We start from the raw sequence: 57671 nt of genomic DNA, 5'->3' as shown, positions 1-57671 counted from the left end.
CACGGCTTGCTAAAACGCAACTGACCAGTATCAAACTTATCACTAATAAGAGACAACTATCACTTATACGTCGCGAACGTACCTCAAATTGCTGAATGATTACTCTATTTAACTTACTGTTTCGATTGTTGATTACGAAAACAAAAAGCCCCGAGAGACAAAAATCGCTCGGGGACCAATGAATTGTAAAAATTGATGATTACCAATATGGTCTAATCGAGAAGACCAAACGTCATCTTATTTTGCGGCAACGACTTCACCACAAGTGATCATCAGTTGATCGCGCAGCCAAATGTGGCCTTTATCTTTTTCGCTTGATTCATGCCAGCTTAAGAAGCCGCTGATTTCTTTGTTCGCAAATGGGAAATCAAGAATTTGCAGTTGATCGCTGTTTACCGCATTTTCCGCCATCCAACGTGGTGCAATAGTCACAAGCTCAGATTGACCCACCACGTATAGTAGGTTGCTTAAACTAGAACCTTCATACGCCGCTTGGCAATCCAGTTCACGGTACGCTTGCTCTGAGAAACTACGTTGGCCATGCACTTTCGATAACTTCGCATGCTTTTCGTTAAGCAGTTGCTCAGCCGTCACACCACCTTGAATGCGTGGGTGGGTTTTTGATGCGATAACCACTAATTCATCTTTGAAGATTTCAGTGCTTGAGAAACCTTGCTCATCAAAACGAGCGTAGTCGATCACGAAATCAATTTCTTGGTAGCGCATACGCTCAGACAACAAACGGTCAAATTCTGCATCTAGGTGAAGCTGAACGTTTGGTGCTTGTTGATTCACTTTTGCCATGATCTTCGGAGCAAAACGCATGTCACAAGGGCTGCAAATCGCAAGCTTGAATAAGCGAGTCGAAGATTCTGGTTGGAATACAGAGCTAGGAAGTTCATTGCGAATCAGCTGTAGTGCTTGGCGAATAGGGCCAAACAGTTGACGTGCTCGTTGCGTAGGCTGAATACCACGGCCTTGGCGCATGAATAGCTCGTCGTTAAACATCACTTTTAAGCGTGCCACGGCGTTACTTACCGCCGGCTGAGACATGCCTAGGTTATGTGCTGCACGAGTAATATTTTGCTCTTGCATTACAGCATCAAATACAGTCAGTAGGTTTAAATCTACACCACGCAAAGTGCTTTCCATACGGTAGCTAGCAATTGCGCTCATCGCGTCTTTCTTCTCTAACATTGAGTGCGCCTCTTTTGTAATCGTCAACTTTGTTCATTAAATTCATAACGAATAGAATCCCATCTCGCACAAAAGACGGCGGCTGGATTCGAATCATTTTACGAACAGATAACCTAACTTTTTATTATATTTATCGTCCGGATACTTCCGGCTCGAACTGTACTATCAACTAATCGATTGCGGTTTCGCAACTAGATTGATATTTAATCAGTAAATTTTAGCCAATTAGGTATTTATTTATTAAATAACAAAGACTTGATAAAAACATAAAAAACTATAAAACACGTAAAAATGCATTCTTTGAGGACGTATTTAGCAAATTGATAGGACAGGCGGTCAACACAAGCATGCATTTAGCTCAGTTATTAGTTGGAATAAGAACAACAGATGACAGCTATATCTCTGATTGAATTTTGCACTTATCAGTCAAATTATCAGCAAATACACACTGAATAGAAATGAGAGAGGAAGAATAAAAATGCAGCCTTCTAAACAGAAAGGCTGCAACAAAATCGTGTCAAAAATGGAAGGAACAGTGTACTGAACAACGTACTTAAATGTTCGACACGTAACTTGGAAAATCAACCTGCTCCCACAGCTTTCTGGATAACTCTGCTTTTGAATCCCATGCACCTTGCAGTACCCAATGAACAATAGCCTGAGCAACATCTGGGTATTTCACACTTTCGGCTTGTTGCTCCTTTAGCCACTGGCGTACTGCGGAAATGTCTAAGCTCTCCATCGACATCGCAAGCCCTAAATATTCTAAGGTAGCAACATTGCTCTGCTGCTCGAATTGACCCGCGAGTGGCTTTAGTAACAATTTTTTCCCCAAAGACAAGGCTTCTGAAGGAAGCTCAAACCCACCATTAGCAATGACACCACTACAGCGATGCAAATGATGCTGGAAGTTGCTGTGGCATAAAGGGCGCAGTTCTATGTTTTCTACCTGCTCACATTCGATCACATCCGGGTGATAACAGATAAACGCTTGTTGATTAAAGTGGAACAATAAGTCCGAGATATCTTCAATCGATTCGAACGGTAGATACACCAACACGAAGTCGTCGTTTTCTGCTTGGCTATCGACGGTATGCACTATCGGTGGTAACAAAGGTTGATCAAAATGATGCCAATGCAAACCAAGGTGGTGTTGAGAAGGCGCAAAGTATTCAATGACGGATTTATCTAACCAACTTGCTCCCTTTAGTGGCACCGGATAACGGAAAGCATTTTGGTGGCTGATACCAATAGAAGGCTTATTTTGTTGTCTCGCTGCCCACGCAGTCACAGGTTCGAAATCATTAATGATAAGATCGTAGGACGACAGATCGAGTTGCTTAACTTCTTTGAAAAACTGCACCAAATTGTTATTCAATGCTGTTTTCGCGTAGTTTACAGAGCCTTTTTCGGTAATAAAGGTGAAGCCTCGGCGAGTCTGGTAATCGCCAAATGCTTCCATTGAAAAGTATTTTTCCGGCGCTCGCCCAGAAAACAAAAAGTCGACCTCAACATCGTGCTCTTTAAACGCATGACTCATCGCCCTTGCGCGTGCAATATGTCCGTTTCCTGTCCCTTGAACACCGTACAAGATTTTCATCAATTAGCCTCCCAACATCGCAATCGCTAATCCACCACAAAGACTGCCAAGCAGTGCACCAATGATGACATCGGTAAAAAAGTGCACACCCAATAAGATTCGCGCGGTTCCGATTAAACTTGCCCAAAAGAATGCAGCAACGCCTAGGCTCGGATAGAAATGGTCAATCAGCGTCGCCATGACAAACGCAGCGGCAGTGTGTCCTGAAGGAAGACTGTAGCGATCAGAGGGGGTAATAAAAGCAGGAAGGAGTGCATTAAGCTCTTCAGGGCGACGACGCTTAAAACTATTTTTCAGCGTCCAATAAATTGGTAGCTCGATAGCAAAAGCAAGTAAACCCGCCAGTAAAAACCAGACTCCTTGCTCCTTATCTAAATACCAAGCTAATAACCCCAACACCAAGTAAAGATGCCCGTCACCACTGTGGGAAACTCCTTTACTGATATTGGCGACTTGTTGATTAAAACGGTGCTTAAGACAAACACTAGAGAGCGCTAAATCAAACTTAGCAATGGTTGCAATTGGCTGTGTAATTGTCTCTATGGTTCGCATGTGACCTTTCCTTACTTTGACAACGCCTTTCTGTGAAAAGTAGGAGGTTTAGGTGACAACAGCATGACGGGAGTTTGGACAATTAATGACAAAGGCCAAATTAAGGTGCGCCCAACAATTTATCTATTGGGCATAACCATAAAAATAGAACATTAAGAAGGGTTTGATAGTTGCGGTTGAGGGGTGTCTATATACCAGACTTTTCTCTTCTTGCGGCAGGCGCGCAAAGAGCCCGTCGTCATGTCGCCATCTTTTGTAAGCTCATAGCTCAGTGAGCGGCAAGTATAGTTTCCCGACAGTTCATGCTCTATACTCGTTTGCTCCGTTTTACTCGAGTTAGGCTCTAGTAAAGGGTTAGGCTGTGTAGATAAAATGTCACGATTTATCACATTGCTGCGCGCATAATCCTTATGGACATAACCTTTTATCACTCCTTTCTGTTCAACGAGAAACCAAGGTTGATCAACTACTTTTGCTAGCACATTAAAGACTTCCCCTTTCGATAATACGCCAAGCTTTTCCCCTTCAAGACTCGGTTTGGAGCGTAGGTTTAATGTGGTCTTAGAGCGGTAAGAAACATCCATAAACTCTACTGGGCTTGAAGTATCGACACCTTCAGTGGTTGGTCGGAAAACTTCCGCTTGCTGTTTCTCACTAGGTTGAACGCGGATCTTCCACCAAGAATACGTTTCCGGATCTTTACCTTTAAACTTATTTCGGCTGTCAGACTCAAGGGCAACAAGCATCTGATTCAAGAACGATTCGCGTCCCTCATAACTCAAAAATCGATCCATTTGATCATTGATAACCATGACGCTCTGTGAGTGATCATTCATAACAACGGGGGAAGCCACTTCCACATAGGTCTGCGATTGAAACAGCTGACAACCCGACAAGCTGACCAGAGTAAATACTATGGCTGAACGTCCAAATTGTTTTGTTAACCTCATTCTTTCCCTAACCCTTATTTCTTTTACCTAGTGCAACTGCACTACTATAAATGGTCATTCAAAACTTTTGCCAAACAATTCGGACCTTTGTGTGACAAGTCGCAATCCCGATGCTTGTTTTGGTAATGAAACGTCGCAAACTTGATGAGAACTTACTTCTTCTAGCACGTTTCTATCGCATCATGTCGTTTCACTTAGTGCATCATTTTTTTCAAGCAAACGAAAAGACTCATCCGATATGAATAAAAAATCGACTTTAGGGTTGACGCGCTTCATGGAGTGCGGTACTAATTTGTTAACTTAATTATGTGGAAAGCTTAACAACTATGTCAGCTCATTTTTCTATCCTGCTTAGCCTCCTCCTGATCGTGACCAGTTCGCGCGGGTAGGCTGTGGAAGAAAAATAACCACACCAATTTCTAAGAACCCGCATGAGAATGCGGGTTTTTTTATATCTAAATACTGGAAGTAAACGATTCACTTGCGCGAAAGTGCAGAAATCAGGAAGGAAGCAAACATGAACGATCAGGTCATTATATTCGACACCACATTGCGTGATGGCGAGCAAGCGTTGTCAGCAAGCTTGACGGTTAAAGAAAAACTGCAGATTGCCTATGCGCTGGAAAGACTCGGCGTTGATGTTATCGAAGCTGGCTTCCCAATCTCTTCACCAGGTGATTTCGAGTCTGTACAAACCATCGCAAAAAACATAAAAAACAGTCGAGTTTGTGCCCTTTCGCGTGCCGTTGCGAAAGACATTGATGCTGCCGCTGAAGCATTAAAAGTGGCTGACCAATTCCGTATTCACACGTTTTTAGCCACTTCCACCATTCACGTAGAAGACAAACTACGCCGCAGCTACGACGATGTACTAGAAATGGCAGTCAACGCCGTTAAACATGCACGTAACTACACTGATGATGTCGAGTTTTCTTGTGAAGATGCAGGTCGTACTCCTATAGACAACCTATGTCGCATGGTAGAAGCCGCCATCAATGCAGGTGCGAGTACAATCAACATTCCAGATACCGTTGGCTACACCGTACCAAGTGAGTTTGGTGGAATTATTGAAACCCTATTTAACCGCGTTCCGAACATTGATAAAGCGATCATCTCCGTTCACTGTCACGACGATTTGGGGATGTCAGTTGCCAACTCTATTGCCGCCGTTCAAGCTGGCGCACGTCAGATAGAAGGCACGATCAATGGCATTGGAGAGCGAGCGGGTAACTGTTCACTTGAAGAGATCGCAATGATCATCAAGACTCGTCAAGAGTTTTTGGGCGTTCACACTGGCATTAAGCATGATGAAATTCACCGCACCAGTAAGTTGGTTAGCCAGCTATGCAATATGCCTATTCAAAGCAACAAAGCAATTGTGGGTGCAAATGCGTTTAGCCACTCTTCAGGCATCCACCAAGATGGCATGTTGAAGAATAAGAATACCTACGAAATCATGACCCCTGAGTCTATTGGCCTAAAAAACCAAGCTCTGAACCTAACCAGCCGCAGCGGTCGCGCTGCCGTGAAGAGCCATATGGATACCATGGGTTACAACGAAGACGAGTACAACCTAGACGCGCTGTATGCGGATTTCTTGAAACTTGCTGATCGCAAAGGCCAAGTGTTCGATTACGACCTAGAAGCCCTAATGCACTTCTCGAACTTGCGTGAAGAAGATGACTTCTACAAATTGAGCTACCTAAGCGTGCAGTCTGGCAGCGTAATGGCTACCACCAGCATCAAAATGCAATGCGGTGATGAAGAAATGTGTGAAGCAGCGGTCGGTAATGGCCCAGTTGATGCGCTATACCAATGTATCTACCGCGTGACAGGCTACGACATCGTTCTGGATAAATTCGACCTAACCGCGAAAGGTGAAGGTGAAGATGGTTTGGGTCAAGCAGACATCATTGCCAACTACAAAGGTCGCAAATACCACGGTACGGGTGTTTCCACCGACATCGTTGAGGCTTCCGGCCAAGCATTATTGCACGTTATTAACAGCATTCATCGTGCAGATAAAATCGAAGAAATGAAGCAGAAAAAGATTGCGACAGTGTAATAACAACCGGGCTACACGGCTCAGGAAAGAACACGCTCGTTGAAATAATTAAGCTCAAAATTAGAAAACTTAAAGGATTAACATGACAGACAAATCGTACAAAATTGCCGTCCTACCCGGTGACGGCATTGGCCCGGAAGTAATGGCGCAGGCACATAAAGTATTGGATGCAATCGAAAAGAAACATGGTATTGCGTTTGAGCGTGACGAGCATGATGTCGGTGGTATCGCGATCGACAATCACGGTTGCCCACTTCCAGAGAGCACAATAAAAGCATGTGAAGAGTCTGATGCAGTCCTATTCGGCTCGGTTGGCGGCCCTAAGTGGGAGCACTTACCACCAAACGACCAACCTGAACGCGGTGCCCTACTGCCGCTACGTAAACACTTCCAACTGTTCTGTAACTTACGTCCAGCGCAAATTCACTCAGGTCTTGAAGCTTTCTCACCGCTACGTGCAGACATCTCGGGTCGCGGCTTTGACATCGTGGTAGTCCGTGAACTGACGGGTGGTATCTACTTCGGCCAACCGAAAGGTCGTGAAGGTGAAGGCGCAACAGAAAAAGCATTTGATACTGAGGTGTACCACCGCTTTGAGATCGAACGTATTGCAAAAATCGCTTTTGAGTCTGCTCGTCTACGTCGCAAGAAAGTGTGCTCTATCGACAAAGCGAACGTTCTACAAAGCTCTATCTTATGGCGTGAAGTAGTCGAAGAAATCGCAAAAGACTACCCAGATGTCGAGTTGTCACACATGTACATTGATAACGCGACTATGCAGCTTATCAAAGACCCTGCTCAGTTCGACGTAATGCTATGTTCAAACATCTTCGGCGACATCATTTCTGATGAATGTGCGATGATCACAGGCTCTATGGGTATGTTGCCATCAGCAAGTCTAAACGAAAGCAAATTCGGTCTGTACGAGCCAGCAGGTGGCAGTGCACCAGATATCGCAGGTAAGAACATCGCTAACCCTGTGGCACAAATCCTGTCTGCGGCACTGATGCTACGTTATAGCCTAGGTGAGGAAACGGCGGCACAAGACATCGAAACGGCAGTTTCAAAAGCGCTATCAGCGGGGGAACTAACGGGTGACCTTGCTGGTGACAACCCAGCACTTTCGACGTCTGAGATGGGCGATAAGATCGCTGAGTACATCTTAAACTCTTAATACAGAACAGATTCATAATAAATACTAAATCCTCTATCCATCAATGACTTACCTTTAAGTCATTGGTGCTAAAACAAAGCAACAAGGATAACGAGGAAAGGAAGCAAACAATGGGCAAAACATTATACGAAAAAGTCTACGACGCACACGTTGCCGTCGCAGCAGAAGGGGAAAACCCAATCTTGTACATCGACCGTCACTTGGTACATGAAGTGACGTCTCCGCAAGCATTTGACGGCTTGCGTGAAAAAGGTCGCAAAGTGCGTCAGGTCAGCAAAACTTTTGCCACCATGGACCACAACGTCTCCACAACAACCAAAGACATCAACGCATCCGGTGAGATGGCACGTATCCAGATGGAAACGCTATCGAAAAACTGTGAAGAATTTGGCGTTACGCTTTACGACATCAACCATAAATACCAAGGTATTGTGCACGTTATGGGCCCAGAGCTTGGTATTACCCTACCGGGAATGACCATTGTTTGTGGTGACTCGCACACGGCTACACACGGTGCGTTCGGTTCTCTCGCTTTTGGTATTGGTACATCTGAAGTTGAGCACGTATTAGCAACTCAAACGCTAAAACAAGCGCGCGCTAAAACGATGAAGATCGAAGTAAAAGGCAAAGTGGCTCCGGGTATCACGGCTAAAGATATCGTGCTAGCCATCATCGGTGAAACCACAGCTGCTGGCGGTACAGGTTACGTAGTTGAATTCTGCGGTGAAGCGATCACAGACCTTTCAATGGAAGGCCGCATGACCGTATGTAACATGGCGATTGAGCTAGGAGCGAAAGCCGGTTTGATTGCACCAGATGAAACCACGTTCGAATACATCAAAGGCCGTAAATTCTCACCTCAAGGTGCGGATTTTGATGCAGCAGTAGAGTACTGGAAGACATTAAAAACGGACGATGATGCTCAGTTTGATGCAGTCGTGACACTAAACGCAGCGGATATCAAACCACAAGTCACTTGGGGAACTAACCCAGGCCAAGTTATCGCGGTAGATCAACCTATCCCAGCACCAGAAAGCTTTGCCGACCCAGTAGAAAAAGCATCGGCAGAAAAAGCATTGGCTTACATGGGCCTAGAGGCAGGCAAGTCATTGTCTGATTACAACGTCGATAAAGTCTTCGTTGGTTCTTGTACTAACTCACGTATCGAAGACATGCGCGCAGCCGCTGAAGTAGCGAAAGGTCGCAAAGTCGCGCCTCACGTTCAAGCGCTAATCGTTCCTGGCTCTGAGCAAGTAAAAGCGCAAGCAGAAGCGGAAGGCTTGGACGTTATCTTTAAAGAAGCGGGCTTTGAGTGGCGCCTACCAGGTTGCTCGATGTGTCTAGCAATGAACAATGACCGTTTGGGTCCACATGAACGTTGTGCGTCTACTTCAAACCGTAACTTTGAAGGCCGCCAAGGTCGTGATGGCCGTACCCACCTAGTGAGCCCTGCGATGGCAGCGGCAGCAGCAATTGCTGGTCACTTTGTAGATATTCGTGAACTAGACTAAGGAGCAAACCAATGTCAGGCTTTAAACAACACACAGGCTTAGTTGTTCCTCTAGATGCAGCGAACGTTGATACTGATGCCATCATTCCAAAGCAGTTCCTACAAAAGGTCTCTCGCCTAGGCTTCGGTAAGCACCTATTCCATGACTGGCGCTTCCTAGACGATGCTGGCGAACAGCCAAATCCAGAGTTCGTGATGAACGCACCTCGCTACCAAGGCGCATCTATCTTGCTGGCTCGTGAGAACTTCGGCTGTGGCTCATCTCGTGAGCACGCACCGTGGGCACTAGCGGATTACGGCATCAAAGCGATGATCGCTCCAAGCTTTGCCGATATTTTTTACGGCAACTCGATCAACAACCAAATGGTACCAGTTCGCTTGACTGAGCAAGAAGTGGATGAAATCTTCCAGTTTGTTGAGGCGAATGAAGGTGCAGAAGTCGAGGTCGACCTAGAAACGAATGTGGTTCGCGCCAACGGCAAAGAGTACAGCTTTGAAATCGATTCGTTCCGTCGTCATTGCTTGCTAAACGGTTTGGACAACATTGGCCTAACCCTTCAGCATGAAGATAAGATTGCCGAGTACGAGGCAAATATCCCGAGCTTCTTGCGTTAAGACGCGTTAGTAAATACACAAATCAAGGGCTGGCAATTGTCGGCCCTTTTAATTATTTAGACAACTGATTTTATATCGCTTTGCTTACGGAATGCCGAACGCCTCTGTTGAAATTCGTCATCCTGAACAGCGACGAAGGAGCGTGATTCAGGATCGACTACCACAGCGCACTTTGCAGATTCATACTTTCTGTACTCAAGAGTTTGTGGGTATTAGATTCCTGATATCGCTTATGCTCCTCAGAATGACGGCGAATAAAGGCCACTGATTACTGAAAGAAAACAAGCACTAAACTGGTCTACACTATCAACAATATCTCATTCAAAGGTATCTCTATGAAGCGTCTGTTATTGCTGTTGTGTGCTCTGGTTTCTTTCTCGACATTTTCCGCGCCTAAATCCGACTTATGGCCATATTGGAAACAATCGAATCAAGCCAACCAAACCCAAATTTCTCATCAAGAATGGCAACAACTGCTCGATACTTATTTAGTTGAACAAGGCGAGAATACCTTGTTTCGTTATAGCCAAGTCTCCTCTGTCGATAAAACTAAGCTGAAACAATACATCCAGCGTTTGGCAAAACTAAACCCTCTACAATACAACCAAGCAGAGCAATATGCCTATTGGGTAAACCTTTACAACGCCATCACGGTAGATCTTATTTTGGATAACTATCCAGTCGAATCAATCACCAAGCTAGGTGGTTTATTTAGCTTTGGTCCTTGGGGAGACGATGTGGTCGTGGTCAATGGGAAGGATCTAACTTTAAACGATATTGAACATCGAATTTTGCGTCCAATTTGGAATGACCCAAGAACGCATTACGCGGTTAACTGTGCCAGCCTAGGATGCCCTAATCTGCAATCTCAAGCATTCACTGCTGACAACACGCAAGCTCTACTGGATAGTGCCGCCAAAACATTTATCAACAGCAGCAAAGGCGTATCTATCCAAGGTAACACGGCACAGCTGTCTTCTATTTATGATTGGTTTGCAACGGACTTTGGTGGAGAAAAACAAATCTTCAAACACATCGCAAAGTACGCACCGCAATACAAAAATTTCTCTGGCAAAGTGAAATACGAATACGATTGGGACTTGAATCAAGCCAACTAAACTGGGGGGATGTGAGGTCAATTAGCATTAGGGACATAATAGGCCAAAAGCTAAAGACACCGGCAACTCAAAGACTAAGACATGAAAAAAAGGGCACTGAGTGCCCTTTTTTACATCCAAATGTTTGATAGAAAACGTCCGACTACTTAAAGCCTTTAACCTTCTTAATAAGATCGTAAGCGTTTTGAATCTCTTGAGATTTCTCTTTCGCGACGTTCATCATCTCTGGTGGTAAACCTTTAGCCATCAATTTGTCCGGGTGATGCTCGTTCATCAATTTACGATAAGCACGCTTGACGGTTTTACTGTCGGCATCTGAAGACACATCCAGAATTTTGTACGCGTCAGCCAGTTGATCTGCTTGTGAAGCTTGTTGCCAGCTACCACCAGAAGATTGGCCTTGATGCTGACCATGAAAACCGCCCTGGCTTTGGAAACGAAATGCGGCTTCTTGCATTTGCAAACGACGCTCTAATTGCTCAGAAGAGAAACCCAAACCACGTGCAATCTTGTGTAGTACATTTCGTTCACTCGGGTGGATCGAGCCATCTGCAAAGGCCGCCGAGATTTGCAGCTCTAAGAAAAATTGCAACAAGTCAAAGCGACCAGCTGTCGAAATTTTCACACGAACAAGAACATCTTCTAACGGAAAGTCGCTGTCTTTACCTTCACGAAACGCGTCTTGCGCTGCGCGACGCTGTTCGCCATGCAAATTCATGCGGTCCATCATGGCTGAAGCCAGTTGGATTTCCTCTTTGGTGACTTGGCCTTTCGCTTTTGCCACATGTCCCATTACCGCAAACGCCGCTTTAAAAAACTCTTCTTGGCGCTGAGCTTGACTTGGCCCTTTTCCAAAGCCGCCAGTAGAGAACCCGGCTTGATTCAAGCGACGTGCTTTATCGAATTGATGGCCAATAAATAAGCCAAAGAGTAAACCTAGCGGCCCGCCAAGTAACAAGCCAAAAAAGGCACCCAGAATTTTGCCAAAAATATGCATTATGTGTTCTCTATCAATGAATTTTTATCGACGACGGCGGTCTTATAGTGCCGGATGCAACGATTTCCTTTATGATAATGGAATTAGTTTTATTTCGGCTAGGCCATTTCGCCTGCTTATCTTTGCAGCTATTTTGTCGTCATTATGCCACAGTGAATCAATACGCTGGGATAAATGCGACTATAGTTGATTCATTTGGCTATTACGCTAGGGTACAACAAGCCCTATAGCCATCGAGTAGTAGTGACACAGGAAAGTTCAATTCAATGCAACATTTCTCCCGCACATTTTTAGCGGCCTCTATCAGCACCGCCTTGTTTGTACCCACCACTCAAGCTGAAGCGAATATCCATGATAGTGTGCAGGAAATGCCCGCCACAGATCAATGTTTGGTCGATACAAGTGGCGAGGAGGACGCTCTTAATACCCCAGTAGTGGTAGAAGCTGACACCCTGCAAGCCATCAATGGTGACAAAGCTCAGTACTCAGGTAATGTACAAGTCACCCAAGGCCAGAAGAAAATTACCGCAGATAGCGTAACGCTGCACCAACAAGACAACGTCGTGGTTGCCGAAGGCAACGTGACTTTCAATGACGGCCAAGTCAAAGCTCGATCTGATCGTGTTACTAACGACATTAATCAAGATACGTTTTCACTTGAGAACACCGATTATCAGTTCCTTTGCCAACAAGGCCGAGGCACTGCAGCCTATATCGCTCGCACAGGTCAGTCGGTTTATGAACTCGAAGACGGCTCTATCACATCGTGCCCTCAAGGCGATAATTCATGGCGATTGGTTGCGTCAGGCATCGATGTTGACCAAGATGAAGAGACAGCGACGCTGCACCATCCTCGATTTGAAGTGTTAGATGTGCCTGTTTTCTATGTGCCGTATCTAACCATGCCAATTGGAGATACGCGTAAAACGGGTTTCCTCTTCCCTTCTTTATCGTACGGTTCTAGTGATGGTATGGAAGTCGAGGTGCCATTCTATTGGAACATCGCGCCTCAATATGACATGACACTCACCACGCTCTATATGCAGCAACGTGGTACAAAACTCGATACTGACTTCCGCTACCTAACAGATGGTTGGGGAAATGGAGAAATCAAAGGCGAATACCTCAATAGTGATCGCAAATATCAGGACGAGTCTCGTTGGGGCTACCAAGTTAAACACGACGGTATCATCAATAAACAGTGGATAGTCAAAGTCGATTACTCAAAAGTGAGTGATATTGATTACTTCCTCGATCTCGACTCCGACATTGGTAACCGTGAAGATGGTCAACTGGTTCAAGAAGGACAAGTACAATATCGTTCTGACTTCTGGGATGCCTCGTTAACCGTTCGTGACTTCCAAATCTTATTGAAAGAAGAGAACCGCCCTTATCGCCTGCTTCCTCAGTTAGACTTGAACTACTACACGCCGTTGTGGGGAAATTACCTTAACTTTGACGTGAAGAGCCAAGTCAGCCGCTTCGATACGAGCGATGCTGCGCGACCAAATGCGACCCGTGTTCACATTGAACCAGGGCTTACATTACCACTCTCAAACTCATGGGCAACGTGGACAACAGAAGCGCGTGTGCTCTCTACGTATTACTCTCAAGACTTAACGGGTTTGACAGATGTAAACTTGCAAAACCAGTTGGATGATGAAGTTTCTCGTGTTATTCCTGAGTTCCGTACGCATGCGCAACTTTACTTAGAGCGAGATACAAGCTGGATCAAGGGCTACACACAAACACTGGAGCCTCAGCTGCAGTACTTGTACGTACCTGAAGAAGATCAAACCAACATCTACAACTACGATACCACCTTGCTACAAACCGACTACTACGGGCTATTCCGCAGTCGTAAGTACAGTGGCATTGATAAAATCGCCTCGGCGAACCAGTTAAGCTACGGTGCGAGTACTCGCTTCTTTGATGATGACTATAAGGAGCGTCTTAACGTTTCATTTGGTCAGATTTACTACTTCGATAAAAAGACCAAACTGAGCAACAGCCCAAATCTTCCGGATGAGACAACCAATTACTCATCATGGGCAATTGAAGCTGATTTCAACTACAACGATTACTTGTTCTATCACGGTGGAATTCAATACGATATTGATTTGAGCTCCATGCAGTTGGCAAACAGTACCTTGGAATACCAATTCAACGGCGGCTTTATTCAGGGTAACTATCGCTACGTTACGCGTGAATACATCGAAGATACGATCATTCTCGAAAACCTAGACACAATTACTCGTAAAGGTATTTCTCAAGCAGGTATTGTAGCGGCCTACGAGTTCAACCCGAACTGGTCTGCGAGTGGTCAATACTACTACGACCTCAATGAAAATGCGGACCTAGAATGGTTAGCGAGCCTACGTTACCAATCTGACTGTTGGTACATTGGCGTCACTTACTCAAACCAATTGCTTGGTTGGGAAGACCAAGCTATCGGCAGCACCGGGGCATCACCTGAATACGAAAATAACTTCAGCGTTAACTTCGGTATTCAAGGCTTTGCGACCAACCAGCGTGAAGACACTGCTGTCAAAGAACTGGATGGTTCTGACAACGCGATTAAGTACGGCCGCCCATTCTATCTGAACAATTAATCAAAATAGGCGTCTTAAATGAATAAGACGCCTATTCAAAAATACTGACGGAATTTTAAATGAAAATTTGGAAATCAATCTTATTCACGACCCTACTCTCTTGCGGAGCGGTTGCAGCACCAGTAGAGATCGATAAGGTTGCGGTCATCGTGAACGACGGTGTAGTTCTACAAAGCGACATCGAAACAGCGATGAAAACGCTGCAAGCCAACGCACGTCAAAGTGGAAAGAGCTTACCTTCTACCAGAGTATTAAAAGAACAAGTTGTTGAAAAACTTATTATTGACACGTTGCAAGGCCAAGAAGCAGACCGTATTGGTGTGCGTATTGACGACAACCGTTTAAACCAAGCGATTGCAGAGATCGCACGTAATAATGAGCAAACAGTAGAACAACTCGCCGCTTCTGTAGAAAGTGAAGGTTTAAGTTACCCAGAATTCCGCGAACAAATTCGTAAGGAAATCGCCGCATCAGAAGCTCGCAATGCACTGGTTCGTCGCCGTATTAATATCCTTCCAGCAGAGGTCGATAGCCTTGCTGAGCAACTATCACAAGAAACCAATGCGACTGTTCAATACAAAATTGGACACATTCAACTGCGCTTCTCTGACGATAAAGAAAAGTCAGCTGTAGAAGCAGAAGCTAAAGCGCTCGCGAAAAAGCTAAACGAAGGTGCAGACTTTACGGAGATGGCCTACACCTACTCAAAAGGTCCTAAAGCTTTACAAGGTGGTGACTGGGGCTGGATGCGTAAAGAAGAGATGCCAACCATCTTTGCTGATCAGATCAAGATGCAAAACAAAGGCAGCATTATTGGTCCATTCCGTAGTGGCGTTGGTTTCCACATCCTAAAAATAGAGGATGTAAAAGGCCTAGAAACGGTTGCGGTAACGGAAGTAAATGCGCGTCATATTTTGATTAAACCAACCGTGATTCTGAGCGACGAAGGGGCGAAGAAGCAACTGAATGAATTTGTACGCCGCATCAAAGCCGGTGAAGCAACGTTCGCTCAATTGGCAACACAATACAGTCAAGATCCTGGCTCGGCAGCACAAGACGGTGAACTAGGTTATCAAACACCAGATCTTTACGTGCCAGAATTCAAGCACCAAGTAGAAACTCTGCCAGTTGGCTCAATCAGCGAACCGTTCAAAACCGTTCACGGCTGGCATATCGTTGAAGTGTTGGATCGTCGCCAAGTGGACCGTACTGACTCAGCGATGAAGAACAAAGCTTACCGTATTCTATTTAACCGTAAATTTAATGAAGAAGCGGGCGCATGGATGCAAGAGCTACGCGCAAGTGCGTTTGTTGAAATCGTGGATGACAACAATGACAACTAATACAATTCGTAGAATTGTCGTAACCGCAGGGGAACCTGCGGGTATCGGCCCAGACTTAGTGCTTGCCCTATCGAAAGAAGATTGGGCGCACCAAATTGTCGTCTGTGCCGATAAGAATATGCTGACGGAGCGAGCCAAGCAGCTTGGCATCGAAGTCCAACTGTCTGATTACAATCCAGAAGAAGCACCTAAAGCACAAAAAGCGGGCACGCTTATCGTTGATCATATCCAAATATCGGAACCTGCGGTCGCAGGCGAGCTCAATGAAGCGAATGGCCACTATGTATTAAAAACGCTAGAAAGAGCGGCTTTAGGCTGTATGAATGATGAATTTGATGCTATTGTCACCGGCCCTGTTCATAAGGGGGTGATTAATCGCGCAGGTGTTGCATTCAGTGGCCATACTGAATTTTTCGCCGAGAAGTCACAAACGCCGCTAGTCGTAATGATGCTAGCAACGGAAGGACTACGCGTGGCGCTGGTTACAACACATATTCCTTTAGCTTATGTGTCCAAAGCTGTCACCGAAGAGCGATTAGAAAAAATCATCGATATTCTTCATACAGACCTTGTAGAAAAGTTTGCTATCGCACAACCAAACATCTACGTTTGCGGGCTTAACCCTCATGCTGGCGAAGATGGCTGCTTAGGTCGTGAAGAGATCGAGACCATAACTCCGACACTGGAAAAAATTCGACAAGAAAAAGGTATCAACCTGATCGGCCCTCTGCCGGCTGATACCATTTTCAATGAAAAATATTTAAATGATGCTGATGCTGTTTTAGGCATGTACCATGATCAAGTGTTGCCAGTATTAAAATACAAAGGCTTTGGTCGTTCAGTAAACATTACTCTTGGTCTACCTTTTATTAGAACATCGGTGGACCACGGTACTGCATTAGATCTGGCAGGGACAGGTCAAGCGGATACAGGGAGTTTCCGAACAGCGCTCACGCATGCGATAGATTTGGTAGAGAAGAAACAATGAGAAATGATGTCCATTTAGGACACAAAGCGCGTAAACGTTTTGGTCAAAACTTCCTGAACGATCCATACATTATTGATGGAATCGTATCAGCGATTAACCCAAAACCAGGTCAAAACCTGGTTGAAATCGGTCCTGGTCTTGGTGCAATCACTGAGCCAGTAGGTCGTGAAGTAGATAAGTTCACAGTTATCGAATTAGACCGCGATCTGGCGGAACGCCTACGTACTCACCCTGAACTGGCAGATAAGTTGACCATCCATGAGGGTGACGCTATGCGTTTTGACTTCACTCAACTAGTGAAGCCAAACAACAAGCTGCGCATTTTTGGTAACTTACCGTACAACATCTCTACACCATTGATGTTCCACCTTTTCGAGTTCCATAAAGACATTCAAGACATGCACTTTATGCTGCAAAAAGAAGTGGTAAACCGCTTAGCCGCCGGCCCTGGCAGCAAAGCTTACGGCCGTTTAACGGTAATGGCTCAGTACTACTGTAAAGTGGTACCGGTACTGGAAGTACCGCCAACGGCATTCGTTCCACCACCGAAAGTGGATTCTGCCGTTGTTCGTTTAGTGCCTTACGAAGAGCTGCCATGCCCGGCGAAAGATCTGCGTTTGCTCGATCGCGTTTGTCGTGAAGGCTTTAACCAACGTCGTAAAACAGTTCGTAACTGCTACAAATCGTTGTTAAGCACAGAAGTACTAGAAGAGCTAGGTGTTAATCCAAGCATGCGTCCAGAGAACCTGACGCTAGAACAATTCGTCGCAATGGCGAACTGGCTTGCGGATAACCCGCAGCACTAAGAACTCAAACAATGAGCCAAACCCTTGTAGGTTTGGCTTATTATTATTGGGATATTACGTTTCTGAGGAGTGCACATGGACGTCATTCAACCTTGCATCAAAATTCAAGTTCACACCAAATACATCGAAGAACAGTCCAACCCAGAGCTACAACGCTACGTTTTCGCTTATATCATCACCATCAAAAACCTTAGCCAACAAACCGTACAGTTAGTGAGCCGCCGCTGGCTAATCACAGACTCGAATGGCAAGCAAATGACGGTTGAAGGTGACGGAGTTGTAGGCCAGCAGCCCTTTATTCCAAGCAATGATGAATACACGTACAGTAGCGGAACCGCGTTAGAAACCCCTGTCGGCGTTATGCAAGGACACTACAAAATGCTGGATGAGAAAGGGCAAGAGTTCATCACCGAAATTGAACCATTTCGCTTGGCTGTTCCAAATGTTTTAAATTAGTAAATTGGAGATTCAGTGGCTACCTATATTGTTGGTGACATCCAAGGCTGTTTTGATGAATTGCAGCGACTACTAGAAAAAGTATCTTTCTCTGTGAAAAAAGACCAACTTTGGCTTGCTGGTGATTTGGTCGCCAGAGGGCCTAAATCATTAGAAACGTTACGCTTTGTGAAGTCACTTGGCGCAAGCGCAATCGTCGTGCTTGGTAATCACGACCTTCACCTTCTTGCAGTGGCTCACGGGATAAAAAAGGTCAAAGACAAAGATAGAACCGCACCTATTTTCACGGTCCCTGACAAAGAGGAACTACTGACATGGCTAGCTCAGCAACCTCTAATGGCCGAGCATGACGAGTTCGTGATGTGTCACGCTGGCATATCACCGCAGTGGAATCTAAAAACAGCGAGAAAGTGTGCCCGTGAAGTTGAGCGCATCATCCAAAGTGAAGAGCTGCCTTGGCTATTAAAAAACATGTACAGCAATCAACCTGATTCCTGGGATGACTATCTACAGGGTTTGGACCGATACCGTTATATTATCAATGCTTTTACGCGGATGCGCTTTTGTTTCCCTGATGGTCGTTTGGATATGGATTGTAAATTGCCACCGCAACAAGTTTCCGGTAACGAACTTATTCCATGGTTTGAGGTGCCTAAACGTATCCACTTAAACAAAGCGGTGCTCTTTGGGCACTGGGCTGCACTGCAAGGTTATATGAACAGCGAAGTCATCGGGCTAGATACTGGCTGTGTTTGGGGCGGAAGCCTAACCATGATCCGTTGGGAAGATAAGAAAATTTTTACTCAGGATGCGTTAAGTTAAACACTGAATAACAGTCGATAATCCATAGTAGGAGGAATACCTGTCACTTAACACCTCCTGTAGGGTCATTCCAACGAGCCTTAACGAGACTAGAAATCTAATATCCTCGCGCTGCGAATAGATAGAAATACCTTTGACAACAAAGTACTCGTATAGAGGCTCCTGAATCTCGCTCTTTCGTCGCTTTTCAGGATGACGGTAGGTTGGGATGGCCGCTCGCTGTTATACGAACGGCATTACCGTATTAACTACGCGGTGTTAATCTCGAATTACTTTTCTAACACAGTAAAGCGCATGTTGTAGGCGTTCTTCTCATCGGCTTGATACATTTCTGAGTAAGTTTCCTTAAACTCGTCTCCCCAATCTGGGAACTGAGTATCACCATCAATGGCCGCTTCAATGTGTGTTACATACAGTTTATTGGCCATAGGCAGACAAGTGGTGTAAATCGCACCACCACCAATGATCATCACTTCTTCCACATCACCTGCGACTTCCAGAGCCTGCTCAATCGATGTTACGGTAGTGACACCTTCGATCTTTAGTGTCTCATCACGGCTAATAACAATATTCAAGCGACCAGGTAAAGGGCGACCAATAGACTCATAGGTTTTGCGTCCCATCACAACCGGTTTTCCCATGGTACAACGCTTAAACCAAGCGAAATCGGCGGGAAGGTGCCAAGGCATTTGATTGTCTTTGCCAATGATGCGATTGTCGGCCATCGCGGCAATCATACTAATGATCATGTTAGGTCCTTATACAATAGGTCTGCGGCGATAGAATAACAGCCCTGGAACCGCAAGACCAACTGCTAAACCTGCAATAATAAACATGGCCTTAAGAAAGTTTTCCATACAGGTTGCGACAAGCTCGGGTGAGTAGCCAACATGATTGATTTCTACCATAGCGATCATTGCTTTGTACGCAAACACACCCGGCACCATCGGGATCAAAGCAGCCACAGTAAACACTTTTGGATGCGCGAGAAAACGGTGAGACCAGTACACACCAATCATCCCAACTAACGTCGCAGCAAAAAAGGTTGCCCACTCAATAGGAATGCCAAACTGCATCATCAAGTAGCGGCTACCATGACCAATCGCGCCACCAACAGCGCAATACACTAAGGCTCTTTGTGGCACGTTAAAAACCAATGCAAATCCTACGGCGGGAATCGCCGCAAAAAACATGTCATTCAAAAGGCCAAACATCAAATCAAATAAACTCATTAGATAGCCCACCCCCAAATTCCAGTTACACTCATCGCAGCAACGATCCCCAAACATGTCGCCAACGTTAGTAAACTAGCCATCACAAATCGAGCAATCCCCATATTAATGTGGCCTTTCAACATATCTGCGACAGAGTTAATGAGTGGGAAACCAGGTACAAGCATTAATACTGACGATGCCATTGCTACGGTAGGTAGATTACCGATTTGGTAAATTTCCGCCTGTGCTGAAATTAAGGTAGTCACAAAAGCGGTCGCAGCAAAGTTCAATAGAGGGTTGAAATGACGATGACCAATTTCTTGGCGAACGATCATGCCACCAGCTGAAGCTAAAAAGGTCATGATGAAGACTCCCCAATCACCACCAGCTAGATGACTGAATGCCGCACAAGACAAGCCAATCATAAACACCACCAACCAGCGGTTATAACGCTCTGGACTGATAGCGTTCAGCTTTTTCTGCGCCATGGTTGCATCGAGCAGACCACGCTCCATCATGATACAGATTCGTTGAATTTGCGTAATAACGCGCATATTGATGCCACGATCAGCGCAGCTTCGGGTGGTGGTGATGCAATGCCCATCCATTACCGTCGTCACAACCAATGCATTAGCTGATAGTGATACCGCAACTTCATTCACCCCACAAGCTAGGCCAATACGACGCATAATATCGCTCACAAGAGTACTTTCAGCACCATGAGCAAGTAGCATTTGTCCGGCTTGGGCGACAAGACGAGAAATCGATCGTTGAGTAGATACCGCCAACTCTCTAGGCGGTATGGTTTCTAGAGTCATAAATAAGTCTAATTCCTTTTAGGGTGTTACTCATTCATACGCGCGAGGGCCAAACTAACCCTCAAAAAACACGACGTATCGGTTATTGTGCCGTAAATCACATCACCTAAATATGATTTAGATACAAAAAAAGCCGCAATAAATAATTGCGGCTTAATGAATTATAGGCAAACAGGCATTGTTTGACCGTTCTGATTAGTCACGAACGTAGACAACGTGACCGTCATCTTCTTCATCGTCCCAGTCATCCCAATCGTCGTCATCTTCAGTGATAACGTCTTTACCCGCCATCGCATCTTTATGGTAATCATCCCACATGAAGTTAACTTTATCTTCTTCAGCCACTTCTTCCTCTTCGCGAGGTAGGTTATCCATAAAGTCAGCCAGTTTGTAACAAAGCTCTTTAGTACCGTTACGATTGATCGCCGAGATCTTAAAGTACTCGTCTTCCCAACCTAGTGCGTCTAAGATTTCTTGGATCTTCTCATTCGCTTCTTCTTCAGGCATTAGATCAACTTTGTTGAACACTAACCAGCGCGGCTTACTTGCCAGTTTTTCGCTGTATTGTTCTAATTCATCAATGATCGTCAATGCATTTTGCACCGGATCGGACTGATCAATTGGCATAATATCGATCATGTGCAGCAACACTCGACAACGCTCTAAGTGCTTCAAGAATCGAATACCAAGGCCAGCGCCATCTGCTGCACCCTCGATCAAACCAGGGATGTCTGCAACAACAAAACTTTTCTCTGGTACGACACTTACGACACCCAAGCTTGGGATCAACGTCGTGAATGGGTAATCAGCGACTTTCGGTTTTGCTGCTGATACTGCGCGGATAAAGGTTGATTTACCAGCATTAGGTAGACCAAGCATACCCACATCAGCAAGAAGCAATAGCTCAAGGCGAATTTCGCGTACTTCACCCTTTGTACCCAATGTTCTCTGACGAGGCGCGCGGTTTACTGAAGATTTGAAACGCGTGTTACCTAGACCGTGCCAACCGCCTTTTGCGATCATCACTTTCTTACCGTGTTCAGCAACTTCCGCCACGATTTCATTTGTGTGGATATCCACAGCGCGCGTACCCACAGGTACACGAAGAACGATGTCTTTACCACGCTTACCTGTACAGTTACCACCGCGACCGTTTTCACCACGCTCAGCTTCGTAGAAGCGCTGGAAACGGTAATCAATCAGGGTATTTAGGTTTTCATCGGCTTGGATATAAACATCACCACCGTCACCGCCATCACCGCCATCAGGGCCACCTTTAGTGATGAATTTTTCACGCCAGAAACTGACAACGCCACTACCGCCATCACCAGCCTGAACTTTTACTACCGCTTCATCTACGAACTTCATCTTTTACTCCGACTACTTCGTGCGTGGATTAAATCTTACTATGTCATCCGACAATTTTAGCAGATGACAGATCTAAGCTCCCAGATTCAAATCGCTTAGGATCTTAGCGAGAAACTTCGATATGTCGACTGCCACAAATAAAAAACCCCGCCGATTCGGCAGGGCTTTTGAATTCAGCTTAAAGCTATTAAGTAATTTGGTTAAAAACCTAATTACTCAGCTTCGATGCTTACAAACTTACGGTTCTTAGGACCTTTCACTTCGAACTTCACTTTACCTTCAGTAAGAGCGAATAGAGTGTGGTCTTTACCGATACCTACGTTGTTACCAGCGTGGAACTTAGTACCACGTTGACGAACGATGATGTTACCTGCAAGTACAGATTCACCACCGAAACGCTTAACACCTAGACGTTTGCTTTCTGAATCGCGGCCGTTACGAGTAGAACCACCAGCTTTTTTGTGTGCCATTGTTAAACTCTCCTAATAGATTAAGCGTTGATACCAGTGATCTTCACTTCAGTGAACCACTGACGGTGACCCTGTTGCTTACGAGAGTGCTTACGACGACGGAACTTAACGATTTTAACTTTATCGCCACGACCGTGTTGTACAACTTCAGCAACAATTTTGCCGCCCTCTACAAGAGGAGCACCAACTTTGATGTCTTCGCCGTTAGCAACAAGAAGAACTTTATCAAATTCTACAGTTGCACCAGTTTCAACGTCTAATTTCTCTAAACGAAGAGTTTGACCTTCGCTTACACGGTGTTGTTTACCACCAGATTGGAAAACAGCGTACATATTTTACTCCGCTTTTTCCGCACAGCCTTTCTTGAGGGTGTGCGCTAAACTAATCATCAATAGGGCGCAGATTCTACAGAATAGATGCTCCTATGACAAGCCATATTTTGAAAAAATTGGCGAAAAGCTAATCGCCAAAGAAAAGTGCGGCAATCATGCCCTTTAGTAATGTATTAATCAACGTTTTTTAGTGTATTATTCGACAATTATATAAATCGAATAAGCCTTGCAGGGTCTAACTTCAGCCGGATATACGATGGATTTTAAAACTATCCAAGCGCTTACTGCCGATGACATGGCAAAAGTGAATGAAACAATTCAAGCCCAACTTAATTCTGATGTCTCTTTAATCAACCAGCTCGGTTTTTATATCGTGAGTGGTGGAGGCAAACGTCTAAGACCGCTTTTAGCGATACTGTCAGCCCGTGCACTTGGTTACCAAGGCAATGGTCATACAATGGCAGCTGCGTTTATTGAGTTCATCCATACAGCGACTTTGCTGCATGATGACGTGGTAGATGAATCAGACATGCGCCGTGGTAAAGCCACTGCGAATGCAGCATTTGGCAATGCGGCTAGCGTATTAGTTGGGGACTTTATCTATACACGCTCATTTCAGATGATGACGGAACTAGGATCCATGAAGATCCTTAAACTAATGAGCAATGCCGTAAACGTGATCGCCGAAGGTGAAGTACAGCAGTTGATGAACTGTAACGACCCTGACACGACAGAAGAAAGCTACATGCAAGTCATCTACTCTAAGACTGCGCGCTTATTTGAATCCGCAACTCAAATCGGTGCAATCTTAAATGATGCTCCTGAGCATGTGGAAATCGCAATGCAAAATTACGGTAAGTATCTAGGCACTGCGTTTCAGCTCATTGATGACGTCATGGATTACACTTCTGATGGCGAAGACATGGGTAAAAATGTGGGTGATGACTTGGCCGAAGGCAAGCCAACTTTACCTCTGCTCCATGCTATGCGTAATACCACACCAGAAAACGCCATCATGATTCGTGAAGCGATTGAGAAAGCGAATGGCATGGATCGCTTAGAAGAAATTCTTGCGGTCATGAAAGAAGCAGGCTCTCTGGAATACACAACGCAAAAAGCTCTAGAAGAAGCAGACAAAGCAATCGCAGAACTATCAGTGTTGCCAGAGTCTGAATACAAACAAGCGCTTGTTACTCTGGCTCATGTCGCAGTACAACGCACGAAGTAATCAATAGCTACCCATAACGCAAGACTTATAGCAAAAAGGAAGAGCATGCTCTTCCTTTTTTACGTTTGATACCTAATGACGACGCCGGAGGCGCTAGTAATATCTGTCACTACCGCCATGCAGTTGTGGATCATCTTCTATTTCATCAAAGCTAACGGCGAGCTGCTGTTCAGTCCCTTGTTTGGACAACAATACTGTCTCTGCTTCATGATCGACCACTAATATCGTACCGACGCCTTGTTGGCACTCAACAACCATGCCTTTACGGATTCGACTCGCTTCCATCATCTTCTCCTTCACTACGTGGTTTTATTCGACCATTTTTACGAAGTTGAGAAATCAAGGATCAAAAAAGCCGATCAAAATGATCGGCTTTCTTCTTATATAGGCTTTCTAGATTACTTTGCGAATTCAACACCAATGTTGATGTCGCCATTTAGTGTTTCTAGCATACCGTCTAATGCAGACTTTTCGTAATCGCTGAGTTTGCCGTAGCTTAGTACTTCTTCAACGCCTTCTTTACCCAGTTTCACAGGTTGCGCGAAGTACGTCGCGTGTTCGCCGTCGCCTTCAACGTAAGCGCACTCAACTACGCCTTCTTCACCTTGAAGAGCACGAACCAGAGACAGACCAAAGCGACATGCAGCTTGGCCCATTGATAGTGTTGCACTACCACCACCCGCTTTCGCTTCTACAACTTCAGTACCTGCATTTTGAATACGTTTCGTTAATGCTTCTACTTCTTCAGCTGTAAACTCAACACCTTCCACTTGAGACAGTAGAGGTAAGATCGTTACGCCAGAGTGACCACCAATTACTGGCACGCGAACGTCACCTGGATCTTTGTCTTTTAGCTCAGCAACAAACGTTTCTGAACGGATAACATCCAACGTTGTTACACCAAATAGACGACGCTTATCATAAACACCCGCTTTTTTAAGAACTTCAGCAGCAATTGGCACTGTTGTATTTACAGGGTTTGTGATGATACCAACACAAGCTTTCGGACAAACAACCGCAATCTTCTCCGCTAGCGATTTAACGATACCAGCGTTTACATTAAATAGATCCGCACGATCCATACCTGGCTTACGCGCAACACCAGCAGAAATTAGCACAACATCCGCGCCTTCTAGTGCTGGAGTAGGATCTTCACCAGCGTAACCTTTGATAGAAACTGGCGTAGGGATGTGGCTAAGATCAGCGGCCACACCAGGAGTTACTGGAGCAATATCATATAGGGCTAGATCAGAACCAGCAGGAAGACGGTTCTTAAGTAGAAGGGCCAGGGCTTGACCGATGCCACCAGCGGCACCAATAACGGCTACTTTCATGTAGTTCTCCTTGAGAGTATTTCTCTTATAAACGTATTCGTAGGGTAGTTTGTAACCAACTTAAATAAAGCTATCGGAATCACAACTTGATTACAATCAATTAACGCTAGCTTTGCGACCTCGCGCAACTCGCTGTTACCGTGCTACAAATGGGGCTTGGATTATTCTTTTATTCTGTTGAAATGACAAGGAATTCAAGAAAACAGATACAGCCCTACTTCAGCGCGCTAAAGAATTCTATGTGGTATATAGTTTACAGTGACGCATCTAACATAATCCTGGGACTCTTTGGCACCGCCTGAATATATATGCGAGAATATGCAAAATTGCTGACCCGTAATAAGAGATTTGTAATGACTATGCGCAATTCAGAAAAACAAGACAACTTAGTTCGCGCCTTTAAAGCCCTGTTAAAAGAAGAAAGCTTTGGCTCACAGGGCGAGATTGTTGACGCACTCAAACAGCAAGGGTTTGAGAGTATCAACCAATCTAAAGTCTCACGTATGCTGACTAAATTTGGCGCCGTCCGTACGCGCAATGCAAAAATGGAAATGGTTTACTGTCTTCCTGCTGAGCTAGGTGTCCCAACAGTCAGCAGCTCTCTGCGTGAACTGGTACTAGACATCGATCGTAATGCAGCGTTAGTGGTAATTCACACCGGCCCAGGTGCAGCACAGTTGATTGCTCGCTTGCTTGATTCACTCGGTAAATCCGAAGGTATTCTTGGCGTTGTCGCGGGTGACGATACCATTTTCATTACGCCAACCATGGCAATTACGACTGAGCAACTCTTCAAATCAGTGTGCGAGCTGTTCGAATATACTGGTTAAGTTCTATAAAGCTTCAATCAGCTAACTCATTGTGGGTTATAAAAGAAGTCTCATTTTGTAGCCCATAATTTATGTAAATTTTTTGCTTACTCCGCTCGTTCTTTAACCACCCATTTTGTGATTAACATCACGCAATTGATTTTTTTCATTTCAGTCACTAAACGTTAATTAAGTAATTGTTATAAAAAGAATTAAATCACAAATTGAATCCTATCCCCTGATACAAAATTCAGACTTATCAACTATAACATTTAACAATTGGATAATTTTCTGCCAATTTTTTGTTATGATTCGCTCGCTTTTTCAAACGATTGGATTGAAAAAGGTGCCGTTTCCAAATAGGAAACTCCAGAAGTGATTTATGGTTATTTCCGGGTAAATAATGAATATAAGGAAGGGAAATTCATGGCATTTAACAAACTTCTCAAAGTAGGCGCTATCGCTGCAGCCGTAATGGGCGCAGGCGCAGTTAACGCTCAAGAGTTTATTACCATCGGTACTGGCTCTGTGACAGGTGTTTACTACCCAACTGGTGGTGCTATCTGTAAGTTGGTAAATAAAGGTCGTAAAGACCACAACATCCGTTGTTCAGTAGAATCGACTGGTGGCTCAATTTACAACGTTAACACTATCCGTGCAGGCGAATTAGATTTTGGTATCGTGCAATCGGATTGGCAGTACCACGGCTACAACGGTACGAGCAAGTTTGAAGAACAAGGCCCGTACAAGAAGCTACGCGCAATGTTCTCTCTTCATACAGAACCTTTCAACATCATTGCGCGTGCAGATTCAGGTATTGAAAACGTTGAAGACCTGAAAGGTAAGCGAGTAAACATCGGTAACCCAGGCTCTGGTGACCGTGCAACGATGGGCGTTGTCATGGAAGCGATGGGTTGGACAAACGACAGCTTCAAATTGGCGTCTGAGCTAAAAGGCTCTGAACGCTCTCAGGCACTTTGTGATAACAAAATTGACGCCTTCATTTACATGGTCGGCCACCCGAACGGTTCAATCAAAGAAGCAACCACATCATGTGATGCGAAGCTAGTTTCAGCAACAGGCCCTAAAATCGATAAAATTGTTGCCGACAACCCATACTACGCCTTTAGCTCAGTACCGGCTGGTATGTACCGCGGTACAGACAAAGACGTAAACAGCTTTGGTGTTGCAGCAACAATGGTAACGACCTCTGATGTTTCAGACGATGTCGCTTACAACGTGGCAAAAGCTGTGTTTGAAAACTTTGATACCTTCAAACGTCTACACCCTGCATTCGCAAACTTGAAGAAAGAAGACATGGTGAAAGCTGGTCTTTCTATTCCTCTTCACCCAGGTGCAGAAAAATACTACAAAGAAATGGGTCTAATTAAGTAATTACCTCAGACTCTACATACAGGCAGGAAAGAATATTTTCTGCCTGTTTGAGCATACAGGTTGTAGCACGTTCTAACTGTATGCTTTATTCGCCAGTTTTCTTCTGAAAACTGCGAGCTCATACCCAAGAAAACTTAAACGCCGCCTAACAGAGTATCCAACAATCAACACTTTGAGTTCAGGCAGCAAAATACTCGAAAGCAAACTTCGCTCCATTCACTACACTGATAGAGGCGAAGTGTGGTTCTCGATAAAAATCAGACAGGACCATCAATAATAAGGAAAAAGTACATGGCGACGAATCAAGCTCCGTCACAAGATGTGCAAGAAATGGTGGCTCAGGCAGACACAGGTGCACGTAGCCCTTCGGGAATGCAAGGACGAATCCTTTGGTTTGTTCCTCTGTGTTGGTCACTATTTCAATTATGGTACGCATCCCCGTTACCATTTATTTTCAATTTTGGCGTACTGAACGACACGGAAGCGCGATCTATCCACCTTACTTTCGCGATCTTTTTGGCTTTCACTGCTTATCCAGCGATGAAGAATTCTCCTCGCGATCATATCCCTCTTGTTGATTGGATACTCGCGTTGGCAGGCAGCTTTTCAGCAGCCTATATATACCTTTTTTATACTGAGCTAGCAGGACGCTCAGGCGCACCGACAACAGTAGATATCGTTGTTGCTGTTATCGGTATGCTCCTCCTTTTAGAAGCAACACGCCGAGCACTTGGTCCACCATTAATGGTCGTGGCTGCTGTTTTCCTTACTTACACCTTTGCAGGCCCTTACATGCCTGACGTTATCGCGCACAAAGGGGCAAGCTTGAACAAGGCCATGTCTCACTTGTGGCTAACAACTGAAGGCGTATTTGGAGTTGCGCTAGGTGTTTCTACCTCTTTTGTCTTCTTGTTTGTATTGTTTGGAGCAATGCTGGAACGCGCTGGTGCTGGTGCTTACTTCATTAAAGTTGCCTTCTCGTTGCTTGGCCATATGAAAGGTGGCCCAGCTAAAGCGGCCGTTGTTGCATCAGGTTTATCTGGTCTGGTTTCTGGTTCTTCAATCGCAAACGTAGTAACAACTGGCACCTTTACCATTCCACTGATGAAGCGTGTTGGCTTTCCCGGCACAAAAGCGGGTGCGGTAGAGGTAGCGGCTTCAACCAATGGTCAGTTAACACCGCCAATCATGGGTGCTGCAGCATTTTTGATGGTGGAATACGTCGGTATCTCCTACGTTGAGGTGATTAAAGCTGCCCTACTTCCAGCGCTAATATCTTATATTGCTTTAATTTACATTGTTCACCTTGAAGCATGTAAAGCAGGCATGACAGGCCTTCCTCGTCGCCACAATCCAACACTAGTACAAAGTCTGCTGTCCTTTACTGGCACAATCTTAGGATTGTGTGTGATCAGCGCATTGGTTTACTACGGAGTGGGTTGGACAAAGGACGTCTTTGGTGATGCCGCGACACCAATTGTTACCGTCGCACTATTAATCGCGTACGTTGGGTTGGTGAAAGTCTCAGCAAATCACGTGCAAGATGGCGCAATTGAGATTGATGCAGAATTAACAGAAGTACCTGATCCTGGCCCAACCGTTAAGTCAGGCTTGCACTACCTACTCCCTATCGTCGTATTGGTTTGGTGTTTGACTGTCGAACGTTTCTCACCTGGCCTTTCGGCATTCTGGGCAACGGTATTCATGATTTTCATTTTGCTGACTCAACGTCCGTTGATTGCACTGCTGTCAAAGCAAGGAGACATGCTTCAGCAAACCAAAGATGGCTTTGTCGATCTTGCCGAGAGCTTAGTTTCTGGTGCGCGCAATATGATTGGTATCGGCGTTGCAACCGCGGCAGCGGGCACCGTTGTTGGTGTTGTTACACTAACGGGTATCGGCCTAGTGATGACCGACTTCGTCGAGTTTATCTCTGGTGGCAGCATCATTCTTATGCTGCTGTTTACCGCCATCATTAGCTTGGTTCTGGGGATGGGTCTGCCAACAACGGCGAACTACATCGTGGTCTCTACGCTAATGGCGCCGGTTATTGTTACGCTCGGCGCAGCGCATGGCTTAATTATTCCGTTGATAGCGGTGCACTTGTTCGTTTTCTACTTTGGTATTTTGGCCGACGATACCCCACCTGTAGGCCTTGCGGCTTTTGCAGCAGCAGCAATTGCGAAATCAGATCCAATTCGTACTGGTATCCAAGGTTTTACTTACGATATTCGAACCGCTATTTTGCCGTTCATGTTTGTGTTCAATACCCAGCTATTGTTAATGGGGATCGACTCTTGGTGGCATTTGGCACTCACAGTCATCTCATCGATCATTGCAATGCTGATATTCTCTGCGGCAACTCAAGGGTGGTGGTTCACGCGTAACAAGTGGTGGGAAACAGTCCTATTATTAGTACTGACATTTTCGTTTTTCCGTCCAGGTTTTTGGTGGGACATGCTGTACCCAGCGAAAGTTCTTTCTCCTGGCGTTGAGGTAGCTCAAATCACGGAAACACTAAATGTAGGAGAATCATTGGAGTTACGTGTTGCCGGTGAAAACCTTGAGGGCGACTACATTGAGAAAACGGTTCGTCTTCCATTCGAAGACAGTGCGACAACAGCAGACGCACGTATTTCATCTATGGGTCTGATGCTGACCGAAAGTGACAACAAAATGATTGTCGATATGGTTGAATTTGGTAGTCCAGCAGAGTCCGCAGGTATCGACTTTGATTGGGAAATCAAGTGGGTTATCCAGGATGCAGACCGTCCGATGAAAGAGTGGGTGTTTGTACCATGCTTAATGATTTTGCTGGTGCTTGCAATGAACCAAAAACGTCGTGCTCGTAAGGAACAATTGAGCGCATAACCGATTTGGCCCCGAGGATAAAGGGGCCTTAATGAGAGACATTGAATGTACAAACAAATTCTTGTTCCGGTTGATCTAAATGACCAAGGCTTTTCAGACCGAGCGGTTGAACTAGCGGTTTGGCAGGCAAAGCAAGCAAATGCTCAAATCCATCTTCTGACTGTACTACCTGGTATTCACATGTCGATGGTTGCCACATACTTTCCGAAAGATGCTGCGGCCAAAATGAAGCAAGACGTGAAGCAGCAACTAAAAACTTTCGCTAATGAGCATATTGCTGAAGATGTGGTTTACCAAGTGCATGTTGCTGAAGGCAAGGCCTACGCGACCATTCTTGATTATGCAGAACGTTTAGGCGCTGATCTCATCATTATGCCAAGCCACAAGCGCTCTAAAATCAATAAAGTAATGCTTGGCTCTGTCGCGAGTAAGGTTGTGGAATATTCTCCAATCAATGTGATGGTCGTAAAACCGCAAGGCTAAGTAAATACAGAAACGAAAAAGGACGCTAACATTAGCGTCCTTTTTATATGAAACAAGTAAGGGTTATGCCATCACTGGGTAATCGGTATAACCTTCTGCTCCCCCCAAATAAAAGTGTTCTGGTTTCGCCTCATTAAGAGGTGCATTTTTCTTAAATCGCTCAACTAAATCTGGGTTTGCGATAAAGGGAACGCCAAATGCGACCACATCAACTTTGTTTTCTGCAATTGCTGTTGCCGCTTCTTGTGCACTGTAGCCCACGTTCGCCATTAAGTGACCTTGATAGTTTTCGCGTGCTGGCTTGAGAACATCTGCTTTTTGTACGCCTTTCAGATCCGCACGCATCACGTGCCAATAAGCAAGATCGAAAGAATTAAGTTGCTCTGCTAAGTAACGCACCAAACCAACTGGATCACTGTCTTTCATGTCATTAAATCCATTTAGCGGAGATGTACGCAGACCGACTCTTCCGGGTCCCCACACCTCAACGACTTCTTTCACTATCTCAAGTAAAAATCGAGCACGATTTTCAACCGAGCCACCGTATTCATCGGTACGTAAATTTGAGCCGTCACGAAGGAAGTTATCAATAAGATAACCATTGGCGCCATGTATCTCGACCCCATCAAAGCCGGCTTTCTTGGCGTTTTCTGCACCTTGTTTAAACGCCGCAACAATGGAAGCTATCTCATCCACTTCGAGTGCTCGTGGTACCGTATATGCTTGCTTACCCGAAGGGGTATGGACTAATTCATCACGAATGGCCAATGCGCTCGCCGCTACAGGTGTTTTTCCTTCATTCAGATCAGGATGACAAGCTCGTCCCGCATGCCAAATTTGCAGTACAATCTTACCGCCTCTCTCATGAACCGCATCCGTTACCTTTTTCCAAGCTGCGATTTGCTCTTCGTTGTAAATGCCCGGTTCTGCCATAAAAGCAGACGTACCTTCCATCACCATGGTGCATTCAGCAATGATAAGTCCGGCACTCGCACGTTGAGCGTAGTATTCAACCATAAGGTCATTAGGAATATGGTCTGCGCCAGCACGAGCTCTCGTTAAAGGCGCCATAATAGCACGGTTATCTAATGCTAATTGACCGAGTTCGATAGGAGAAAATAAGTCTACAGAGTTGGACATGTTGTTTACCTCAAATGACAATAACTTGATGGCTAAGGATGAGGTGCCAGACTATAATCAGATTAATATTGAAACAATATGGATAATTGAAAGTGATTGTTCGCAATTTAGAAACAATTGACTTTAGAACGCTTTCTATCTTTGTCACAAGCTGTCGACTACTGAGCTTAACCAAGTGCGCGCTGGAGTTAAACCTACCGAAATCTACTGTTAGTAAAGCCATAACCAAACTCGAACAACACTTTGAAGCCAAACTCCTAGAGCGCACAACCCGAAAGTTAGTGATCACCGAAGCTGGCCAAATGGTTTTAGAGCGTGCTGCAAGCTTAGTTGAGGAATTCCACTCAATTGGCCATGACGTACTGGAGATGGAACAACAGATCCAAGGCCGGCTGCGTATTTCCGCGCCACCAGCGTTGGATGCGTATATGGCGGAACACATCTTTTTGCCATTTTTAAAACAATGGCCAAAAGTACAAATTGCGTTAGAAGCATCGAACGATTTTGTTGATCTGTTTTCACACGGCTTTGATATGGCAATTCGAGTCGGTCAGATAGTTGATGATCGATTGATCGCAAAAAAATTAGGCTATACGACTCGAGTCCTGGCTGCTAGCCCTGAGTATTTAGCTGAGTTCGGCGTACCTGAAACGCCAGAAGACCTGACAAAACACAACTGTTTGAGGTATCAATATGTTTCAGAAATAGGGCCTTGGACGCTGATCTCACACGATAATACCGTCAATGTTTCAATAACCAGTAACTTCTCAAGTACAACTGTAGAAGCAATATTGAAAGGCGCACTTAAAGGACTAGGCATCGCTAACTTACCTGTGCAAAACATGACGCAAGAGCTAGAAAGTGGCACCTTAGTCAGAGTGTTGCCGCAATGGCACACGGTACCAATGCCTATTTATCTAGTCTATCGTCCTGGAGCAAACCGCCCACGGCGCGTACAAGCAATGATTGACCATATCATGAGCTTAAGATCTCAATTTGAATTTGGCCCTAGGCATGGTTTGTGTTGCGGAGAAGCATGACCTAGCAACTATCAGGCACTAGCATGCGGCTCGGATAAATGCCGCAAGCTTCTCACTAGCATGCTGTTCACTCAATGCAGACATATCACCCGCGGCTTCCACTTTACCATCCGCCACAAACACAAAGTGGCTGGCAATCGCTTTGGCATCGCTTAAATGGTGCGTGACCATCAATACGGTTATTCCCCGCTCTGCTGCCAGTTTTTTTACCAAGCTCAGCATCTCTTCACGCAACACCGGATCAAGCGCCGAGAACGGCTCATCCAACAGCCACATGGGATGAGGCTGAACAAAACAACGCGCTAAGGCAACACGTTGACGCTGGCCACCAGAAAGATGCTCTGGCAAACGGTCGAGGTACTCTGCAACACCAACTTGCTGCGCGGCTTGTTCAATCTGACGATTTTGGTCCACCGTAAGCTTTAGCCCTGGGTGTAAGCCCAAACCGATGTTGTCACGCACCGATAAGTGAGCAAACAAATTGTGCTCTTGGAACAACATAGAGAACGGACGCAGATAAGGCTCTTTACGCACAATGGACTCACCATCAACACAAATATCACCACGGTCAGGATGGATGAATCCTGCCACCAACGCCAGCAAGGTTGACTTCCCTGCCCCACTTGGTCCCATCAGCGACACAATCTGTCCTTGCTCAATCGTTAAGTCAAAACGAAACAGTTCACGTTGGTAGGTGTACTGCACATCATCCAACACTAACATTACGCTCTCTCCTTCGTTTTCAATACTTTCTCAATCAAGGCAAAACAGCCCACACTCAACAACAATAGGGTCACCGATACCACCGCAGCTGCGTCCATCTGATAACTGCCAAGCAACTGGAACAAATACAGAGGTAAGGTACGAAACTCTTGTCCACCAAGCAGTGCTATGGCACTTAAATCCCCTATTGCAAACATAAAGCTGATCGCAAACGCATGTGCAAACGGCTTGCGTAGCGCCTGCCACTCCACCACTTTAAACCGTTGCCAGCCACGCATGCCTAAGCTGGCACATACATACTGATACTGTTGTTCAATGTGCAGCATTGGCTGCGCTAGCGTTTTGATCACGTAAGGCAAAGCCATCAAACCGTTCACCAAAATCACGACAAAAAATGCCAAGCTAAAAACATCGGTAAATGCGCGCAGTAGTAAGAATAAACCGGTGCTAATCACCAGACCTGGAGTCACCAAAATAATGGTGCCGATTAACTCTATCTGATCGGCTCGCGTGTTTTTGTACTGCAACCTCCAACGGCGACTGGTCAATAGTATGGACACCCCTGCAGCGACCGCAAGCGCGCTAGCGACACAGGCGACTTTGAGGGAGTTCAATAGCGCAGACCAAAAACGCTCATCGGTTAATACTGTCCAAACTTGTTGGTTGATGCCACTCAGTAACACCATCAATAACGGCGGTATTACCAGTAAAAAGGCACCTATGATCCAAAAGCTATCCCAAGCTTTTGACCACCCATGATCCTTCGTTAAAAATTGCTGTACCGATGTGCTGCCAGCACTGATAGCAACAGGCTTTGTTAACTTCTGCACACCAATAGCAAGCAGTCCACATAACAGCATCTGCCACAGCGCCAATAACGCCCCAGCTTGTAAATCAAAATCAAACTTAATCGCTTGGTAAATGGCCAATTCAATGGTGGTGGATTTTGGCCCGCCCCCCAACGCCATTACAGTGGCAAAACTGGTAAAGCACAACATAAACACCAACCCACAAACGTGGGGAAGCTGCTGCCTTAAACGCGGCCATTCTACCCAGCGAAACTTATCCCAATGGCTCATCCCAAGATGCGCGCAAAGCTTATGCTGCTCGGCAGGAATAGACTCCAAGGCTTGCAGAAGCAATCGCGCCGCGTAAGGTAAATTAAAGAACACATGGGCGAGTAAAATACCGTTCAAACCGTAAATAGAGAATGGCAGTTTAGTATCGAAACTTTGCAACCACTGCGCCAACAAACCACTGTTGCCATAAATCGCTAACAACCCAAAAACACCAACCAAAACCGGTAAAACCAGTGTCGATGCAAACAGCTTAAGCAGTAATGATTTACCAATAAATTGGCGACGCGAAAGTGCGTGCGCTACTGGAATGGCAAAGCCAACACTGAGCAATGTGGAAAGAAACGCTTGGTAGAAACTGAACTTGGTGACATGTTGATAGTACGGGTCGCCCCATACCACAGACACATCAAGTGAAGGGGCTTGAACAATCAAAGCACCTAGGGCAGAAATAACAAAGGTCGCGATGATCATCGCGACCCCTAAACCTATTTTTGGAACAGAATTCAAAGGTAAAACCTATCTCATTCAGATGAGGATGGAAACGTCAGCTAAAACGTCAATGCGCTTTGCCATTCGCGAATCCAAGACTTACGCATTTTTGCCACTTCATCAGCACTAAAGCTCAACGACTTGCTTGGAACACTCAAAGTTTCAAAACCTTTAGGTAACTCAACGTCAGTGACTGGGTACATCCAGTTACCCGTTGGCATCGCCGATTGGAACTCATCACTTAAAATGAAACTCATAAATTGATCAGCAAGTTCTGAGTTTTTTGCCCCTTTCACTTTGGCGGCTACTTCAACTTGCATGTAGTGGCCTTCAGCAAAATTCGCCGTAGCAAACTTCGAATCGTTTTCCGCAATTAAGTGGTACGCAGGTGAAGTGGTGTAAGAAAGCACTAAATCGGACTCACCATTGAGGAACATAGAATACGCCTCAGACCAACCTTTCGTGACCGTTACGGTTTTGCTCGCTAGCTTCTGCCACGCTTGCGTCACATCGTCGCCATAAATAGATTTCATCCATAGCATTAAGCCTTGGCCCGGCGTTGAAGTCCGCGGATCTTGGTAAATCACTTTCAGATCGTCGCGCGTTTCCACCAGCTCTTTCATGCTTTTCGGCGGATTAGCCAGTTTCTCTTTGTTGTACACAAACGCGAAGTAGCCGTAATCGTACGGTACAAACGTCGTGTCACTCCAACCGTTTGGTAACACTGTATTGGACGTATCCACATTGTGCTCGGCAAGCAGACCGGTTTTCTTCGCTTCTGCCATCAGATTGTTATCCAAACCTAATACGATGTCCGCTTTGCTATTACCGCCTTCAAGACGAAGACGATTCAGAATCGACACACCATCGTCCAACGCTACGAAGTTAACGTCACAGCCACATTTTGCTTCAAAAGCTTGCTCGATTTTAGGACCCGGGCCCCAATCTGCGGCAAAAGAGTCGTAGGTATAGATGGTTAATGTGTTTTCAGCGGCAAACGCTGAAGTAGAGGTGATTGCAGCTAGGGCAATCAGATTTAGAGTGGGTTTCACTGCTCGCTCTCCATGAGTATTTCAGAGAAATAAGTTGAGCGGCACAGGGTTTGAGGCGGCTATTAAGGACTTCCAATATCCAGACTCAATTCCTACGCCAGCATTATCTGGTTCAGGTAATACGGGTCCCTAGTTAAACACTTAGGTCTCAGCGCCCCAATGCATTGATTGACTCAATGCTAAATGGGTTTGCTCCCCGATGAGTTGGATGGATTGTAAAGGTATTTGAGTGGTTACACAATCAGCTCACGAGCGCTGGTCATAACCCCAACGAGGCACCAAACCTTGCTCAATACCTAAGTGGTCGAGAATTCTCGCCACCATAAAATCCACTAAGTCTTCAATGCTCTTTGGCTGATGATAGAAGCCCGGAGCCGCTGGCATGATGGTGACGCCCATTTGCGACAGTTTGTGCATGTTCTCCAGATGCAGCGTTGAGAATGGTGTTTCGCGAACCACGAGCAACAGCTGCCCGCGCTCTTTCATTACTACATCAGCGGCCCGTTCGATCAAGTTGTCCGACATACCGTGTGCTATGGCCGCAACGCTTCCCGCAGAGCATGGGCAAACCACCATTTGCTTGGGTGCAGCAGAACCAGACGCAACCGGCGAGAACCAATCGTCTTTACCGCAAACGGTGATGTTATTTGGATTGCAGTTCAGGTGCTCTACTAATGCTTGCTGTGCTGCTTCTGGGCCACTTGGTAGCTTAAGATTATGCTCGGTTGCCATCACGACACGAGCCGCCGAAGAAATCAGAACGTAGACATGATAATCCGCCGCAACCAAGCATTCTAAAAGACGAAGGCCGTAGGGAGCACCAGAAGCCCCCGTTAATGCCAACGTGATGGCTTTTTTGTGAGAGGGTTGTGTTTTGTTTTGCATATCAATCAGGCTTTTTGTTTTAACTGCTCAAGAAGTTTTCCGTGAATACCACCAAAGCCACCGTTACTCATGACTAGAATTTGGTCACCTGGTCGCGCACGTTCGACGATCTTGGCTACAAAGTTATCTATATCCGCATCGACAAACGCTGGCTGTTTGCATTGGTCGGCAATGTCTTGCACAGACCACTCGATATTATCTGGCTGGAACAAGAAGACTTCATCTGCACTGTGTAGTGACTCTGCAAGTGTGTTTTTGTGTACACCACGCTTCATGGTGGCAGAACGCGGCTCTAACACAGCAAGGATGCGTTTTTCACCTACCTTGTTACGCAAACCACCGACAGTAAGTTCAATTGCCGTTGGGTGATGCGCAAAATCATCGTAAACCGTCACACCTTGTTCTTCACTTTTCAGCTCTAAACGGCGCTTGGTATTGATGAAACGCCCTAATGCCTGGCAAGCAAGATCCGGAGTGACTCCAACATGTCGTGCAGCAGCGATTGCCATCAGCGCATTATCCACATTGTGGTCACCCACCAAATTCCATTCGACGGTACCAACCTTCTCGCCTTGCAACGCAACGTCAAATTTTGAGCCATCAAGCACTAATTTGTGCGCTTGCCAGTCACCATTCTCACCAGAGAACTGTTTTTCAGTCCAGCAGCCACGCTCTAATACATCCGCTAACGCCTGATCTTTTCTCGGCGCTAAGATCAACCCATTGCCCGGTACAGTTCGCACTAAATGATGGAATTGGCGCTTGATCGCTTCTAGATCATCGAAGATGTCAGCATGATCAAACTCAAGGTTGTTCATGATTAAAGTGCGAGGATGGTAGTGCACAAACTTAGAACGCTTATCGAAAAAAGCACTGTCATATTCGTCCGCTTCAACGACAAAAAACATACTTTCACCCAAACGAGCAGACACTCCGAAGTTACCGAGTACCCCACCGACTAAGAAACCCGGTTGATAACCACAATCTTCAAGTATCCAAGCAAGCATGCTCGACGTGGTCGTTTTCCCATGTGTACCCGATACCGCCAATACCCAACGATCATGCAGCAAAAACTCGTTGAGCCACTGCGGGCCAGAGGTGTAACGCATGTTAGTGTTGAGCACATGCTCGACACAAGGGTTGCCACGGCTCATCGCATTACCAATCACCACAAGATCTGGTTGAGGGTCGAGTTGAGACGGGTCAAAGCCTTCAATAATTTCAATACCTTGAGACTCAAGCAGTGTGCTCATTGGCGGATAAACGTTGGCATCAGAACCAGTGACTTTATGTCCTAATTGGCGCGCTAGAATCGCTGCGCCGCCCATAAATGTGCCACAGATACCCAAGATATGAATGTGCATAAACTAAACCTTGTAATGCGTTTTTTAATGCTTTCATTATCGCGATTACCGCCTGAAAAGCGAGTGACTTTAGCCTTCTTCTTGCAGTCCCTTTCACAAATATGACAAGGTTGAACACAGACTGTACAACCTCTTGCTTACTGATGAATCCCTCAAACAAGTCTACAAATAAATTGAGATCTCAAACAGTTACTTCATTACCATTAAAAAGATCTGCGACTTAAACTTACATCCAGCGCAATCGTTTAACATCCATAAAGAGATGCTCACTTGCGCACTACCCCCAATGAAATGAAAATGTAAGGATTAACCATGTCAGGACTGCGCACCCTAGGCGAGTTCATTGTCGAAAAACAAGCGGATTTCCCCCACGCTAGCGGTGATCTATCATCCCTTTTAGCCTCCATTCGTTTAGCTGCAAAAATCGTTAACCGCGAAATCAACGCAGCGGGTCTCGGTGATATCACTGGTGCTGTAGGCACGGAAAATGTCCAAGGTGAAGATCAGCAAAAGCTCGATGTTTACGCGAACGATAAGTTCAAAGCCGCGCTTGAAGCTCGTGATCAAGTGTGTGGCGTTGCCAGTGAAGAAGAAGACGAAGCAGTTGCGTTCAATAAAGAACTCAACCAAAACGCCAAATATGTAGTACTGATGGACCCACTTGATGGTTCTTCTAACATCGATGTGAACGTCTCTGTTGGTACTATCTTCTCGATTTACCGTCGTGTTTCTCCAATCGGTACTCCACCAACTGAAGAAGACTTCCTACAACCTGGTCACAAGCAAGTGGCTGCGGGCTACGTGATTTACGGCTCCTCCACCATGTTGGTATACACAACTGGTAACGGCGTAAACGGCTTTACTTACGACCCATCTATCGGCAGCTTCTGTCTTTCTCATGAAAACATGATGATTCCTGATGATGGTAAGATCTACTCCATCAACGAAGGTAATTACATTCGTTTCCCTCAAGGGGTGAAGAAGTACATCAAGTACTGCCAAGAAAACGTGCCAGAAGACGGTCGCCCATACACTTCTCGCTACATTGGCTCGCTGGTTGCTGATTTCCACCGCAACCTACTGAAAGGTGGTATCTACCTTTACCCAAGCACACAAAGCCACCCACAAGGCAAGCTACGCCTGCTTTACGAATGTAACCCTATGGCATTCCTCATTGAGCAAGCTGGCGGCATTGCATCGGACGGCGTGAATCGCATTATGGACATCAAGCCTACTGAGTTGCACCAGCGTGTACCTTTCTTTGTGGGTTCGAAGAACATGGTTCGCAAAGTTGAAGAGTTCCTTGAACTGCACCGCGACGAAGAATAATTTCAGACCTTTGTCCAACGCGGCAGGTGTTTACCTGCCGCGTTTTTGTCGCTAAAGTGAAACGCGAATTTATCATCAGATGAAGCCGCTTTTGTGTGACTCATCGTTAATGAAAAGGAATATTCTAATGAGCTTAAACCATGTACCAGCAGGCAAGTCGCTGCCTGAAGATATCTATGTCGTTATCGAAATTCCTGCAAATGCAGATCCAATCAAGTACGAAGTAGATAAAGACTCTGGTGCTGTATTTGTCGACCGTTTCATGTCTGCACCAATGTTCTACCCATGCAACTATGGCTACGTGAACAATACCCTGTCTCTTGATGGCGACCCAGTCGACGTATTGGTACCAACACCATACCCACTCATGCCAGGTTCAGTCATTCGCTGCCGTCCTGTTGGCGTTTTGAAGATGACAGATGAATCGGGTGAAGATGCAAAAGTGTTTGCGGTTCCCCACTCAAAAATCTCGAAAGAGTACGAGCACATCCAAGATGTGGACGATATCCCAGAACTACTGAAAGCGCAGATCACGCAATTCTTTGAGCGTTACAAAGAGCTTGAAGCAGGCAAATGGGTGAAAGTGGATGGTTGGGCAGATGTTGCTGCCGCCAAAGCTGAAATCCTAGAATCTTACGAGCGAGCTCAGAAAAAATAAGCATCACTGCTGATACAAAATTAAAAAGAGCTGCTCTAGGGCAGCTCTTTTGCTTTCATCTTACCTGTGTCAACTAGATAGGTGCGCCTGCTGAAGACATTCGTCCAGCGTCGTAGTCATGTTGAAAGAAGGGGTCAACATCATCACAAATGCCAAAATACGGCCGCCCGATAACACCGAGCATATAAGCACTTTGCTCACAATACTCTTGTTTGCCTTGCTGGTAACCCGCTTGATAAGCCATTATCAGTTCTGGCGTCGCATGGTTAACATCATCCAGCTTCGCAATTCGCTCCTCAGATAACTCCCGTAATCCATCTAAAGCTGACTGCTTACCAAACACTTGCCAATCGGTCACATTATTCGAAGTCGGTAGTGTTGTTTGTGCGCATGCAGCAAGAAGCAACGCCATTACTCCAATTACGAATGCTTTCATCGTGACTCCTTAGTGTTTAGCTCGTTGCTATTGATAATGTCAGTATAGCTCACACCTTTTGACACCAATCGCCGGAAGCGATTTCTTCGGTTAATTGCTCAGTATCTTGATATAAGTAGATCCAAGCTTGGCCAAACGGCGTAACGATGCTCTCTCGGCGATATTCCACTGGCACATCTTCCAACTTATCTAGCTCGGATAAGGTTTCATCATCAATCAGATACACTTCACCTTGAATCGAGCGTTGCCCATCAGACAACGCTGGATAAGGGCCTAAGTCATACATTGCAAATTGAGCATCCGTTTCATGTAAACCAAGAAACTGCGCCGAGCGCAAATACTGATGGTTGTACTCTCCCTTGCGTAACGTGCCGTAGACAAAAATCAAATGCTGCATAACCACTCCTTAGTCATGACTGTGTATGCTTAGGTTAAAGCACTTTAATCGAACTCAAACTGATAGAGTAGGTCAACGGCGCTATCTACACCAGATACCGCTTCTAAATACAAGTCTTGCATCAATCGGTAACGCACAGTGAACTCACCTAGGGAGTTAAAGATGCCGACACCATATTTCACCTGCAAACCTGGCAGAATATAACCACTCACCGTCACTTGCGAATCATCGCCCGACCCAGCAGTGTCCAGCTGTAAATCTTGTACGCCAAAGGCTTCACCGATTTCACCAACCACACGACCACTCTTCGCCAAGCTTAAACCAATTAAGGTAGTCGTCATTGCATTACCACCGGCTTCACCATCAATATCTTGACCACGAAGTAGATAAGAAAGTGCATTGGCTTGGTTCATCGCGGGCTCTGAGAAAATTTCTATACTCGGATCAGATGCTGGGCCCGACACTTGTACCCCCGCAATGACATCATCTTGGGTATTGTCTGGATTACGAATCGCTTTGATAGACAAGTAAGGTTGGTCTGGTGGACCATTCATCAGAATCTTACCTTCTTTAATCAATAAGTCCTGACCAAACGAACGATAAGAACCATCGACAACATTCACTTCACCAACGATGAACGGACCTTTGTCTTTTTGTGTCACGTTTAGGTTCCCTTTCAACCCACCTTTTAAACCAAAAGCGGCAAGTTGGAAGTCATCACCAATTTTAATGTTGATGTTCGTTTCCACATCAAACGGCATCGCAGCCACATCGTCCACTGGCTGCAAGTTTTTATCGAGAATAACGGTATCACTCGATACGCCTACCGCACTTGGTGGAAGCTCTTCGACGACAATTCTGCCCCATGGCAAATTAATATCACCCTCAATTTTCGCAAGCTGAGGGGTCACATCTATTGTCATGTCAGGCTCCACTTTGATTTTTACCATTGGAGGCAAATCAACATTGAGCTCTTTAGCAAATACACGCGCTTTAGTGCGCCAGTTCTGTAAGTCCTGCCAGTCGGCATCACCGGTAACGTTCAACTCACCATCCGGGGTTAAAATTCCGGCATCCAAGTCCGCTTGATGGCCTTTAAAGTTGATGACGACCTGCCCTGAGTTTATATCTATCGGTGTGACTTCACCCTGTAGCTTCATTTGGTCAATCAAGAACTGACCGTTCACCTTCGGATGCATAACGTCACCTGATATCGCTAGGTCAGTATTCATGTTTGCTTTAAACAAGCTGTACTCACCAATCAACGGTGCCAAGAAGTCCAAGTGGAACGTAGAGAGTGAAACCTTACCATCAATAGTGGGCTTTTCAGACGAGACATTCAGTAAAGAAACCTTACCAGACAAGTCACCGTTATCTTTCACATCAAATAGCCACTCGGCATCAAGCTTGTCTTTCGCTAATGCTGCTTTAAAGTTGAAGCTTTCCCAACCGACTTTAATTGGCTGTTCAAGCGCTTGTTCAACTTGGCCTTTTGGCATATTGACACTTAAGGTTACTTCAGGCTTTTTCTCTGGTGCCCATTTAGCAAAAGCCTGTGCATTAACCGAGCCTTGCAGCTTGGTTTCTGGCGGCAGGAATTGTTTGATTTGGTCAAAATCAAAATCATTGATAGCTAACTTCGCCTGGCCACTCTTACCGACACTAATGTCTTCGGTTAGACATACGCTCGACTCCGCTTGCAACCAACAATGCGCTTGAACGTTCGCGATCTGTTTGTCGATATTGACCTTCACCGCGGTCGATTTTTGCAACGCCCACGGGCCTTGTTGCGAGCTCAGCGTCAAGCGGCGCAGCGCCCCATCCCAAATCATTTCTGGTTTCTGCTGGAATGTCCCTTCAATTTCTAAACTGGTCGACACCAGGTCAGATACTACATCGAGCGTCAGTTGATGCAGTTTTTCATCCCCAGAGACTTCAAGGTCAGCACTATCAACTTTTATGTCGTCATAGGTAATGTTGTTCGCAATTAGGCTTATGTTCGCTTTTGGTGCTGGCAGAGGCTTCACATCACCCTTTAAGGTGATCGTTTCTACGTTCGCCTGTTGCTGCCAGTTTATCTGATTTAAAGCGAGATCAAGATTGATGTCTGGTTCTTTCAAGCTACCACGTAGTGCGACTTTACCCTGCATTTTACCTGCAAGATCCGGAACACTTTTTGCAAAATCAGGGAAGTTAACCTCAACATCCATCAGAATTTGCTTATCTATCTTACCCTTTGCACTGAGTTGGTTTGGACCATGAGAAAGCGCTAAACCCTGAGTGGTAAGTTGGATGTCTTCGCCTTTGCCGTTCTTATCAGACGCTTCAAGTTGCCCTTCAACATTCAGCGGATACCCTCGCAAAATGCCGTCAATGTCTAACTTAGGCAAACTGACTTGCCAACCGCCTTGTTCTGTTAACGACCCCGAAGTCGAAAGGTTACCGCTGATATCCCCTTCTGCTTCTTTCCATTGTAAACCTGGTTGAATGTTTTTCAGGTTTAAGTCAGCTTGCCAGTTGATTGGCGCGGCCCAATTGGCCATGACTTTCCCAGAGAGTTCGCCTCCCAGGGTTTTCACTACAAGGCTTTCGAGGTCAATTTGCTCTAACGTACCTTTGCCGTTTAGTGCGACATCAACGGCGGGAATATCTTTGCCTGACGCTTTGGTTTCTAATGCGACTTCGTAGCCATCAAGTGAGCCTTTTGCCGCCAAGCTTGGTACAGAAACCTGGTAATCGCTTTGTCCAAATAGCGGCCATTGCGCCTGTACATTTTTAATCGCGACATCAAACGGTAACTGCGTTTTAAGCGGTTGAATATCACCTTTGATCTCCGCTTGTACAAGCTCAGAAAGCGTAGCATTTAGTGACAAATCACCAACCGAACCCGAGACCGAAAGCGACAGTTTTTGTCCCTTCGCATCCGCTTGCTTCACTAACGCGTCCAGTTGCGCTTTGATAGGGTAATCAGAAGAAAGCGTCACTTGTGTGCTCAACTTGCCTTCCACTTCTGGCATGTCGAGCTCTAATGTTTTGACATCAACACGCTCACCGCCTGCTCTTGCAACCAAACCAAGATGATTGACGATCACTGGCGTTTCACCTGCCAGTTTGAAATTGTGAATATCAAGACGACGCGCTTCCACCGTCAGTGGAATCCATACTTCGGGTAACACAATATCTTGCGGCGTAACGTCAGTTTCTTTCGGCTCATCGGCAGCCGCTTCAGGTTCAGCCTCACTTGGTGCTAAAGCCACATTAATGTCTTTCAACGCGGTAGGTGCAATCACCAAACGATCACCCTGCATCGACAAAGCGGTCGAGAACGTTTGCCAATCAATTTGATTGCCCAGCACATTGATATTGATGTCATTAAAGCTGACTTTATTAACAAAAATTGGCACTGGCGTACTGATAGAACGCAGTGGTGGTGTTTCCTCTTGCTCCTCGCTTGCTGGCGGTAGCTCTGGCATCTTAAAGTCAAGCCCCTGCAGTCTTAACTCATCGACACAGACCTTAGGGTCAAAGAAGCAGCGGAAGTTCACTGCCAAAGCTAAACGCTCGACTTTGGCGTCGATATTCAAAGACTCATCGACAAAACTGACGTTATGCAGTTCGAAGCGAGGAAACAATGAACCCTGCACTTTTTCAATCTGCAATTGTGGTAATGCTTTTTCAGCTCCCCACAAGGCAAATTTGAGGCCTGGGTGGGTAAACAAAACTGTCGCGACAATAATGATGAGCAACAGCAATAGACCAATCAAACTGAGCGACAGCCATTTGGTCCACTTAAACATCATTTTGATCATAGCTCAGGCCCCAATGAGAAGTGGATACGAAACTCTCGTTCTGGTTTTGCATCCAACCCCCATGCAAAATCAAAACTAACAGGGCCCACCGGAGACGCCCAGCGGATACCAACACCAGCACCTGATTTCCAATCTGGTGTTTCATTAAACGCATCACCAATATCGTAAAACGTTGCAGCCCACCAGTTTCCATAAACACGATATTGGTATTCTAATGTACTGCTAACAATGTATTTACCACCCGTCAAAGCACCACTCTCATCCACAGGTGAAATAGATTCATAGCCGTAACCACGAATATTATTGTCACCACCAGCGAAGAAACGCAGCGACGGTGATAGCTTTTCAAGTTCATCGGCAATATTCGCACCACCTTCTAGGCGGAACAAACCACGATGATTCTCTCCAATACCACGAATCCAAGAAGTCGAGCCAATTAAGCGGAGCACTCTAGTTTCAGAAAGCATAGCGGTATCACCATACTCAATAGTGATGCTTTGCTTGTCTCCCCACATTGGCATATTGCCCCCTCGAACCCTAGTCCGAGAAAATGTCGCACCTGGAAGTACGAAGTTGAATTCATCATCTTGTAAACCTTGCGTAAAGCTCTCGTACAAATGACGAACATAAACGGTATTATGCCAACCACCGTCTGCTAACCAATGACGTTCCACTGCAAGGTTAGACTCGATACTCTGTGTGTCACGGTTGTCTAGGTTTTTAAGCCCATATTGAACTTGATAATAATCGTTAGCGACATCTTCTAAAGGAATTTTGTAAGAAGCAGTCACGGTTTGCTCTGGCTTAGATAGGGATAAAGCGGTGTTGAAACTGTGTCCTCGGGAGCTCACCCAAGGTTTCTTCCACTTCAACGTTCCTCGAACGCCGACATCCGTTGAGTAACCAATACCCGTCTCGATCTGATTCTTCGAAGCAGGAGATAAAGACACTTTAATTGGCAAGTCTCGGCCATCATCAAGCCTATCCAATTCAGGCTCAACAAAAACTGAGGAAAACCACTCCGTATTTGATAGCTTCTGGTTAAACTCGCCCAGCTTCGAAACGTTGTATGGGTCCCCTTCTTTAAAAGGTTGTAGTGATGCGACACGGTCTTCCCAGATGTGGTTGCCAATAAAAGAAACGTCGCCAAAATTGAAACGTATTCCACTGCTGTAGTGCAAACGGACATTAGCTTCGTTCAGATCAGGGATAACCTCTAATCGGCTTAGCGTAAACTCACCATTGAAGTAACCACGCTGAAGCGCCAAGTTACGAATGCCTGACTTAAGGCTGTCGTATTGGCCTTGATTCAAAACTTGACCAACTTTTAGCGGAGAGCGCTCAATAAGTTTTGCAAATTCTTCATCGTCTTTAGCCTCTCCGGTGATGGCCACATCCATGACTTTCACTTTCACTGGCAAGCCCGGCTTGATGAGCACAATTAACTCATCATTCGCTTCAGGAATAGAGTATGAAATTTTTGCATGATAATACCCAAGCGCGTTAAGCGCTTCAGTGATACTTTGATCTAATCTCGCTTGAAAACGCAGAGAAGTGGAGTAATCCTTCTCTGGAATAGATGATAGATACGCACTGACATTCTCTTCTAAAGCGCCATCAATGCCTTTCAAAGTCAAAGAAACATCGGCATAGGCACCATGAGAAAAGGCAAACAGGCCAACAATGGTGGGGAGAGCTTTTTTTATCATGCTTTTATGGCTGAATGAGGTTAAGTAAACGTAAATAATGATAACGCCAATTAGATTCTAAGTCTGTAATATTAATAGGTTTAACGCGGTCTATGTCATCACAGCATCAGATACAGACGAAATGAAAAAGTTCGCAAATTTAAGACACGTATTGAAGGACAAATACCATGCTCAACAAACAAACATTGATCAGTATAGAAGATGCCTTGCCAGGTAGAGATCAACCAATGCAGATTGACGATCATCATTTTGTAAATAAATCTAACCTAAAGGCGCCTCTGACGTCACACCAACAGCAGATTTTGCTCGGAATGGGCTGTTTTTGGGGCGCTGAGCGCGTATTTTGGCAACTCGACGGCGTTGTATCTACTTCGGTCGGTTACGCTGGGGGGTACACACCCAATCCCACCTATGAAGAAGTCTGTACGGGTAAAACGGGTCATACAGAAGTCGTACGAGTCGTTTTCGATGAACGCGTCATCTCATTAGAAAAGCTACTGGCTGTTTTTTGGGAAAAACACGACCCAACTCAGGGAATGCGTCAAGGTAACGACTTAGGTACTCAATATCGTTCTGCAATTTACACTTATTCGACGGAGCAACTCGAGAGCGCAGAGAAATCGAAACTCTTGTATCAGCAAGCACTGCAAGAAGAGCAACGCGCGAACATCACCACCGAAATACAACCAGCAGGTCCGTATTACTTTGCGGAAACCTACCACCAGCAATATTTGGCGAAAAACCCTGATGGCTACTGTGGCATCGGAGGAACGGGAGTTTGCTTCCCACCAAGCCTCCAAGGATAAACCTAACCAGCAACAAAAAGAGCGACCGATATGGTCGCTCTTTTCTAAATCTAAGTGGGTACCAAGCTAACTAAGCCGATAATGATGCTATCACTTGGTTGACTTCTTTAAAGATGGTGAGCCTTTTATGATCGTTGACATCAGGTAGTAACACTTTGCCATTGTCGAACTGAAAACAGCCAACCCCGACAATAAAAAACTGACCTTTGAACAACGTTTTAACAAAACGGGCCACTTGTAATGGTCGATACACAGCAAACTCACGTAGCATAACTCACCTCAATTCCTTTGAGAAAACACGGATTGCTTATTTTTCCTCTGCAATCTTAATGCGCAATTTGCGACGGAACTCATTTTAGCAAATTCTAAATATAACGCAAGATTACACCACTCCATACGTTAAATAAATGTTATCAACGGTCCTACAAATTTCTAGGATCTGGATATATACTGGAAGCTTCCAAACCTCGTACGGAATATAACAATATGAAAACTAAGACTCTCCTACCTCTACTACTGGCCTTAACGCCAAGCTTGACCTTTGCACACAACTTGTCAGTGGGAAAAAGCGTTCCTCCTGTCAATGTTGCCGCTTACGGCGAGATTGTTTTACAAGGCGAAGGCGTTGCATACCAACCCTGGGCAACTCAACATATGCAAGGCAAAGTTCGTGTTATTCAAGCCATCGCAGGCCGTAGCAGCTCAAAAGAGATGAATGCCCCTTTAATGTCAGCAATAACAGCGGCAAATTTTCCACAAGAAAGCTACCAGACGACGACTATCATCAACCAAGATGATGCAATTTGGGGGACAGGCTCTTTCGTGAAGTCTTCAGCTCAAGACAGTAAAAAAGAGTTTCCTTGGTCATCCATGGTTCTTGATGAAAATGGCGTAGTTGCTAATACTTGGGACCTGAAAGAAGAAAGTTCGGCCATTATTGTTCAAGACAAAACGGGCAAAATTCTGTTCGTCAAAGAGGGCGCACTTGAGCAAGATGAGATAACAAAAGTCATTGAGCTTATTAAACAGAACATCTAGCTTCATTGAATGGCTCCTTGTTCTTGTTGTAAGGAGCTATATGAATTTGATTAGAAGCATGGGCAGTGATAACTCTGCTCTTTATAATTGCGACACTTCCATCAGAGAGTATTACCAATATTTTTCGGCACGTATGTGTGGAGTTAAATTTTTCTGCTAGCCAACAAAAGAGTGAACTTTTATTCATTATGGGTGTTATATTATAACAGTCGGTAAGAGGAGCTCAGATGTACCACCACCAGCAAAAAATACTAAGATATTGGTATCGCACTGCTTTATTTTTCAGTGTTGCGTTGCTGATCGCTTGGAACTTTGCGGTTGTAATCCATCAAGTCGATCTGACGCCCGACCATCATACCCATCATCATTGCCAATTATTTTCTGGTGTTCAGCACGGTATAGCAAAGGTACAACCAACCCTCTCTACACCGACTTTTACGCGCGCCCAGCATCATCATGTTTTTTTGCATCTCGTGTACGGCGAAGAAGTTCTTGGCGCTGCTCGTGCCCCTCCTTATTTTGCTTAATTTCCAAACTATTCCACACTCAAAATTATTGAGTTCATTTCCGCACCTAGTGTGTCAGGGAACAATAACTTAGTGAAACTCAAATCTGAGCAATACCGCCTTTGGTTAATGCCAGTAAAATTAGGAAAAATACAATGTCATCAAAACACGTTTTAGCCGTTGCTATTGGCCTCACTTTATCGACAGCAGCGAATGCAAACGAATACCGCCAGCATGGTGCTCATGTGCATGGTCACGTCGAGTTTAATATCGCCCAAGATGGCAAAGATCTGTTAGTAGAGATCACAGCTCCTGGAGCTGATGTTGTGGGTTTCGAACATGCTCCAGAAAACGCACAACAAGAGCAAGCGCTTAAACAAGCCGTCGCTACACTCGAAGACAGCAACGCATTGTTCGCTATTAACTCACAAGCTGATTGTAATATTGAAGAAGCTTACGTGAGCCACAACCTAAGCGAAACTCATGAGGAACATGATCATAGTGAGCACGACCATGATGACCATGCACATCACGATCATGAAGGACACGAACACCATGATCATAATGAACATCATGATAAACATGACCACCATGACGATCATGATGAGGCGCACGATCATGGCGGTCACGGTGAATTTTCGGTGCAATATCGCTTCAATTGCGAACAAGTTAATCAGCTTAGCCAAATCCAAACCGATTGGTTTAACCAATTCCCAACTACAGAGTCCATCAGCGTCAATATATTCACTGATACCATGCAATCAGCAATTAAATTAAGCAAAGATAACACCCAAATCGCAATCAAATAACACGAGTGGCGTGTAAGTACCCACTTACACGCCACAGCTTTGGTGATTTAATATGACTGAAACCACACCAAATGTTGTCGAGCTAGAGGATGCCCAATTTTTCTGGCCCGGTTCAACCAACGCGACCATCCACATCCCCAAATTACACATTACACAAGGCGAACATGTGTTTATCAAAGGTCCAAGTGGCTGCGGTAAATCGACCTTGCTCGCTTTGTTGACGGGGATTAACACATTAACTTCAGGCTCTCTATCTGTACTCGATACTGACCTTGCTAGTTTAAGTGCCAGTCAGAGAGACCGCTTTCGCGCCAATCATATTGGCTACATCTTTCAACAGTTCAATTTATTGCCGTACCTTAACGTACTTGAAAACGTATTATTGCCATGTCAGTTCAGTAAAATACGACGTGACCGTGCCCATTTAGGTGCCTCATCTCAAACGTTAAATGAACAGGCTCAGGCCCTACTAGAACGACTGCACTTGCCAAACGAGCTTCATACACGCCCTGTCTCTGAATTGAGTATTGGTCAACAACAACGTGTGGCTGCGGCTCGAGCTCTGATAGGACATCCAGAGTTAGTGATCGCTGACGAACCAACCTCAGCTTTAGACTATGACAATCGTAAAGCATTTATTGAGCTCCTTATGGAGCAAGCGAATCAAGCCAATGCCACACTGGTATTCGTTAGCCACGACCCAACACTCGAACCCTTATTCGATCGCACGCTCAATCTACCCGACATTAATCAAGTATCTAGCCTAGGAGCCATATCATGAGTGCTGTTGTAAAGCTCGCCTGGAAAAGCTTGATGAACCGCAAAGCGACGGCAATTCTAACCATCATGACCGTTGCGATTTCAGTGGTACTCCTCTTGGGCGTCGAGCGTATCCGAACTCAAGCCAAGGATAGCTTCGCCAATACAATTTCAGGCACAGACCTCATTATTGGTGGACGCTCTGGGCAAGTGAACCTATTGCTCTATTCTGTGTTTCGTATTGGTAATGCGACCAACAACATCGATTGGAAAAGCTACCAAGAGTTTGCCAATCATCGTTCAGTCGATTGGGCTATTCCAATCTCGCTTGGCGACTCGCATAAAGGCTTCCGAGTTATGGGAACCAATCACAGTTACTTTGAGCATTACAAGTTTGGAAGTAAGCAACCACTAACATTTGGCAAGGGTAGAGAATTCAATGGTTTATTTGAAACCGTGCTAGGTTCTGATGTCGCTAAACAACTTGGTTATGATATCGGTAGCGAAATCATCATTGCCCACGGCATTAGCGACGTTGGCTTTAGCCGTCATGACAATCTGCCATTTAAAGTTGTCGGTATCCTTGCTCCTACAGGAACACCAGTCGACAAAACTGTCCATGTATCATTGGAAGCCATCGAAGCCATTCACGTTGGGTGGGAAAGTGGTGCGCGTTTGGGCCCGACACCCAAGGCACAAGATCTCAAAAACAGAGACTTTCAGCCCAAACAAATTACCGCTATGCTCGTTGGTTTGAAATCTCGTATTCAAACTTTCGCCCTGCAAAGACAAATTAACACCTACCCCAAAGAGCCGCTTAGCGCCATTATGCCCGGCGTTGCGTTGCATGAGTTATGGGGAATGATGTCGGTTGCAGAGCAAGCCCTAATGGCAGTATCTGGTTTTGTCGTGATTGCAGGGTTGTTAGGTATGTTAAGCAGTCTATTAACTAGCCTACAGGAACGCCGCCGTGAAATGGCGATTTTGCGTGCCATGGGAGCAAGGCCTCGTCATGTTTTCTCACTCTTAATTAGTGAAGCTAGCTTGCTTACTGCTGCTGGTATTATTACTGGCGTTACTGGGCTGTATGCCATTCTTGCTATCGCGCAGCCGATCATCCAACAGCACTATGGAATACATCTCACCTTAAGCATCTTATCTACTTATGAGTGGATGCTATTAGGTTTCGTACAATGCGCTGGTATTGTGATTGGTTTCATTCCCGCACTCCGCGCCTACCGACAGTCACTGAGTGACGGAATGACAATAAGGATTTAATAAAATGTGGAAAAAAATACTCGCAAGTTGCTTGCTGGTCGTCGCATTCACAGCGCCTGTTATGGCCAGCGAAGAACCATTGAAGCTTGACTGGATTGACCTTGTTCCAGAAAAAGAGCGTAAATTGTTCGACAGTATAGGCATGCCTGCATCTGATCACAGTGGTGGCGCAGCGCAGCAGTCCAAGATTGGTAATGTTCGACCAGAACTGAACGGAAGCCAAGTTAAAATTCCAGGGTTTGTTATCCCACTTGAAGGTGATGCCGATACCGTCACCGAGTTTTTATTAGTGCCATATTTTGGAGCTTGTATTCACGTGCCACCACCGCCTCCAAACCAGATCATTTACGTGAAGTTTCCGAAAGGCGCGCCTGTTCAAGAGTTGTGGGATGTCATATATGTGGTTGGAACGTTGAAAACCGAGACGATAAACCACGAACTAGCAGAAACGGCTTACGTTATTGAGGGATCAGAAATAGAAGCCTACGACGATATGTAATTTAAGTCGTCGATAAGCCTCGCTACACCTAAGGCGTCACACTGGCGCCTTTTTTAGCTTTGTGCTAAACGATATAACGAGATAAATACGCTAATACGCCCACATAAATAACCAAAAGAAACGCTATCGACAGGTGCTTTTTGAGTTTACCTGCTTCTGAGAACTTCATAGCCCCTCCAAAATAACGATAACAATTTTAACAACTCATTATCATTTTGAATAGCCCTATTCGTTCAAAAACTGAGAACTCCTGTCTGGTCGCTTGGTCAGATAAGGTGTAAATTTAAACGTGCGAACCGCGCAGTTCTTGGTAGGAAAACGAATGGCAGACCCGACAAAGCAACCTGTTGTCATCGAACATCAGTCAGACACAAAAAAAAATACGCAACAAGAAAAGAAACAAGGCTACATAAAAGACAGTGCTAGTAAGGTAAAAACCATAGCCCAAATACACGGTCTTGACGCCTTACTGCAAACCGAACCGCCAGCCAAATCTGCGTTTGAAAGAGCCCAATTGCGAGAGCAACGACGCCAAGAACAGCGACAAAAAAACTTAGAACAGATTTTAAAATTAGCGCACAGTTCATGCCGAGATGAGACAGCGGGAGAGCCAGACCAAGATTGGTTGCATCGATTTTTTGAGATGGCTCAAGACATCCATAACAGCGCGATGCAAAAGCTATGGGCTCAAGTGATGAAGCGTGAAGTGACCAATCCGGGTTCAACATCCATGAAAGCGTTGAAAACCCTCAAGGATATGTCACCAAAGGAAGCACAAACTCTGCAAAGAGCCGCCTCTTTAGCGTGCAGTTTTGGAGGGGATCACAGCAGAAAACTGCTGATTGGTTACAAAGCCCAAGGAGGCATATTTAGCTTCGGCAAGCGAGACGTCGCTAACAGCCTAAATATGGGAAGTTTTCAACTGCCGTATTCAAGCTTGTTGCTCTTAATTGAATTAGGGCTGCTGCACAGTGCCGAACTTGAATCTGGCGAAATTAGTATCGAGACACCGTTGGTCCTCACCTACCAAGGTAAAAACTTGTCACTGAACGTAAACAGTAAAGGTGTCCGCCTTTTATATTACCGCTTCACACCGACAGGTAATGAGCTCTGTACCTTACTCGGAAACAAACCACATGCCGAATACTACGATCAGATGCTTGCACTGTTAAATCATAGGTTTAGTGTCCATAGTGAAGCTAAAAGTACGGTTCATCATACCGTCTAGCCAGCTTGAGAAGCATTTGATCACCTATGATCCAAATACTTCTCAAGCTGCTCAAAGAGCTTTAGGTCACCTATGATCTAAATGCTTTTTTATCGGATCACACCGCGTTGTTTAAGATCGATTAAGCACAAATCCACCAGCTCATCGACACTCTTTTCTCCCGCGGGCAAATCGATTTCAGGCTTCTCTGGCGCTTGATATTCCGAATCAATACCAGTGAAATTAGGAATCTCTCCCGCACGGGCTTTACGGTATAAACCCTTAGGATCTCGACCTTCGCAAACCTCTAGAGATGCATTGACATACACTTCGATAAACTCGCCTTCTGGCAATAAATCGCGCACTAACTTCCGCTCTGCACGATGCGGTGAAATAAACGCCGACAGAACAATTAAACCCGCATCTGCCATCAACTTCGCCAGTTCACCAATGCGACGAATGTTCTCGCGACGGTCCTGTTCAGAAAAACCTAAATCGCTACACAAACCATGCCGTACATTGTCACCATCCAATAAATAGGTGTGGTAACCCAATGCTGCAAGGCGATTTTCCAACGCCCCTGCTACGGTTGATTTACCCGCTCCAGATAAACCAGTGAACCACAATACGGCAGGTTTTTGCTTCTTTAATTCAGCACGAAACTGTTTATCAACCGAATGCTGGTGCCAAACAATGTTTTCATCTTTTACCGTCGTTTCGGCAGTCATAACGTATCCTTGTAAATATCGGAATTAAAACGGGAAAAAGACCGGGATCAAAGTAAGTACTAATACAGAGTACACAATCGAAATTGGCACTCCAATTCTCACGTAGTCGGTCAATTTGTAATTTCCTACGCTGTACACCAGCAGGTTAGTTTGGTAACCGTAGGGAGAGATAAAGCTCGCACTCGCGCCGAACAAAACCGCCATGATGAATGGCATCGGATCCACGCCATAACCCACCGCCATGCTATAGCCGATAGGAAAAGAAAGCGCAGCCGCGGCATTGTTTGTCACCAATTCAGTGAGTACCAATGTCATGATATAAGTCGCCACCAAGGCACCAAATACTCCCCAGCCATTAAACGCTTCAATAAACATCACTCCCATTCGTTCTGATAATCCAGAAGAGATCATCAGTTGAGCAATAGACAAAGCGGAACCGACAATCACGACGATATCGATCGGAAAACGGCGGCGCAGTTCTGAAATCTGCACAATACCAAACGCAATAAGCGCGATAAGGTACGCAGCTAGACCTTTAATAATCGGCACTAACTCTAATAGAGCGCATCCAATTACGGCTGCAAAGCCCAGTAATACAATGGAAGACTTATTCGTATCAAGCCGAGCGCTAGAGTCCAAGTCATGCACTAAAACAAACTCTTTACGATGAGCTCGGCGTTCAGACTCAAAACGCTTTCCTGGAACTAGAACTAACGTGTCTCCTGGCGCTAAGGTAATACTACCCAAGCCACCTTCTAGGCGTTCGTGGCCTCGGCGAATCGCCACAACAACGGCATCGAATCGGTCGCGGAATCGGCTCTCTTTGAGGGTTTTGTAGCAAAATGTCGCCGACGAGCTCACCACAACTTCGATAAAGTTTTGCCCATTTAAGTGCTGCTGACCAAACAACTTGAGGCCCGGAATTTCTTGCAGGGTCGCGACGCTCTCAACATCGCCACAAAATAACAGGCGGTCTTTTGCATTGAGCACAAAATCCGGTCCCACAGAAGAAACAGTAACACCATCGCGCACCACTTCTGCAAGAAACAGTTTGCGCAGCGCACGTAAATTATTCTCGCTGATCGTACGCCCAACTAGCGGTGAGCCTGGCTCAACGCGAGACTCAAGAAAGTAAGGTAAATCTTCTTGGTTTTGATCATCATAATTCGGTAGCAAGTAGCTGAGCGGGATAAGAATCAGCATCCCTCCCACCAGCACAGCCAAACCTATCATCGTAGGTGTAAAAAAGCTCAGGCTCGGTAAGCCTGCGTCTTCGACAAAGCTGTTGATGATTAAGTTAGTCGACGTACCAATCAAAGTTAACGTGCCACCAAAAATGGCGGCGTAAGACAAGGGAATAAGTAATTTCGAAGGTGCATGCTGCTGATTACGCTTAATCGCCCCAATCAATGAGACAACCACAGCGGTATTATTCGTAAATGAAGAGAGCAAGGCGGTCGATACACCGAGCTTAGCAATCACGCTGCCTAACTGGCCCTCAGAGATACTTCGGCTCACCCAACTGATCAGCAGTGTTTTTTCTAGAGCACAGGATGCAAGAATCAATAGAACCAGGGTTAACAATGAAGAGTTGGTAAAATTGGATGCGATAGTGGCTGAATCCATCATCCCAGCCATGAATGCAATAAAAGCGGCACCCGCAAAGACGTAACTAGGCTTAATTTTCGTGACAAGCAAGCAAGTGATAATGCCAAGCAAAATCGCTAACACAAACCCTTGTTCCCACATAGCCTTTCCTTACCAAATAGCCCCAAAGGGCACAACAACGACTCATTTATCCATGAAACACCGACAAACGAGTAAACAGACAAAAATCAGCGCAAGCGAAAAGAACATCAGAATGCTCGGTTTTCTTGGGCTCCACCGAAGCATTCTGGTATTAGGAGAATACCTAACGACATTTCGCAATTCAGTTAGGTAGCGACGCCCCAAGTACAACAGCAGACAGAGCCTGAAATTATCGTACTTGGGTAAGCCAGTTACTTTTTCAGAAACTGGCTGACGTCTTTTGCTTCCCAGTGTGGGAAGTGTTTACGGACAAGCGCATTAAGCTCAACTTCAAACGCAGAGATGTCCGTCAGATCGCGCTCAACCACGGCGAGGCTCTCTTTAACCATGCCGGCACCAACCGTCACGTTTGTCAGACGATCGATAATGATAAAGCCACCGGTATCTGCACAGTCTTGATAATTGTCCAGCGCAACTGACTCATTAAGAGACCATTCACACAAACCAATACCATTCAATGGCAGCTCTGCCGAGCTATGAGTCGAGAGATTATTAATGTCATATTGATGACGAATCGCTTCAACATGACCTACGGTTTTCTTACCTGCGATTTTGATGTCATAGTCACGACCCGGTTGCAGGGGTTGCTCTGTCATCCACACCACATCGGCAAGCAAATGGTTTGTGGTTTCCACTTGAGCATTATCTAGAACAATCAAATCGCCACGGCTAATATCGATCTCATCGCTTAGCGTCAGAGTGACAGCTAATCCGGCACGAGCTTCTTCGATATCACCATCAAAGGTCACAATACGTGCCACAGTTGACGTTTTACCCGATGGCAATGCTTTAATGGCATCACCGACTTTGATCGAACCAGAAGAAATGGTCCCCGCAAAACCACGGAAATCGAGGTTAGGGCGATTAACGTATTGCACAGGGAAGCGGAATTCACCCGCGCCTTTTTCTTGATCCACATCGACCGTTTCAAGAAGCTCAAGCAATGATGGGCCTTTAAACCAAGTCAGGTTTTGGCCTTTATCCACCACATTGTC

At 45.4% G+C, this 57671-nt stretch carries 54 protein-coding genes and 1 riboswitch (1 of these 55 running past the window's edge); of the genes, 27 read left to right on the top strand and 27 right to left on the bottom strand.

Going from position 1 to position 57671, the window contains the following annotated elements; all coding sequences use genetic code 11:
* Positions 1–237: 237 nt before the first annotated feature.
* The 4 genes from calR to KI742_RS02885 form a co-directional block, all read right to left on the bottom strand.
* Positions 238–1197 (bottom strand): LysR family transcriptional regulator CalR, encoded by a 960-nt coding sequence (calR, locus tag KI742_RS02900; RefSeq protein WP_005379693.1) that lies wholly within the window; start codon positions 1195–1197, stop codon positions 238–240.
* A 553-nt stretch (positions 1198–1750) separates the two neighbouring features.
* On the bottom strand, positions 1751–2797 hold the full coding sequence (locus KI742_RS02895) for an MJ1255/VC2487 family glycosyltransferase (protein ID WP_285385131.1): 1047 nt from the start codon (positions 2795–2797) through the stop codon (positions 1751–1753).
* Between the two features lie 3 nt (positions 2798–2800).
* Positions 2801–3349 (bottom strand): phosphatase PAP2 family protein, encoded by a 549-nt coding sequence (locus KI742_RS02890; RefSeq protein ID WP_033906038.1) that lies wholly within the window; start codon positions 3347–3349, stop codon positions 2801–2803.
* Positions 3350–3501: 152 nt separating this feature from the next.
* Positions 3502–4299, bottom strand: a complete 798-nt coding sequence (locus KI742_RS02885; protein WP_213960821.1) for an SH3 domain-containing protein — start codon at positions 4297–4299, stop codon at positions 3502–3504.
* A 517-nt stretch (positions 4300–4816) separates the two neighbouring features.
* Between KI742_RS02885 and leuA the strand changes: the two genes are divergently transcribed.
* The 5 genes from leuA to KI742_RS02860 all read left to right on the top strand — a co-directional run bounded on the left by leuA (position 4817) and on the right by KI742_RS02860 (position 10781).
* A complete protein-coding gene (gene leuA, locus KI742_RS02880; RefSeq protein ID WP_005379685.1) occupies positions 4817–6364 on the top strand; it encodes a 2-isopropylmalate synthase in 1548 nt (515 codons plus the stop codon).
* Positions 6365–6446: 82 nt separating this feature from the next.
* Positions 6447–7538, top strand: coding sequence for a 3-isopropylmalate dehydrogenase (leuB, locus tag KI742_RS02875; RefSeq protein ID WP_005383068.1), 1092 nt, complete (start codon positions 6447–6449; stop codon positions 7536–7538).
* Positions 7539–7648: 110 nt separating this feature from the next.
* A complete protein-coding gene (gene leuC / locus KI742_RS02870) occupies positions 7649–9049 on the top strand; it encodes a 3-isopropylmalate dehydratase large subunit (protein ID WP_005379681.1) in 1401 nt (466 codons plus the stop codon).
* An 11-nt stretch (positions 9050–9060) separates the two neighbouring features.
* Positions 9061–9663: a 3-isopropylmalate dehydratase small subunit gene (leuD, locus tag KI742_RS02865; RefSeq protein ID WP_285385130.1), complete on the top strand. Its 603-nt coding sequence runs from the start codon at positions 9061–9063 to the stop codon at positions 9661–9663.
* A gap of 335 nt (positions 9664–9998) precedes the next feature.
* Positions 9999–10781, top strand: coding sequence for a DUF547 domain-containing protein (locus tag KI742_RS02860; protein WP_256956319.1), 783 nt, complete (start codon positions 9999–10001; stop codon positions 10779–10781).
* Between the two features lie 142 nt (positions 10782–10923).
* Here KI742_RS02860 and djlA read toward each other — a convergent pair whose 3' ends face one another.
* Entirely contained in the window at positions 10924–11778 is an 855-nt protein-coding gene (gene djlA, locus KI742_RS02855) for a co-chaperone DjlA (protein WP_285385128.1), read from the bottom strand.
* Positions 11779–12044: 266 nt separating this feature from the next.
* On the opposite strand from djlA, the gene lptD reads away from it, so the two are divergent.
* From lptD to apaH, 6 genes are all read left to right on the top strand, one after another.
* A complete protein-coding gene (lptD, locus tag KI742_RS02850) occupies positions 12045–14390 on the top strand; it encodes an LPS assembly protein LptD (protein WP_285385125.1) in 2346 nt (781 codons plus the stop codon).
* 59 nt (positions 14391–14449) lie between these two features.
* The gene (gene surA / locus KI742_RS02845) at positions 14450–15733 is read left to right on the top strand and encodes a peptidylprolyl isomerase SurA (protein ID WP_285385124.1); all 1284 of its coding nucleotides are present in this window, start codon (positions 14450–14452) and stop codon (positions 15731–15733) included.
* A complete protein-coding gene (gene pdxA, locus KI742_RS02840; RefSeq protein WP_151514459.1) occupies positions 15723–16721 on the top strand; it encodes a 4-hydroxythreonine-4-phosphate dehydrogenase PdxA in 999 nt (332 codons plus the stop codon). The genes surA and pdxA overlap by 11 nt, the downstream gene beginning before the upstream one ends.
* Positions 16718–17527 (top strand): 16S rRNA (adenine(1518)-N(6)/adenine(1519)-N(6))-dimethyltransferase RsmA, encoded by an 810-nt coding sequence (rsmA, locus tag KI742_RS02835; RefSeq protein ID WP_005379669.1) that lies wholly within the window; start codon positions 16718–16720, stop codon positions 17525–17527. The genes pdxA and rsmA overlap by 4 nt, the downstream gene beginning before the upstream one ends.
* Positions 17528–17602: 75 nt before the next feature.
* Positions 17603–17983, top strand: a complete 381-nt coding sequence (gene apaG / locus KI742_RS02830) for a Co2+/Mg2+ efflux protein ApaG (RefSeq protein WP_005379668.1) — start codon at positions 17603–17605, stop codon at positions 17981–17983.
* Between the two features lie 15 nt (positions 17984–17998).
* Positions 17999–18805, top strand: coding sequence for a bis(5'-nucleosyl)-tetraphosphatase (symmetrical) ApaH (apaH, locus tag KI742_RS02825; RefSeq protein WP_285385122.1), 807 nt, complete (start codon positions 17999–18001; stop codon positions 18803–18805).
* A 269-nt stretch (positions 18806–19074) separates the two neighbouring features.
* Here apaH and folA read toward each other — a convergent pair whose 3' ends face one another.
* From folA to rplU, 6 genes are all read right to left on the bottom strand, one after another.
* Complete coding sequence (gene folA / locus KI742_RS02820; RefSeq protein WP_005379666.1) at positions 19075–19554, bottom strand: type 3 dihydrofolate reductase; 480 nt, start codon at positions 19552–19554, stop codon at positions 19075–19077.
* Between the two features lie 9 nt (positions 19555–19563).
* Positions 19564–20037, bottom strand: a complete 474-nt coding sequence (locus KI742_RS02815; protein WP_005379665.1) for a threonine/serine exporter family protein — start codon at positions 20035–20037, stop codon at positions 19564–19566.
* Positions 20037–20837, bottom strand: coding sequence for a threonine/serine exporter family protein (locus KI742_RS02810; RefSeq protein ID WP_285385121.1), 801 nt, complete (start codon positions 20835–20837; stop codon positions 20037–20039). The genes KI742_RS02815 and KI742_RS02810 overlap by 1 nt, the downstream gene beginning before the upstream one ends.
* A 195-nt stretch (positions 20838–21032) precedes the next feature.
* The gene (gene cgtA / locus KI742_RS02805) at positions 21033–22205 is read right to left on the bottom strand and encodes an Obg family GTPase CgtA (protein WP_042522432.1); all 1173 of its coding nucleotides are present in this window, start codon (positions 22203–22205) and stop codon (positions 21033–21035) included.
* Between the two features lie 212 nt (positions 22206–22417).
* A complete protein-coding gene (gene rpmA, locus KI742_RS02800) occupies positions 22418–22675 on the bottom strand; it encodes a 50S ribosomal protein L27 (protein WP_005383095.1) in 258 nt (85 codons plus the stop codon).
* A gap of 20 nt (positions 22676–22695) precedes the next feature.
* Positions 22696–23007 (bottom strand): 50S ribosomal protein L21, encoded by a 312-nt coding sequence (gene rplU, locus KI742_RS02795; protein WP_005383096.1) that lies wholly within the window; start codon positions 23005–23007, stop codon positions 22696–22698.
* Positions 23008–23263: 256 nt separating this feature from the next.
* On the opposite strand from rplU, the gene ispB reads away from it, so the two are divergent.
* Positions 23264–24235, top strand: a complete 972-nt coding sequence (gene ispB / locus KI742_RS02790) for an octaprenyl diphosphate synthase (RefSeq protein ID WP_005383097.1) — start codon at positions 23264–23266, stop codon at positions 24233–24235.
* Between the two features lie 93 nt (positions 24236–24328).
* Here ispB and KI742_RS02785 read toward each other — a convergent pair whose 3' ends face one another.
* Both KI742_RS02785 and mdh read right to left on the bottom strand, forming a co-directional pair.
* A complete protein-coding gene (locus tag KI742_RS02785) occupies positions 24329–24520 on the bottom strand; it encodes a hypothetical protein (protein WP_005379661.1) in 192 nt (63 codons plus the stop codon).
* A 113-nt stretch (positions 24521–24633) separates the two neighbouring features.
* Entirely contained in the window at positions 24634–25569 is a 936-nt protein-coding gene (gene mdh / locus KI742_RS02780) for a malate dehydrogenase (protein ID WP_005379660.1), read from the bottom strand.
* Positions 25570–25928: 359 nt separating this feature from the next.
* On the opposite strand from mdh, the gene argR reads away from it, so the two are divergent.
* The 4 genes from argR (at position 25929) to KI742_RS02760 (ending at position 31127) form a co-directional block, all read left to right on the top strand.
* Positions 25929–26399, top strand: coding sequence for a transcriptional regulator ArgR (gene argR, locus KI742_RS02775; RefSeq protein ID WP_005379659.1), 471 nt, complete (start codon positions 25929–25931; stop codon positions 26397–26399).
* A gap of 405 nt (positions 26400–26804) precedes the next feature.
* Positions 26805–27773, top strand: coding sequence for a TAXI family TRAP transporter solute-binding subunit (locus KI742_RS02770; protein WP_005379657.1), 969 nt, complete (start codon positions 26805–26807; stop codon positions 27771–27773).
* A gap of 291 nt (positions 27774–28064) precedes the next feature.
* Complete coding sequence (locus KI742_RS02765; protein WP_017820274.1) at positions 28065–30644, top strand: TRAP transporter permease; 2580 nt, start codon at positions 28065–28067, stop codon at positions 30642–30644.
* A gap of 45 nt (positions 30645–30689) precedes the next feature.
* Positions 30690–31127, top strand: a complete 438-nt coding sequence (locus KI742_RS02760) for a universal stress protein (RefSeq protein WP_005379654.1) — start codon at positions 30690–30692, stop codon at positions 31125–31127.
* 63 nt (positions 31128–31190) lie between these two features.
* On the opposite strand, the gene KI742_RS02755 is transcribed toward KI742_RS02760, so the two are convergent.
* Positions 31191–32267 (bottom strand): alkene reductase, encoded by a 1077-nt coding sequence (locus KI742_RS02755; RefSeq protein WP_025768366.1) that lies wholly within the window; start codon positions 32265–32267, stop codon positions 31191–31193.
* Positions 32268–32359: 92 nt separating this feature from the next.
* On the opposite strand from KI742_RS02755, the gene KI742_RS02750 reads away from it, so the two are divergent.
* Positions 32360–33307 carry a LysR family transcriptional regulator gene (locus KI742_RS02750; protein WP_042522435.1) on the top strand — a complete coding sequence of 316 codons (948 nt, stop codon included), beginning with the start codon at positions 32360–32362 and terminating at the stop codon, positions 33305–33307.
* A gap of 18 nt (positions 33308–33325) precedes the next feature.
* Here KI742_RS02750 and thiQ read toward each other — a convergent pair whose 3' ends face one another.
* The 5 genes from thiQ to mpl all read right to left on the bottom strand — a co-directional run bounded on the left by thiQ (position 33326) and on the right by mpl (position 38899).
* Positions 33326–34030: a thiamine ABC transporter ATP-binding protein gene (thiQ, locus tag KI742_RS02745; RefSeq protein ID WP_005379648.1), complete on the bottom strand. Its 705-nt coding sequence runs from the start codon at positions 34028–34030 to the stop codon at positions 33326–33328.
* Positions 34030–35616 (bottom strand): thiamine/thiamine pyrophosphate ABC transporter permease ThiP, encoded by a 1587-nt coding sequence (gene thiP / locus KI742_RS02740; protein ID WP_238843525.1) that lies wholly within the window; start codon positions 35614–35616, stop codon positions 34030–34032. Before thiP ends, thiQ begins: the two co-directional genes overlap by 1 nt.
* 41 nt (positions 35617–35657) lie before the next feature.
* Positions 35658–36650, bottom strand: coding sequence for a thiamine ABC transporter substrate binding subunit (gene thiB / locus KI742_RS02735; RefSeq protein ID WP_042522439.1), 993 nt, complete (start codon positions 36648–36650; stop codon positions 35658–35660).
* 72 nt (positions 36651–36722) lie between these two features.
* A riboswitch (TPP riboswitch) is annotated at positions 36723–36859 on the bottom strand.
* A gap of 37 nt (positions 36860–36896) precedes the next feature.
* Positions 36897–37535 carry a flavin prenyltransferase UbiX gene (locus KI742_RS02730; RefSeq protein ID WP_025768362.1) on the bottom strand — a complete coding sequence of 213 codons (639 nt, stop codon included), beginning with the start codon at positions 37533–37535 and terminating at the stop codon, positions 36897–36899.
* Positions 37536–37540: 5 nt separating this feature from the next.
* The gene (gene mpl / locus KI742_RS02725; protein ID WP_285385119.1) at positions 37541–38899 is read right to left on the bottom strand and encodes a UDP-N-acetylmuramate:L-alanyl-gamma-D-glutamyl-meso-diaminopimelate ligase; all 1359 of its coding nucleotides are present in this window, start codon (positions 38897–38899) and stop codon (positions 37541–37543) included.
* A 312-nt stretch (positions 38900–39211) separates the two neighbouring features.
* Between mpl and fbp the strand changes: the two genes are divergently transcribed.
* Complete coding sequence (fbp, locus tag KI742_RS02720) at positions 39212–40228, top strand: class 1 fructose-bisphosphatase (RefSeq protein ID WP_005383114.1); 1017 nt, start codon at positions 39212–39214, stop codon at positions 40226–40228.
* Between the two features lie 127 nt (positions 40229–40355).
* On the top strand, positions 40356–40886 hold the full coding sequence (gene ppa, locus KI742_RS02715) for an inorganic diphosphatase (RefSeq protein ID WP_005379635.1): 531 nt from the start codon (positions 40356–40358) through the stop codon (positions 40884–40886).
* Between the two features lie 73 nt (positions 40887–40959).
* Here ppa and KI742_RS02710 read toward each other — a convergent pair whose 3' ends face one another.
* From KI742_RS02710 to KI742_RS02695, 4 genes are read right to left on the bottom strand one after another with little or no spacing between them, the layout of a single operon-like run.
* Positions 40960–41322 carry a DUF2799 domain-containing protein gene (locus tag KI742_RS02710; protein WP_017633454.1) on the bottom strand — a complete coding sequence of 121 codons (363 nt, stop codon included), beginning with the start codon at positions 41320–41322 and terminating at the stop codon, positions 40960–40962.
* Between the two features lie 49 nt (positions 41323–41371).
* Positions 41372–41719 carry a gamma-glutamylcyclotransferase gene (locus KI742_RS02705; protein WP_054576638.1) on the bottom strand — a complete coding sequence of 116 codons (348 nt, stop codon included), beginning with the start codon at positions 41717–41719 and terminating at the stop codon, positions 41372–41374.
* 44 nt (positions 41720–41763) lie between these two features.
* The gene (locus KI742_RS02700) at positions 41764–45528 is read right to left on the bottom strand and encodes a translocation/assembly module TamB domain-containing protein (RefSeq protein ID WP_005383117.1); all 3765 of its coding nucleotides are present in this window, start codon (positions 45526–45528) and stop codon (positions 41764–41766) included.
* Positions 45525–47237, bottom strand: a complete 1713-nt coding sequence (locus KI742_RS02695; protein ID WP_285385116.1) for an autotransporter assembly complex family protein — start codon at positions 47235–47237, stop codon at positions 45525–45527. Before KI742_RS02695 ends, KI742_RS02700 begins: the two co-directional genes overlap by 4 nt.
* A 167-nt stretch (positions 47238–47404) precedes the next feature.
* Here KI742_RS02695 and msrA point away from each other — a divergent pair, with 167 nt between their 5' ends.
* The gene (gene msrA, locus KI742_RS02690; protein ID WP_017633451.1) at positions 47405–48043 is read left to right on the top strand and encodes a peptide-methionine (S)-S-oxide reductase MsrA; all 639 of its coding nucleotides are present in this window, start codon (positions 47405–47407) and stop codon (positions 48041–48043) included.
* A gap of 70 nt (positions 48044–48113) precedes the next feature.
* On the opposite strand, the gene KI742_RS02685 is transcribed toward msrA, so the two are convergent.
* On the bottom strand, positions 48114–48314 hold the full coding sequence (locus tag KI742_RS02685) for a DUF1107 domain-containing protein (RefSeq protein ID WP_005379612.1): 201 nt from the start codon (positions 48312–48314) through the stop codon (positions 48114–48116).
* 215 nt (positions 48315–48529) lie between these two features.
* Between KI742_RS02685 and KI742_RS02680 the strand changes: the two genes are divergently transcribed.
* The 7 genes from KI742_RS02680 to KI742_RS02650 all read left to right on the top strand — a co-directional run bounded on the left by KI742_RS02680 (position 48530) and on the right by KI742_RS02650 (position 54160).
* On the top strand, positions 48530–49081 hold the full coding sequence (locus KI742_RS02680) for a YtfJ family protein (RefSeq protein WP_005379610.1): 552 nt from the start codon (positions 48530–48532) through the stop codon (positions 49079–49081).
* A 227-nt stretch (positions 49082–49308) separates the two neighbouring features.
* Positions 49309–49608, top strand: coding sequence for a DUF2607 family protein (locus KI742_RS02675; RefSeq protein WP_080996648.1), 300 nt, complete (start codon positions 49309–49311; stop codon positions 49606–49608).
* A 134-nt stretch (positions 49609–49742) separates the two neighbouring features.
* Positions 49743–50396, top strand: coding sequence for a DUF2796 domain-containing protein (locus KI742_RS02670; protein WP_285385114.1), 654 nt, complete (start codon positions 49743–49745; stop codon positions 50394–50396).
* A gap of 52 nt (positions 50397–50448) precedes the next feature.
* On the top strand, positions 50449–51177 hold the full coding sequence (locus tag KI742_RS02665; protein WP_042522447.1) for an ABC transporter ATP-binding protein: 729 nt from the start codon (positions 50449–50451) through the stop codon (positions 51175–51177).
* A complete protein-coding gene (locus KI742_RS02660) occupies positions 51174–52433 on the top strand; it encodes an ABC transporter permease (protein WP_053306844.1) in 1260 nt (419 codons plus the stop codon). Before KI742_RS02665 ends, KI742_RS02660 begins: the two co-directional genes overlap by 4 nt.
* Positions 52434–52437: 4 nt before the next feature.
* Entirely contained in the window at positions 52438–52932 is a 495-nt protein-coding gene (locus KI742_RS02655; protein ID WP_005379600.1) for a DUF3299 domain-containing protein, read from the top strand.
* 322 nt (positions 52933–53254) lie between these two features.
* Positions 53255–54160 carry a TIGR03899 family protein gene (locus tag KI742_RS02650; protein ID WP_005379599.1) on the top strand — a complete coding sequence of 302 codons (906 nt, stop codon included), beginning with the start codon at positions 53255–53257 and terminating at the stop codon, positions 54158–54160.
* An 89-nt stretch (positions 54161–54249) separates the two neighbouring features.
* Here the strand turns inward: KI742_RS02650 and cysC are convergent, their stop codons facing one another.
* The 3 genes from cysC to cysN all read right to left on the bottom strand — a co-directional run.
* Positions 54250–54867: an adenylyl-sulfate kinase gene (cysC, locus tag KI742_RS02645; protein WP_085569688.1), complete on the bottom strand. Its 618-nt coding sequence runs from the start codon at positions 54865–54867 to the stop codon at positions 54250–54252.
* Positions 54868–54891: 24 nt separating this feature from the next.
* Complete coding sequence (locus KI742_RS02640; protein ID WP_005379596.1) at positions 54892–56616, bottom strand: SLC13 family permease; 1725 nt, start codon at positions 56614–56616, stop codon at positions 54892–54894.
* 251 nt (positions 56617–56867) lie between these two features.
* Positions 56868–57671, bottom strand: the 3' portion of a protein-coding gene (gene cysN / locus KI742_RS02635) for a sulfate adenylyltransferase subunit CysN (protein ID WP_285385112.1). It continues 627 nt past the right edge of the window; 804 of the gene's 1431 nt are visible here — the last part of the coding sequence; the start codon falls outside the window, past its right edge; it ends in the stop codon at positions 56868–56870.

The sequence above is a fragment of the Vibrio sp. D417a genome (genome assembly GCF_030248595.1).
Classification (GTDB): Bacteria; Pseudomonadota; Gammaproteobacteria; order Enterobacterales; family Vibrionaceae; genus Vibrio; species Vibrio alginolyticus.
Note: the sequence above shows the minus strand (reverse complement) of the source record. Positions and strands in the feature narration are given on the sequence as shown.

What these genes read in the sequence shown, in the direction of transcription:
- calR (WP_005379693.1), bottom strand. Translation starts at nt 1,197, where the DNA reads ATGTTAGAGAAGAAAGACGCGATGAGCGCAATTGCTAGCTACCGTATG.
- KI742_RS02895 (WP_285385131.1), bottom strand. Translation starts at nt 2,797, where the DNA reads ATGAAAATCTTGTACGGTGTTCAAGGGACAGGAAACGGACATATTGCA.
- KI742_RS02890 (WP_033906038.1), bottom strand. Translation starts at nt 3,349, where the DNA reads ATGCGAACCATAGAGACAATTACACAGCCAATTGCAACCATTGCTAAG.
- KI742_RS02885 (WP_213960821.1), bottom strand. Translation starts at nt 4,299, where the DNA reads ATGAGGTTAACAAAACAATTTGGACGTTCAGCCATAGTATTTACTCTG.
- leuA (WP_005379685.1), top strand. Translation starts at nt 4,817, where the DNA reads ATGAACGATCAGGTCATTATATTCGACACCACATTGCGTGATGGCGAG.
- leuB (WP_005383068.1), top strand. Translation starts at nt 6,447, where the DNA reads ATGACAGACAAATCGTACAAAATTGCCGTCCTACCCGGTGACGGCATT.
- leuC (WP_005379681.1), top strand. Translation starts at nt 7,649, where the DNA reads ATGGGCAAAACATTATACGAAAAAGTCTACGACGCACACGTTGCCGTC.
- leuD (WP_285385130.1), top strand. Translation starts at nt 9,061, where the DNA reads ATGTCAGGCTTTAAACAACACACAGGCTTAGTTGTTCCTCTAGATGCA.
- KI742_RS02860 (WP_256956319.1), top strand. Translation starts at nt 9,999, where the DNA reads ATGAAGCGTCTGTTATTGCTGTTGTGTGCTCTGGTTTCTTTCTCGACA.
- djlA (WP_285385128.1), bottom strand. Translation starts at nt 11,778, where the DNA reads ATGCATATTTTTGGCAAAATTCTGGGTGCCTTTTTTGGCTTGTTACTT.
- lptD (WP_285385125.1), top strand. Translation starts at nt 12,045, where the DNA reads ATGCAACATTTCTCCCGCACATTTTTAGCGGCCTCTATCAGCACCGCC.
- surA (WP_285385124.1), top strand. Translation starts at nt 14,450, where the DNA reads ATGAAAATTTGGAAATCAATCTTATTCACGACCCTACTCTCTTGCGGA.
- pdxA (WP_151514459.1), top strand. Translation starts at nt 15,723, where the DNA reads ATGACAACTAATACAATTCGTAGAATTGTCGTAACCGCAGGGGAACCT.
- rsmA (WP_005379669.1), top strand. Translation starts at nt 16,718, where the DNA reads ATGAGAAATGATGTCCATTTAGGACACAAAGCGCGTAAACGTTTTGGT.
- apaG (WP_005379668.1), top strand. Translation starts at nt 17,603, where the DNA reads ATGGACGTCATTCAACCTTGCATCAAAATTCAAGTTCACACCAAATAC.
- folA (WP_005379666.1), bottom strand. Translation starts at nt 19,554, where the DNA reads ATGATCATTAGTATGATTGCCGCGATGGCCGACAATCGCATCATTGGC.
- KI742_RS02815 (WP_005379665.1), bottom strand. Translation starts at nt 20,037, where the DNA reads ATGAGTTTATTTGATTTGATGTTTGGCCTTTTGAATGACATGTTTTTT.
- KI742_RS02810 (WP_285385121.1), bottom strand. Translation starts at nt 20,837, where the DNA reads ATGACTCTAGAAACCATACCGCCTAGAGAGTTGGCGGTATCTACTCAA.
- cgtA (WP_042522432.1), bottom strand. Translation starts at nt 22,205, where the DNA reads ATGAAGTTCGTAGATGAAGCGGTAGTAAAAGTTCAGGCTGGTGATGGC.
- rpmA (WP_005383095.1), bottom strand. Translation starts at nt 22,675, where the DNA reads ATGGCACACAAAAAAGCTGGTGGTTCTACTCGTAACGGCCGCGATTCA.
- rplU (WP_005383096.1), bottom strand. Translation starts at nt 23,007, where the DNA reads ATGTACGCTGTTTTCCAATCTGGTGGTAAACAACACCGTGTAAGCGAA.
- ispB (WP_005383097.1), top strand. Translation starts at nt 23,264, where the DNA reads ATGGATTTTAAAACTATCCAAGCGCTTACTGCCGATGACATGGCAAAA.
- KI742_RS02785 (WP_005379661.1), bottom strand. Translation starts at nt 24,520, where the DNA reads ATGGAAGCGAGTCGAATCCGTAAAGGCATGGTTGTTGAGTGCCAACAA.
- mdh (WP_005379660.1), bottom strand. Translation starts at nt 25,569, where the DNA reads ATGAAAGTAGCCGTTATTGGTGCCGCTGGTGGCATCGGTCAAGCCCTG.
- argR (WP_005379659.1), top strand. Translation starts at nt 25,929, where the DNA reads ATGCGCAATTCAGAAAAACAAGACAACTTAGTTCGCGCCTTTAAAGCC.
- KI742_RS02770 (WP_005379657.1), top strand. Translation starts at nt 26,805, where the DNA reads ATGGCATTTAACAAACTTCTCAAAGTAGGCGCTATCGCTGCAGCCGTA.
- KI742_RS02765 (WP_017820274.1), top strand. Translation starts at nt 28,065, where the DNA reads ATGGCGACGAATCAAGCTCCGTCACAAGATGTGCAAGAAATGGTGGCT.
- KI742_RS02760 (WP_005379654.1), top strand. Translation starts at nt 30,690, where the DNA reads ATGTACAAACAAATTCTTGTTCCGGTTGATCTAAATGACCAAGGCTTT.
- KI742_RS02755 (WP_025768366.1), bottom strand. Translation starts at nt 32,267, where the DNA reads ATGTCCAACTCTGTAGACTTATTTTCTCCTATCGAACTCGGTCAATTA.
- thiQ (WP_005379648.1), bottom strand. Translation starts at nt 34,030, where the DNA reads ATGTTAGTGTTGGATGATGTGCAGTACACCTACCAACGTGAACTGTTT.
- KI742_RS02730 (WP_025768362.1), bottom strand. Translation starts at nt 37,535, where the DNA reads ATGCAAAACAAAACACAACCCTCTCACAAAAAAGCCATCACGTTGGCA.
- mpl (WP_285385119.1), bottom strand. Translation starts at nt 38,899, where the DNA reads ATGCACATTCATATCTTGGGTATCTGTGGCACATTTATGGGCGGCGCA.
- fbp (WP_005383114.1), top strand. Translation starts at nt 39,212, where the DNA reads ATGTCAGGACTGCGCACCCTAGGCGAGTTCATTGTCGAAAAACAAGCG.
- ppa (WP_005379635.1), top strand. Translation starts at nt 40,356, where the DNA reads ATGAGCTTAAACCATGTACCAGCAGGCAAGTCGCTGCCTGAAGATATC.
- KI742_RS02710 (WP_017633454.1), bottom strand. Translation starts at nt 41,322, where the DNA reads ATGAAAGCATTCGTAATTGGAGTAATGGCGTTGCTTCTTGCTGCATGC.
- KI742_RS02705 (WP_054576638.1), bottom strand. Translation starts at nt 41,719, where the DNA reads ATGCAGCATTTGATTTTTGTCTACGGCACGTTACGCAAGGGAGAGTAC.
- KI742_RS02700 (WP_005383117.1), bottom strand. Translation starts at nt 45,528, where the DNA reads ATGATCAAAATGATGTTTAAGTGGACCAAATGGCTGTCGCTCAGTTTG.
- KI742_RS02695 (WP_285385116.1), bottom strand. Translation starts at nt 47,237, where the DNA reads ATGATAAAAAAAGCTCTCCCCACCATTGTTGGCCTGTTTGCCTTTTCT.
- msrA (WP_017633451.1), top strand. Translation starts at nt 47,405, where the DNA reads ATGCTCAACAAACAAACATTGATCAGTATAGAAGATGCCTTGCCAGGT.
- KI742_RS02685 (WP_005379612.1), bottom strand. Translation starts at nt 48,314, where the DNA reads ATGCTACGTGAGTTTGCTGTGTATCGACCATTACAAGTGGCCCGTTTT.
- KI742_RS02680 (WP_005379610.1), top strand. Translation starts at nt 48,530, where the DNA reads ATGAAAACTAAGACTCTCCTACCTCTACTACTGGCCTTAACGCCAAGC.
- KI742_RS02675 (WP_080996648.1), top strand. Translation starts at nt 49,309, where the DNA reads ATGTACCACCACCAGCAAAAAATACTAAGATATTGGTATCGCACTGCT.
- KI742_RS02670 (WP_285385114.1), top strand. Translation starts at nt 49,743, where the DNA reads ATGTCATCAAAACACGTTTTAGCCGTTGCTATTGGCCTCACTTTATCG.
- KI742_RS02665 (WP_042522447.1), top strand. Translation starts at nt 50,449, where the DNA reads ATGACTGAAACCACACCAAATGTTGTCGAGCTAGAGGATGCCCAATTT.
- KI742_RS02660 (WP_053306844.1), top strand. Translation starts at nt 51,174, where the DNA reads ATGAGTGCTGTTGTAAAGCTCGCCTGGAAAAGCTTGATGAACCGCAAA.
- KI742_RS02655 (WP_005379600.1), top strand. Translation starts at nt 52,438, where the DNA reads ATGTGGAAAAAAATACTCGCAAGTTGCTTGCTGGTCGTCGCATTCACA.
- KI742_RS02650 (WP_005379599.1), top strand. Translation starts at nt 53,255, where the DNA reads ATGGCAGACCCGACAAAGCAACCTGTTGTCATCGAACATCAGTCAGAC.
- cysC (WP_085569688.1), bottom strand. Translation starts at nt 54,867, where the DNA reads ATGACTGCCGAAACGACGGTAAAAGATGAAAACATTGTTTGGCACCAG.
- KI742_RS02640 (WP_005379596.1), bottom strand. Translation starts at nt 56,616, where the DNA reads ATGTGGGAACAAGGGTTTGTGTTAGCGATTTTGCTTGGCATTATCACT.